The organism is Cytobacillus citreus, assembly GCF_018343665.1.
GTDB lineage: Bacteria > Bacillota > Bacilli > Bacillales > Cytobacillaceae > Cytobacillus > Cytobacillus citreus.
On record NZ_JAGYPM010000009.1, the window covers coordinates 1 to 51,094 of the forward strand.

Below are 51,094 nucleotides of genomic sequence, written 5' to 3' on the forward strand. Positions count from 1 at the left end.
GCCACTTGTGCGACTGGTTTATTGTTCTCAAGAATATACTTCACTGTTTCTTTTTTGAATGTTTCATCATAACGTTTACCAGTACCTTTGGTCATGTAGACACCCCATTATTGTTGTTTATTTTATTATAACAATCTGTGTCTACTTTTTAGTCTAGCATCATATTTTTTGAAATACCTATTTAATAGGTTTATTTGTTATGCCCATCTTTAATATAGTCGTAGAAATTATTAAAAATAACTCTCATATATAACCTCTTAGTACCCTTAAGTTGATGGCGATGGGGTACTACCAACAAAACGCGCAAAACGCTAAGCAAATTTCGACATGAAAAAAGCCGAGTTTCCCTAGGGTAAGGAAATTTTCGGCTATTACGCTATCTTTCAATCAAATCCTACGTTTACTGACTCCATTGAAACACCAATGTACGGCAAACAGATGAGACAGCGGAACAATAAGCAATCCATAAACCGCAGTCACAAGTACAATTCCTATCGCATTAGGTCTTTGTAGCATGACGACGATTATCACGAGTATGATCCCCACAAGCAGTTCCTTGGTCACGCGGCTCTGAAGAATTCGCATCCAAGACCGGCCTGCCAACCGCAACGGGAAGTCACACTTCGCCTGTAATATTGCGGTGATCAATGCACTGATTGCAGTAGCAACACTGAAAGCAACAATCAGTGCAATCAGCGAAAGATTCTGCAACCACACAAGGTATGCTGCGAACTGCGCTTGTAGTATGCCCTCTTCGGCAATGTAAACCACTTTCAATTCACCTTTGATGCCGCGATCTCGTAGCGCCTGTGAATCAAGGCTGTGTCGTTCTAATAATTGTTGCGTAGCAGTTACACCAGTGAACACTATGTTGTCACTCGAGATCATGGATGTCAAGGTAGAATCATTAAAGGTGTCGTACAGCGAGGGAACGACAGCGAACAGGATATCATCTCCAAAGTGGAGTCTTTCGCCCCCACCCCCTTGAGCCACTGGAAGTCGGGATCCCTCGACCGGTTGGAGGAATTGTAATGGTTCAAATAGATTCTTGGGTTGCCCTTCTCTCGACAAAATATCAATCTCTTCTCGGATTTCGTGAACAAGATCTTCTGTAATGTTGTGGTGCGAAACAGGTGTTACAACCGGCTGTTTCGCACCCATAGTGACTAAGTCAAGCCAACGCTGGTTTACGAAAGAGATGGCGGAGTACTCACCGAAATCAACGGAATGCCGCATTTCCTTAGTATAAGTATAAGAAAGTGCTACTGCTTCAATCGATTCCGCATCTTTTACCATCTCCCCGATCATTGACTCCATGCGATTCATTTCGTCAATGTCTGTTGCGAACACAATTGACACTTGGTCTGCAAGTCTCTTCCACTGTGCCATTTCAGTTGCCTTAGCAGACGAGTGTTTATATGCAGACCAAGCAGGAGCAGCCGTAGCCACCACTAAAACGAATGTTAGCGACTGGATCACAATCGCCACCGAACGGAGGCTTTTTACAGCCGGTTGTCTAGTGGCAAGCATGACAGCACTCGGCCACGCAGAGGCTGACATGATAAGCGTAGCAAATATGGACACGGTAATAACAACAACTTGCAGACTAATCAATGTTTTGAGGAAGGGGGCGACATACATCCAACCATGAAAAACACCCACATAGACTGCCGCAACTATGGCTACAGATCCCGCCGAAACAAGTAGTGCCCCACTAAATTCTGTTAAGTCCTGCATCTGGATCCTCATAGTCGGAGACCCGCCTAGAACCCGAAGGGCACGTCCCCGCGCCCTCACTGACAACCAGAACAGCGCAAGCGATGAAATCAGCGCAAGCGAGGCAAGAATTACGGTTGTAAATCCTCTTTCTTGCACCACGAATACAAGGCTATCCAGGATTGAGACATCCCTGCGGCCAACCTTCACCCCCACATCTTTCATAGTGTCCTCAAACTCATCCAAGCGAGAAGTATTGCCAGTCACGAGGTATAACCCATCGGGATAGGAATTGGCAAGTCGATCTTTGCCAACAATCTTTCCTGTATCTTTGCCATTAAACCAGGTAAATTCATCGGGCAGAGCTTTATCGTTAAGCGTAGCAAAGATCTTATCATCTCCATCGCCAGCAAGATCTGGGGCGATCTTGACCAGTCCAAGCTCCAGGCGAGTATCGAGTTCTTCTAACTTCGAAAACGCTTCAGTGATAGAGAACCCCGATTTGTTGAAGCTAATATTAAGTCTACTTTCGCTCCCAATAGCCTGCGGGAAGTCTCGATCATTCAGGTCGGTAATGATTGCGGCCAACAGTGCAAGCAATATAAACAACGCTACCGAAACAGCCACTATGATACGTTTATACATATTCATCTCTCTTTTTCACCCCTCTTTCTTTTTAAATGCGAGAGTAAACGTTTTGGGCTAACTAGCTGAAAGCCCGCGTTAGCGCTTCACCAAATGAACCGGAACCCCAAATCCTTCACTGCGGGAGAGCAGGTTGTTTATGGCATCACGCTCGGATTTCGAATCATATCTTACCAAGACGAGCCCCCGTTCCTGATCATCTGGACACGGCTTGCCCACTTCCACTTTAATTCCATCTCCCAGCTTTTCTATTTCCTTGGCGAAATTTTCGTGATTGTCCAAAGCAGCAGTGGCCTCCGCAACGGTCGGCAGCTGGTCGCATGGCGGGTGGTTGTCTTTTGGTGATGCCGTTATCCAACCATTTATAAACGCAAATGCTCCTACTAAAAATAGTAAGCCAACAATGACACTGATAATTATCTTAGAAGTTGATTTCATAAGTATCCTCCTTGTGTTCTTTAGTTAATGTGACGAGCTTCGGAACCAACCTGATGAATGGCACCGCACGCATCAATCATCTCGGAATCATGCGTTGACACAATGACCGTCCGGCCACGCACAGCAAAGTCCGCAAGCAGTTCGATGACCATGCGCCGGTTAGTAGCATCCAGTGAAGCAGTTGGCTCATCAACAAATAGGATATTAGCATCCTTGTAAATGGCACGAGACAAGGCAAGTCGCTGTTTCTCGCCTCCACTCAGGTGTCCAGCCAACTCATTTTCCCTACCTTTTAGACCCGTCTGTTCAAGTGATTGATTCAACCGTTTTTTGTTTCCCGAGACACGTCTTCCAATGACGCTCGCCTGCATAGTGACATTGAAGGCAACCGACTCCTCAACCATAATGCCATAATCCTGAAGTACGAATGCCGTGTGATCGCGCCAGAACCGACGTCGTGCCGAGGTGCTGTACCTTGTGACATCGTTCCCGTCAATTAGGATGCTTCCTTTATCCACCGGAAGCAACAATCCAAGGCAATGCAGGAGTGTGGTCTTTCCAGATCCACTCGCGCCAACGAGAGCTTTCATAATACCGGGCTTGCAACGAACGGACTCACCGTCAAGCACAGGCCGCCCACCAATTGCTACTGAAATGTCTTGAGCTTCAATTAACATTTGCACCACCCCCTAATTTGATGTCTATTGGGAATATTGCCAAAATTGTGAACATCATTTTTTTAGTTTGATTCAAGTCTTTCCTTTTTTGTTTATATAAAGGTTTATTCATTTATTTTATTCCTCCCAATTCAGTAATGAATGGCCCACCGCGAACAATCAGTTTCTATACGTAGTATAGGGCAAAAAAATAAACACCATTGAAATGGTGTCTTAACAGAACCTTAATTTTTAGCAAGGAAATAAAATTTTTATCTTCGTCCCTTTATTTGGCTCACTTTCGACTTTAATCTGTCCCCCTTGTTTTTCAATAAACTGTTTGGCAATGGACATTCCTAACCCTGACCCGACATGGGACTTGTCCGTCGTCGTACCTCGGTAATATTGATTAAATAATTGTTGAATTGTTTTATCATCCATTCCAATACCATCATCTTTAATTTCTATTAAGGTTGAACCTTCAGTTGTTTCTATGGAAACAATAATCGTTGTTTCACGGGGATTATGATAAATAGCATTCATAATGAAATTTTCTAATGCTCTTTTTAATAATGTCTGATCAAAAGATAATAGAATATCGCCTTCATCCTTGACGTTTAAATGAATAGGATAGTCATTAGCCATCGGATACTGACGGAGATCCTCCAAAACATTTTTTACAAAAGTGACCAGATTTATAGTGCGTAAATCCAAAGGAATTTGCATTTTATCAAACTCATAAACAACACTTAAATCATCAATTAACTGCTCCATATATAATGACTTTTCTTCAATAATTTTAGCAAATTCCTTAATTTCTTCTTCATCCCATTTATGTTCGGAACGAAGCATGGCTGCGTAACCTTTAATGTATGATAACGGCGTTTTTAAGTCATGTGTCACTCCCGAGGTCCAGTTCTTCCTTGTTTCTTCAAGTTCTTTTCGTTCTTTCTCTGCTGCATTGAGTTGATATGTTAAACCATCGAGCTTCGATTTAAGTTCCAAAAACGGACTAAACCTCATCTTATTTAAAGAAAAATTCTTTATTGTATCAGGCATTTTAAAGACCCCAAGTGATAATTGATCAATCCAGCGTATAAAAAAGAAAAGAGGCTTCCTGATTTGGCGGTCGATAACAAGGCCAATCAGAATAAGCATTCCAATGAATAGTAGCGGGAATAAAACATATGTCACCAATCCATTAATTCCTAAAGGGATGTTCAATACGTTAAGGACTGAAAATCCGGTAATAAAAAAAATAGCACCTAGGGTTAAAAAAATAATTATTAATATCAATGAAATCTTAGTTTCTAATTTCATTGGGAACTCCTTTGATTTTCATTGCTTAGCATGTAGCCCAATCCCCTGACATTTTTTAAATACTCCGGATGTTTAGGATCTTTTTCAATTTTTTGACGTAGACGACTAATATGAACCATAACTGTATTTTCTTTCCCCACAATACTATAATCTCCCCAAACTTTTTCATATAGATGATCTACGCTAAAAACCTGATTGGGATGTTGGCACATGAATTTTAGTAATTGGAACTCCTTAGCTGGGCAATTTACTTCTTTTCCTTCTACAATTAACTTTGCTTGGTCATAATGCAAAGCAAACCGGTCTGTTCGAAACACCTTTGCCATCTCCGGCATTGTTTTCCTTTGACGATGTAGAATGGCCTTGATTCGGGCAGCGACTTCAAGGGGATTAAACGGTTTCGTTATATAATCATCGCCACCCATAGAAAATCCGGTTAATTTGTCAATATCGGTAGTACGTGCAGTCAAAAAGATAATGGGAACATCTGATATTTCTCTAATTTGTTGACACAAATCGAAACCGTTTGTATCAGGTAGCATGACATCGAGCAATATCAGATCAATCCTGTGTTCCTGTATCTTTTTCAATGCTTCAGCACCCGACCCGGCTTGGTATATCTCTTGAAATCCTTCCTTATCTAACAATCGTTTTAGCATTTTAATTAATCCTACTTCGTCTTCTATAATAAGTATACTTTCGTTCACTTTTTCCCTCCTCGTCTGTAGATATCTTATACAAACATATAACAACCAGAAAACACGGCATTAAACATCTCTCACTTACTGGTTCGAATCTGGTTTGTTCCAAAACTCTCCCTTTTCTGGACACGTTCTTTTTTAATTCGGAAGGTGCTTTTTTTATTATCTAAAATCTAATAAAACCCAGTTCATTATTCTATGTTCATTAAGATACTTCTATTTATCTTATGGTACAATGAAAAAAGTGGAAAAACAAGAAATGAGTGATTTTGGTGCTAATTGGATATGCACGTGTGTCAACAGGATTGCAAAATTTAGATTTACAATCAGATGCTTTAACTCAACATGGTTGTACAAAGATTTTTCACGATAAAATGAGTGGGACAAAAAAACAACGCCCAGGATTAGAGGAAGCGCTTCAATTTGCTCGTAAAGGCGATATGATTGTCGTTTGGCGTTTGGATCGACTAGGTTGCAACATGCAAGACTTGATTCAAATTGTGAACAGTTTAAATGAACGAGGTATTGGCTTTAACAGTCTACAAGAGAACATAACAATGGATAAATGCAATGCAACGGGGCAATTAATGTTTCACTTGTTCGCAGCATTTGCAGAATTTGAACGTAATTTGATCGAGGAGCGATCGGCTGCGGGACGTGCTGCTGCAAGAGCGCGTGGACGACTAGGTGGTCGCCCAGAGAAATACGGATCAAAAGATATTGAAATGATGAAAGCACTGATTAAAAGTGGTACACCGATTAAGGATGTTGCGGAAAAGTGGGGCGTGTCCCGTACGACGATTTATCGCTATTTAGAAAAGAAATAAATCTTTCTTACGAAGGGATGGGGTAATATGGCATCAAGGGGAAAAGAATTACTCACAGCAGATCAAAGAGAAGAATTTGTACGAATACCAATGGATATGACCGAACGTGAATTAGAAATCTATTATACTTTTTCGCAGCATGATCTTGAAATAATTAATCGACACAGAAGGGATCATAATCATTTGGGATTTGCCGTCCAATTATGCGTTTTACGATATCCCGGATGGTCACTCTAGTATGTTGAATCCCTACCGGATTTTGTAATCAATATATAGCAAAACAAATAGATGCTGACCCCGATTCTCTTTCTTTATACGCCAAACGTGATCCAACCAAGCATGAACATTTGGAAGAAATTCGACAAGTATATGGTTATCAGATTTCTCTGTAAGTAAGTATCGTAAAGCTGCACACTTTTTAATGCAACACGCCTTGCAAAATGGGAATTCAATGTACCTACTTCAAGCTTAAATTCCCTTCGCCCTCGCAGCCAATAAAATGAAAGCCGAAAATTCCTTAGCGTAGGAAAAATCGGCTTTCTTTATGTCGAATTTTGCTTTGCGTTTTGCGCTTTTTGTTGGTAGGACCCCATTCTCAATTAAATCGAAAGCTAACCTCTTTATTTCTTCACCTAGGCGTTGTATTGTAATTCCTTATCCTTATCTTGTTAATGATCAAAAAATGGTTTGAATCATTTGATCCATTTACATTCATCCTTAATATTTTATGCAAAGCTCAAAACCATTTCAATTTAGGCAAAGTCCTTTTTTCAAAAAATTGATTTCTTTAATATAATTTTCTGTTGCTTCTTCATAGGATATATCCCTTGAATATTTGGCAACAATATTACGAAAAGTAACTGCAGTGATAATTTGCAAGACATGAATTAATTCACTATTATCCGAAATATTCAATTTTGACTTATCAATAATCGTGCAAAATTCCATGAAAGCCTCATTCATTTCATCTTCACTGAAGCTTCTCGCAAAAGTAGTTTCAATTTTATGCGTCATATTTAAAAACGTGTTTTTTAAAAAATGGATGTTTTCGTCTTCCATAATAATAAACTGATAAAATTCAATCATTGTTTCAAATAAATCGCCATTATTCTTTTTAAGCATTAATAGAAAATAAGTCTTATTTTCCTTCACAACAGCATTTAATAAAAAGAAAAAGGCATCCTCTTTATTTTCAAAGTATTGATAGAAGCTCCCTCTTGGAATATTAGCGGACTTAATGATATTCGTAATGGAAGCTTCATATACCGGTACTCTGGAAAACTCTGTCTTAACCGCTTGAATTAACGTTTCCCTCTTATCCTCTGGTAAATTATAAAATGTAATTTTCGGCAAAATACTCACTCCTTTTGCTAATCTCACTTATTCTCTAAAGGCATTAACCTCCCACCTTTGCGTAAGCCAAGGTGGAGTTTCCAATCTGTCGGTGGATGCCTTAGTACCTGATTCGTGCATACAGTAACAAATTACTTATTTTCCGAATAAAGATCTGGTATTAAAAAGTCAATTGGGAGATGATATCTTTCATTATTGAGCATTAATTCATGTATGTTTTCCTCATCATCACTCGTTTCTTTTATTTTCAACATTTCTTTTTGAATGCTTTCCATTTTCGCATCTAATTGTGCAGCTGAATTAGCGGCTTCCTTCAGATCATCGATGATCCTTTGTGGTACTTTTTGATTATATTTATAGTAAATTTTATGTTCTAAGCTAGCCCAGAAATCCATTGCGATCGTTCGGATTTGAATTTCCACATAAACATGATCTTCCCTGTCAGACATAAAGATTGGAATTTGTAATATTAAATGAAGGCTTTGATACCCATTTGGTTTTGGGTTTTTAATATAATCCTTGCATTCAATTAATGTAATGTCTTTTTGTTGCTGCAGCATATTACTTATTTCATAAATATCTGAGATAAAGGAACAAGTAATACGAATCCCCGCAATATCTCGTATATTTTCTCTGATGGAAGGCAAAGAAAATACATAGCCCTTCCTTTGAGACTTTTTTAATATACTTTCTGGAGATTTCAGACGCGACTTAACATGTTCGATAGGATTATAATCATGGATATATTGGAATTCTTGTTTTAATATATCTATTTTCGTATTCATTTCTTCTAACGCAAACTTATAAGACATCATAAATCGAATCAATTCTGTTTTTAAAGCTTTCATGTTATTAAACTTAATTGGTGTTTGTTCTTTCATGTTATTAAACTTAATTGGTGTTTGTTCTTTCATGTTTTTCTCCTCTAGGTAGATTTCAATGTCAGAATTACCAACGATAATAATTGTAGATCTGGTATTCATTTGTCTGGAATGCTAATTATAGATTTTGTGACATGTTGTCACTTTTTTCTATAGCATTATACTAAATGACAATGTGTCACTTGTCAAAGATTTTGTGGCATTGTGTCATTTTTTGTCGAAGAAATAGTGAAATTTTAACATCAAAATGAGCAAATGTTCACTGAGAATGAACTGACAGACCGTGAAAAGGAGGTGTTATGGGCTTTGGTTCAGGGGATGAATAATAAGGAAATTGCTGAGAATCTATATATCAGTGATAAGAAAGTTAAAATTCATGTCCGGTAGAGCTGTTAACAAGAGCCTATAAAGTGAGGCCTTTTTTATATGAAACATTCTGGATTCGTACATGATAAAACCTCAACCCTTCTAACCATCATAAAGGATTGAGGTTTTATCTTATGGTTTCGTTTTTTAAGGTTTTTCCACCGTCATATAACGAGGAGTTGTGGTGATCTTTAGACCCGTTTCAATATCTTCCATCTCAGCGACCACTTTATATTTCCCACTAGGTAGATCAGCAGATGGAGTCCATTTTATATAAGCAGTCTCTGTATTCGCTTCATTATAAGTATGAACCACATTTCCTTCAGGATCTTGGATTGTAATGGTCCATTTCAATTTTTTCAAGCCAATCCCCAAAATATGACCTGGCTCCTGTTGCGTTATTGGTCTTTGCCATACATCCCAGGCTGAAAGGAATAAATCCTGTTTTACATACGAGCGATCTCCGTATATTTCATAATTGACATTACCTGCCCAGTCAAATGGCACAACGATTACACTTTTCGGTTCTGCATTTACTAGTAAGGACGATTGTGTTGCAGAAATAGGTTTATATATGCCATCGACATAAACCATCGATTTTGTTAAGCCGCTTCCCCCTGCATTATCCATCATATCCCAACTAATTATATACTTATTTTCTAGTGTTTTGTTGACTTGAATATTTTCTACTTTTGGTGCAACAGAATCAATATTGATCGGGAACTTAATCGTTTGTGGACGTGCTCCTTCATAATCTAATGTGCTCTCTATAATATATTGATACTTTCCATCCGGAACGTATTTTCCATCCTCTGATTTCAAATCCCATCCATATCCACCATTAAAGAACTCGCTTCTGTTCATTACATTTTTTCTAAACTTCCATGGTTCTCCTGTTATATCACTGAAATCTCCAAGGTCACGAACTCGATTACCTGATGCATCTTCAATGTACATGTGCACCTGTTTTACATTGCGCAAGGTGGTAAAGACCGAATAAACACCTTGATTCGCAGCATGTGGAGAGTTGGCCATTCTTTCTTCTGAGAATGTTTTGGTCACTTTATCATAACCAAGTGCTATAGCTGGTTTTCCAAGCCAGTTTTTCTGACCATAGTAAGGAAATAGAGCTGTTTCATGTAAAAATGCATTTTGCTCCCACATCGGTGCATCTAAGTTCTGAGGTTGATCCCAGTCACCATAAAAGCCCATATACGGAATGGTTAAAGACGGAACCGAAGTTTGATCCCCATTTTTCGGAACAAAGCGAACAAATCCTTCAACAAATATATTTTTCTTCAATCCATCTGGAAGTTTAATATCCACCACTAAATCTTGCAGATGACCTTTTTTCACAGTAAAAGTGGCAGGTTTTGAGTCGCTAAAATCTTTTCCGTTGATCTTCGCTGTTGCTCCTTCGATTCGCTTACTATTTAGCTTTAATACTTCCATCGTCCGTTCGTTTTCCCCATTACGATCTATATCTAGTTCTTTCTGCTCAGTATCATCTGTTAAAAGATCTAGATACACATCATAGGTAATCTCGTCTGGAGAAGATTTACCAGCTAACGCCTCTAACTCCAGCATAAATTTTACTTTATTTTTCTTAATCTCTTTTAACTCCACAGCGGCTGCATTTTCTGGCTTAGCAAACTTATCTTTCACTAATACAGGCGTTTTTAGTGCATTGGCAATCTGCATCATCCCTGAACCTTGTTTACGTGGTGAATAGGGAATATCACTTTCTGTAGTAGGGTCCATTACGATTTGGGCTGTATTCATCAAAGCAGTTTTTGCTTGATAAACAGTATTTGAATCTTTATTGACACCTTTTTCATAGAGCGACTGTAACACCAAAGCTCCTGCACCCGCTACATGTGGTGAAGCCATCGAAGTTCCGCTGTATACATCATATTTGTTATCAATGACAGTAGAATAAATCTTACCGCCAGGTGCGGTGATTTCAGGTTTAAAATCAAGGGTATGCGGTGCTCCATAGGATGAGAATCCAGACATTGTCCCCTTGGTTTTATTATCTATATAGATTCCCTGACCTATTCGAACCGTAATCTGTTCACCATCTTTCAAACGTTGAATCAAGGCTTTTCCTTCAGTGATCGCAGTACTAACTCCTGGAACGGGGCCATAAGGAGAAAAGAGTAATCTGGCATAATCTCCTTGTGTCGCTAAAGGAACCATAATCACTCCTTTTGCTCCGTTTTTTAGAGCAGGAGATTGTACGTTTTGCTCACTGCCAGCCCATTCTTGTTCAACCACCACGATTTTGCCTGTTACATCTTTTCCTGCGTAATCCTCAGTACGACCATAGCCTACATAAACTAACTCAATCTCTTGATCCTCAGCAAACACATTTGCCAGTTGAACAAAACCTGGATGGCGTTGGTAAATAAGTGGCTTCCCATCTGAAAGAGTAAGTGTGTCCATATGGACTTGATCATTTTCATAAGATGCTACTTGTAAAGCAAATGGACTTGCACCTGGTGTTCCTACTACTCCAATATCAGGATTTTGAGCATAGGCTGGATGATTATATCTGACGGATCCACTTTTGGTACTGTAGAAAGCGTTTCCAGCAGCTGCCACTACTAATACCCCTTGCTCTGTAGCAGTACGAACCGCTTTTTGAATTGGATCTTCTTCAGTCACAAAATTAGCGTCAGCCCCTAAGCTTAAGTTGATGACATCCGCATCCATTTCAACCGCATGATTGATTCCGGCAATGATATCGTCTGCATATGCCCCAGCCCAATTATCGGAAAAGACTTTTTCCGCTAGGATCTGCACATCAGGAGCAATCCCTTTTATCCCGTCTACTTCATTGTTTCCATTGGCTCCAATCGTTCCTGCTACATGCATTCCATGTGAGGTAGCATGAGGAAGAACATCTTGATCTTGGTCAGCCCAATCGTAACCTGTTGGTACTTTATCTGTATACCAGCGTTCATCTACTGCTGTTTCAGCTAATTTCTCGTTGATAGTGGCAGAGGTCCACTTGGCTTTCTCTTTTCCTTTGTCAGACAGGTTTAGATCTTGATGACGATAGTCCACTCCGGTATCGACAACAGCAACCACCATCCCCTCACCATGGTAACCTAGCTCTTCCCATACTTTTTTCGCTTGAACGAGGGATTGGCTAGAGCTCATCGTTTGTTGATAGGTTTGTGCAATATGAACACGAGCCACTCCAGCTAATTTTTCGATTTCTTTGATATTTTCGAACTGTGTATCCATACTGAAGCCATTAATACCTGTCACAAAGTGATGTCGCTCTTTCACATTCAACTTTTTCGTTTTTTTCATTTCTCGAATCAAGGACTGTTGAGCATGTTTTAATTTTTTCTTTTCAGCTTCATTTCCTTTGCCACTGTGTACAGGTTCTCCTGTCATTTCCACAATCACTCGTACAGTATCGGTTGGAGCATATTGATCATATGGCTTGTGGGCTTGGTCTTCTGCCACTTTCTCTTGATCAATCTGTTGGTTCTCTAACAAAGATTGCAATGGTGCTTCATCTTTAGTTTCTTCTGTCAAACTAGTCGCAAATTCTACGGGTATCCATTGTGACTCGGTTGAACTGTTATTAGTTTCCGCAAAAACTGTGAATGATGAAAGAAGTAAGGATGTTACTGCTGCAGTAGTCATCACTTTTAATGCCTTGATTTTACTCTTATTCATTAACGTCTCTCCTTTTTTATTTGTTTTAAGTTTTATTTTTATTTCACTACTTTTATGAGATTAGAAATTTAATAAAATTACAATTTACTAACTATTCTTAGTAAAAAAATCGGGATCCGCTGTGAAGTTCTTCTCTTCTTTGATAGCTGCTTGAACATCAGAATGATTGGGATCGATCCCAGTGTCAAAGACAGCAAATTTCAAGTCTTTGCCATCAAACCTGTCATCCCATGGTGCATGCGCCCCAATCTACGGAACACTCTTGTCCAGCGTCACACCCTTGTCCGTGACGAGGGTGACCGTGTGCGTAGCGACGACCGGGCCGTTTTGCTGTGGCTGGGACGCTTAGGTGGCCGGCGTTTCGACGCTGGTGTCATCATAAGCAAATGAATTACCAGTACTTGTTGACAAAAGTACTGCAGTAGCCAAGCCTGCGGTTATACATTAATAATTTTTTCTTCACCTCCCCTCTTCCTAACTAAATAGTAGATTAATATATTTGTAAAAATTTGAAGGTTTCGTGCTGATGACTTAACTTCTCTTTTAATACGCTGATCTGTCTTTCATCATCATGTTATTAAATTTTTTCAGCTAATCTAGTATCAACTGGGAGTTTATTAAATATTCGGAAATATCACCCAATTAACCCTTATCATCTCACATTTCTCCTTTTCTGAAAATTAAACATAGGATGTAAACTTTCTGTTATTGGTTCTAAATCTGCATAAAACAAAAGTACTAAACCAAGAGTGATATAATATGACTCTATTATATTCACGTATACATTACACCACTTTCAAGATAGTATTGATTACTAGGATAATGATGAATTTTATTTAGTTTATAATTTAATTAATTCTTCCCAAAAGAATGAGTGTAAGTGTAAGTTTTATCCGATTTCTCATTGTTGTGGGATATTCATTATTTCAAAGTAAAAAAATGTAACAAGTATTATCGAGAGTGGCAAATTTAAATATTGCTAGTCCTTAATTTTTCTAATAATTCCTTATTCAAATATAGGGCGCCATTCTTAAATAAGAAGGCGTCTTTTTGTATTGAGGCAGATTGTGAAAGAGGATATTGTAATCAAATTACAAATAATTGAAAAGTTTAATATCAAGTAAGGTGAACCGTATCATAAGTAAATGAGGTTTTTTATAATTAAAAGTTGATTTTACTTAGACAAAAAGCTGGATTCAAAGTTAATAATGAGGTTCTATTAATGTACAAAAATATTAGTACCAAGTAAAAGTAAAATTGAAATGTTGAAAACCCTTAAGGGTGTATAAACTTTCGTGATAAAAAATGTGGTTCCTATGGTCGGAGTAAGAGCCCTCTCTCACTTTAAGAACGGAATATTAGACCAACTTAAATACATTGTCTTAGTTTAGATTAGAAATTGGCAGTAATTAGTTTGTAAAAGTGTAAGGAAATAAACGGACGTTCGTAGATTATTTTGATATGATTACGAACGTTTTTTGTTTTCCGTATGTTTTTGAAGCGTTCGGAAAAATGTACTTTTCCGGACGCTTATTATTTCCAAAATTAACTAGATATCTTTTTGTCCTTTTAGTATATTTAATTTAAACTAATTTCTAATTCAACTAATTAATTATATATAAAAGTATGTTGATAGAGAAAAAAGTAGTGAAAATTAACTTATAATCTGGAGGAGCCCTTTTGGATGGAACAATAATGGAAGCTGTTTTATTTTCTAGATCTGCCTATAAACTTAATGAAGAAGAAATTGACGATGAGATTGAAAAGATAGTTTTGGTCTAGTCGCAATTCTAAGGAAGAAAATAAGTCGCTGGTTCTGACAAATGATGCAGATTCTATACCCCTATCTATTTCGTTGAAATGGGTATTCGTCAGATGGGTTGATTTTAATAAAATTCTCATTGACACTCATGAAAATGAAGAGGATGCAGACAACATTTTTATTTTGAATTGAAGTGGGGAATATCCTCAATCCCTTCAATGGTGGAGAAGGAATCGAAGATATTGAGGATTATATTGAGGCATGGCACAATAGTGATTCGGATGAGGAAATTTATGAGTATTTAGGGATGACCATGGAAGAATATTTTATTTTTGTTGAAGATGACTCCATGTTAAAAACCATTTTTTACGCTAGAGAAGTAAACATTACTATCACGGATTTTCTTCGAAACAATACTGAGCAAATGCTTGCAGCAAGATCGGCAACACCTGAAGAAGCAGCTACAGTTAAGGAATGGTTAGCGAGAACCGGAAGACTTAAACAAGGGGATTAAAAACTTGAATAATATGCCGCGAGAAAAGAAACTTGCTCAAAGGATTATTAGAAAGAATTCTTTAGTTCCTCCTATAAATGTTGTTGAAACTCTAAAAAAATATGCTGACTATGTTGAGGATGATTTACCAAGTGAAGTAGATGCGATATGTATAATGACTAAAAAACCCTTAGTAATTGTGCATAAATTTCAAGCTCCTAATCGAAAACGGTTTACTTTAGCCCATGAATTAGGTCATATAATTATGCCTTGGCACCATGGAATGATTTCATGTCATACAGACACTGAAGACATTGTAGATGGAACAGCTTATCAAAAAATGGAAAATGAAGCTAATAGTTTTGCAGCCGAACTGTTGATGCCAAGTACTTGGTTAAAAGACATTATCGATCAGTATGAAAAGCAAGGAGTAGAAAAATTGGTGGACATTGTTGCCACTAAAGCCGAAGTATCTCGTAGTGCAGCCTTCTACTCAATTATTGCTCAATTACCTAGTGGTTACTATATGTACTTAGACTATCATCTGGGTGGCTTTATAAGTACAAAAAAATCACCAGGAACTGAAGTATATGTTCCTTATCAAGATTATTCCTTACGGATTAAATGGTTAAAAACTTTTGCTAATGCTTCAAACCAATTTGAATTGGATAATGTAGATATCTATTATTGGAAAGTAGAAAATAATCTTTCTGCTGAAGAGCTGAGCTATGAAGTGAGTAAGGTAGCTGATATTGGTTTAGGAGATGTAATACAAAACATCTTAAAGTATGGTAAAGGGACATTTCCTTCAATATTCTTTCAATTAATTAATTTGCTGCCTCCAGGATATATAATGATGGTAGTGCAAGGTGAATACCAGGAAACATATTCATCACCTGGAACCAAAATTCACGCACCTTATAAACTTGGAAAAGTAAATCTTATACATTGGTTTAATAAATACTCTGAAGAATGGGGAACCTTCTCTATTTTGGATTATGATTTTTATTGGGCGCAATTTATTATTCAAGTTCCGTCGGCATTAGATTCAATTGATAATAGGCTCTCTAAAGATATACTGAAGGATATCTTGAAAGAATGCTATCCAAGAGAAGAAGAAAGACGTCGATATCTTTATAAGATTAATGGCGTTGTAGGAGCTCTGAATAATGAAGCACCTGATGAATTTGAAGATTATTATAGAATGTTCCGTGAGCGATTTGTTGGTACAATCTTTGAAAAAATAAACAATCATCTACTTTTCGAGTCTTTTATAATAAATAAAATAAATGAAATGATGGCAAGGAAAAAGAAAAAATAAACTGATAACTAGAGTATGGGAACTAACTATATTAAGGCTTTTTTAAAAGTAGATAGAGGCTCGTTTTACACACCTCTATCAGTTTTTTTAATATTTTTCCTATCTACATTACGGTACAGTACATAACAGTATCATAAGTAAATGAGTTTTTAGAGAGTACTCTCAAATGACAGTTATGAAAATTAATAAAATCCAAGAAATATTGCGATACCAATATTTCTTGGATTTCTTTTTTTAGGCGATAAGTAAGGACATCATTTCGCACTCATCATATGTCTTCCTAAGTACCGAAATGAAATTCACTGAGTTAACTAGTGCATTTAATGTTGTCTAGAAATGTCGCTGCGTTAAAAGTCTAGGTGATTATTCAATTAACCCTTCAGTACGTCTAAGAGATTTTACGAGATTTAGCCATATACTTAATAAAATCACAGTAATAAACAAGGTAATGACTGATGGTAACCAAATTTCTAATAAACTCTTTGCATAATGTTTAGTTTGAAATGCTCGTTCTACATGTGTTAAATAACGATCTTGGTATTCAAATTGAATGATATAATCCCCTTTTTCCATCACCATTGTTCCGATATCATAATCACTAGGAGTAATTGTATTCGTAATAATTTCCCCATTTTCATAAACAATGTTGGCGTCTTTGTATGGAAGTGGATATAAAATAGTTGGCTCTTTAGAAATATCCTTATCGATAGAAACTGAATTTTTTTCAAATACTGCTAAATATTTTATTTGTCGCGCATAGTTTAAAGAAACATCTTCTAATGATTCAAGACCATTTTGATTTAAGCTTTGGAAAGCTGTAGACATGATTTCTAGTTGCTCCTGTTCGATAGAGGATTGATGCATTTGCTCTTTATTAAATTGTATAGTATTTGAAGTAGCAAGAGTGCTTAAAATTAAGGTCATAATAAGACTAAATATGACTAGCCATTTTATTGCCTTTTCTATTATTTTTTGTCGCTTTAACAAAGCTGAGACTTTTTGAAATGGTTGAATGACTTGTTGGCGTTCAATTACTTCTATTTCATCTTCAATATTTAATTCTAGCAGCATTTGATTATAAAAAGACTTACATTCTGTACAATGTTCGAGGTGTGTACTTACAAAATTTTCACTAGATTTACTACATAAATTATCAATATAGGAAGGTAATAAATCTCTCACAATTTCACATTCATTGTTCATATCGAATAATTCTCCTTTAATTTCAATTTTGCACGATAAAAGTTAACACGTGCCCAATTTTCATTTTTACCGAGGACATCGCCAATTTCTTGAAAGCTTAATCCGCCTAGTAGTCGTAAGAGTAAAATCTCTTTGTAAGGTTCTTTTAAGTCATGGATTTGCCTATATAACTCAACTTTATTTTCTTGATTAATTAAGAGTTGCTCAGAAGAATGAACGAGTGGAGCTTCCTGCATTTTTGGTTGCTTTGTCTGCTTATCTATATATTGATAATATGTATGTTTTGCTATTTGACATAGCCAGACGGACATTTTGCTAGAGCCATTATAACGATGTATCGATTGAATAGCTTTATAAAAAGTTTCCTGTGTTAATTCTTCGGCTAAGTCACTATTGCGACAAAGAGTCATCAAATATTTAAAAACACGTTCGTTATATTTTTGATAAATCTCATCTAATTGCCCCACCATTAAACCTCCTTTCGCATATATATCCAAAAATATTGAATTTCGTTACAGAATTAAAAATATTATATAAAATTAATATATCCACAGGACTTTTTATTTTTTTAATTCTTCTTAATCTGGTTATCGTTTATTATCCAAAAATAGAGAGTGATAGGAATCTTATAGAAATTGCTATTGCAGAAGTAAAGCTTTCTATGAGTGTTACATATGTGTATAGAATTGTAATTTAGTCCTCACTTACACCAGTTACGGTGAACCGTACCATAAGTAAGTGCGGTTTCATTGTTTTGAAAGTTGGTAGCGAAGCGACTGCCGATCTTCGGACACCTTTAATCGTATATGAAAGGATTAAATCTTTCATTATCCAAATCAAATGCACCATTCACAATCCAAGAGAGCGACGGACAAACATTCGCCACAAGATTACCGAAAATAGAGGATCATTATGTGACGCAGTCACATAATGATCCTCTAAAGAAAGCGGTAATAGTGTATCTAATGTTTCGTCCAAAGCACGCTGGAATTGACAAAAAACATGTTGAACTTTAAGTGCACTTACGCTTTTCTTACATAGATAAATGTACCCTATCCTCGGATTTCTGGTTATTCCTCTTTTGCCTGTCTAGGAATAGCATAGGCTCTTACACTTTTTTGCTTAGTGTTATAGTTTGATCCTAAAACACCTAGGAGAATAATGATGGTCCCGAAAATATGATAAGATTGAATCGTTTCGTTAAAGAAAAGGACGCCAGCAATAATCGTAATTAATGTAGCTAAATTATTTAAGACACTCATTTTTGACGCTTCAATTTGCGAAAGTGAATAATTGGAGAAAAAGGAAGTTCCTAATGATGAAAGTGCACCAAGATAAACAATAGCGATGATAAACATTCCGCTTGAAAATGGTTCGATGAATTGATGCATCGTCTTCGTTATCATATGATTACCAATAGCTACAATGTAAAAAAGATGAAGCCAAAGAACGTCATAACGTAAGTTTCCTTTCTTGCCTCTTAGACCCCTATTTCTTTTTAATAAAATCTATTATGTAAAAGATTTGTGCAATGGCGAATGAAAGGAGAATCACGATGATTGTTCCAAAGGTATAAACAGCTTCTTCAACATGGTCACCACCAGCGAATACATTAACCAATATCATAAACAGAATTATACTAATAAATATTGATAAAAAGATTATACTAATATATTTGGCCATAATTTCCCCTATTATTGAAAATTATCTATATAATTTCCTTTTTCAAAAATCTCTTTAGTATTTATGCCTGTCCATTCATCTGGTGTCATATTAGGATTCAATTCCAAATAGGACTTGACCATTTTATACCCTTCACTATATCCATAAAGCTGAGGAAGTTCTTTACCCCCGACCAAAATTTCTAATGATCGATTTATATCATACTTTCCTAAATCGGGTTCTATTTTATCCCAATATGTCTTGATATACCTTGGGTCAACCCTAGTAAAATTAACATTTGGAAATACTGTTTTTTCAAACATTACGGCCTTTCCTTCAAAGACAAGGTTATCTAATACTGTAAATGATGGTTGCTCTTTTATATGCCTCTCCGTCCAAACACTGTGATGGTATTCATGAGCTAAACCAGCTTGAAGAACATCATCTGTGTAGTTTTTATTATAAAAAACAATTATTTTACCTGCTCCTGCATTGATCATTGGTGACCCGGTTAAAACTGTTGTTGGGAAAATACAAACATTAGTCTCAATTTCAGATGTCAGTAAGTTCGAAGATTGAGTTAATGCTTCTTCAACAACTTCAATAGAGAAATTCGTATTCATCATTCCAACGACATTCTTTAGTTCTGTAAAATTACTTGGAGGTTGGTAAAGAAACTCATTAAATAAATGAATATGTTCGGCATCCCTGAAGCAAGAGTTATAAACAGGATCTAGAATTTCTTCTTTATATATACGTGTTAGTTCTTTCGGATTTTGTTCAGCCTTCTCGATATAACTATTATAGAGTTTATAAGCATCAACAATTTTGAATTTTTGCTTCGTTTCTGGATTTTCAAATGAATGTGTTAAATCCTCTACATCCATTTTCACATTATGAAATACGGGTGTCTCCTCTTCTTCTTGATTTTGAGTTTCTTTGTGAGAACATCCAAATAAAAAAAGAATAATTGCCACGAACAGAAATGTATTTTTTTTCATCACCCAATCCTCCCTAATCCTATGTAAAAAACCTGCAAAGAAATAGAAATCACCCCCATTATTTCTAAATAACACCAAAACTTATTTAAACATACGAATCATATTAAAAAAGGTTTCCATAAAGCGGAAACTAGTTAAGAAATCTAAAATACCTACTGTTTCAATTATAAAAGATGTGTCATTTACTTTTTTGAATTATCAATTAATAAAAACGCACAAAAAAAACAGCTCCCGATTGGAAACTGTCTTATCACAATAATGGTACAGCCGCCTTTGCCGTACAAGAATATAAGAAAGTTTTAAACCACCACTCCTCAAAGTGGGTGTTCGCAGAAACATTCTTGCATGTCCTCCTTGTCCTATAGACAGAGGCTTGTCATTCCTGTTTCTATATAAAACTCCCTATTACAGCTTAAAGGTTAAAACTTTATTATCAATACGCACAACGCAGCTTGTTTAATTATAATAATTGATTAGGTTTTAAAAATCAATGGGTTTATTTTACTGATAGGTCATCTTCTCATTGAATGGAAGTCTGAGTATGCTCATAAATTGTTAATACAAAGGTTTTTGTAATTAAATTCAAAATTTCATTTTCCTAAGGAATTTATTATCAATGTAGTTCGTATAATCGATAAGTGAAAACATAAAAAAGGTGGGAACAATTCTATGTTTAAACCAAACCCAACGAATACTGCAATTGTTATTACTGACCCTCAAAATGACTTTTTGTCTCCAGGCGGAAGAGGATATCATTTGACAAAGGCTAACATTAAACAGAATAATACTTTAGGCAACTTGGAACTACTATTAAGCACTGCCCGTAGTAAAGGTTATCAGCTCTTTGTTTCCCCGCACTTTTTATATCCACATGACTATGATTGGCAATTTACAGGGAACGAACAAGAGATGTTGATTAATTTGCGTGTTTATCAGAAATTAAATCAATATAGTCCTCCAACTCCGGAAGCCGATTATGTTCCAACGTTAGCTCCATATATCTGGGACAAAACAACCGTCATTGCAACACCGCACAAGGTGGCCAGTCCTCAGACAAATGATCTGGTCTATCAACTAAGGCAACGCAGAAAAGAACAAGTAATTTTGGCAGGGGTATTATCAAACGTATGTGTTGAATCGCATATGAGAGATTTAATCGAAAATGGCTTCAAGACAGCTGTTGTTTACGATGCAACTGCCACGATTAGTGAAAACGATTTTCATGCTGCTGTTACGAACTACCGAGCTTTCAGTAGTGCTACATGGACAACAAGTGAAGCCATATCAAATATGTAATGTTACTCTTAAATAGGCTACTAAAGAAGAGATTATTCTTTGATTAATAGTAATGTTGCAGCCGTTAGGTGCTTTCATTAACGATATCCAATAAGTCCATTCTTATAAAACTAGGTGCTTTTCTTCAATAAGGATCTTCCAAAATAGGGCGCTATCCTGGAACAAGGATAACGCTCATTTTACATTCTTTATTGAGGGAGATTGTTGAAGAACATTTTTAATGATATTGGAGATTAATGTTTAAAATATCATGGGAATTGTGAAGATTGACACTTAAACAAATGGTCAGGTGAGTGGGATATGTTTGTAAACTTAATTTACATACGTTTCGGGAATTTAAATGGCAAAAGGACCATATAAAATTATAAAAGGAGGAGAGTCATAAAATGCAGGTACCAAACAAATATTTTCGTCCTAGTATGGTGTATATGATGACCAATATGGAGGTAATGAATGAAGTCATTGCCTTTAACCGAGACATAAACGGAATTCTCACCTATAGTGGTTCTTACCCAACAAATGGAAGAGGTACTGGTCCAAGGAAAGTCTCACTTGCAACACCAAACAATGGAGTCGATCCCCTTACGTCACAAGGCTCACTATCTTTGTCTAGTGATGGCCGTTTTCTATTTGCAGTTAATGCAGGCAGCAATAGTATCAGTAACTTCATCGTATCTGACAATGGGAAACTTATTCTTGTGGATGTGCAGCCATCGGGAGGTGCTCAGCCTAATAGCTTGGGTGTGTTTGGTAATCTGTTGTATGTTTCAAATGTGGGTAATGCTGCCAATCAATTTAAATCGAATATTTCGGGTTTTCGCATAGAGGATAACGGGCGTCTTATGCCTATACCCGGATCCATCCATTCTCTAAGTACCATTAATGCTCAGCCTGCGCAAGTTCTATTTACTCCAGATGGCAGTAAAATTGTAGTACCTGAGCTTACTACAAACCATCTCAGTGTATTCCATGTTAATAAAAATGGCACCGTTACAGGACCAATCATTAACGAATCTAATGGTATGATGCCGTTCGGCTCTTATTTCCTATCCTCAGGACTCCTTTTAGTTACCGAGTTAAGTCCTAGCTCACTGTCATCCTATTCAGTGAGTGACAACGGGGTACTTCATGTTATCAGTGGCTCTGTACCGACCGGCCAGAAGACAACTTGCTGGGTTGTAACAACGAGGAATGAACGTTTTGCGTATACCACCAATACCTTCAGTGGCACAATATCTTTCTTCCGTATAGATAGCAACGGAGCACTGACGGTTATCGGGCATATTACCAGTACACCAGCAGGTAGACCTACTGGCCTGCCAATAGATGCTGGAGTGAGTAAAGATGGACGCAATTTTTACACCCTTAACGGGAATCAGGGCACAGTCTCAGTATTTAATATCAAGGATAATGGTAGTCTTGTCAGAATGCAGGTTGCCGCATGGACCTCCTTTCCATACTTTGGATCGCAAGGTTTAGCTGTTCTCTGATTCTATTGGGTTCACCATACTTGTTTAGAACATAAAAATATAGGAGTTGCTAAAAATAAGACTGCCGATACTGGTGGCTTTTGTTATGAGACAATATAATTTCCAGCAAGATTGTGAAGAGATAATTTTTCAATAAAAACCTAAAGTACTTCATGTTATACTAAAAATGCGCATGCCAAATAGCCTTCACTAACAAATGATTGGAAGGTATTGTCTTATTTAGTTAAAAATATTAATTAGTATATATACTGAAATTAGTTCTGTTTTTTAATATGGCATAAATCCAATGTAAGAGCTTATTTACACAAGCAATGACGGCTACTTTATAAAGTTTGCCTTCCTCACGCTTCTTATCGTAATTGGTGGCACACCTAGTTCAACTATGAACTCTTTACTTGCTGCTGTTTTGCGGTTGCAAGTTGGCGTAGAAGATTTCCTTGTCCACCAACCATGCGTTGGTGTAAACCATACGTCCTTCATCACCAGTGAGCTTAAATACGACCTCAGTAGCGTGGGTCTCCATGAGGTGCCACACCATACTATAGATCTTGTAGAGCACATCCTTTTCCAGGCTTGAGTATTTTTCGTGATCGATCTCTAGTTTGGTCAACTGGTCGTCGAAGCATGGAATCAAGCTCCATATGTCCACTTCTTCCTGCTCCAGGAAAGTGTAGAGCTTGTCGAATTGATAATCGAAATCCTTATAGAGCAGGTTTTTGATCTGTTCGAGGGTCTGTTCCTTCGGAGCAATGACAAGCATCCGGTAGCCGTCCTCGTTACGTTCTAGTCTGTCCGTCACGAGAAATCCGACCCCATGCAGATCCTCCATTTGCCCAGGATTTTACGTTCGTACACATACCCGCTCTTCGAGAAGAGGTATAAATAAATAATGACGACTATCAAAACCATGATGCCAAAAAAAACGAAAACCAAACCCTAGTATTCCTTTTCTTGTTGTAGGCATTTACTTTCCTATCAATCCTCTCACTCATGTATTTTACAATCTTAGTTGTCCGAATCTGCCCCCAAATTCGCTTATACGATTTTTCGGCCAACCTCAGTTACACTTTGGATCAACATATGATCTCCTGGCTGAACATTTGTAGAATGATTTACTAATACATCTGCAAATTTAGATAAACGTGTTATAAAGACTCCTTATCATATTCAATCTAAATTCATTTTATTTGTCATAAAATTAAACTTACTTAAAATAAATTTCTCCATTTAATCACAATTTCCTTTAAAATGCCTAACTATTATTATGAAGGCTTTATCTAACTAACGCATGCTTTAATCGAAGAAGAACTATGGAAAATGATCAAACTTTTTTTATAAAAGAATGAGTCAATTGTATATATTAAAAGCGTGTTTTAATCAATCGTGCCATGTATTCTTAAGAAAATACCATCGATTTTTATCTGAGCAAGAATGAAAAAGAAGCAATTAACAAAAAGAAAAAAAGTGCTATCATTTCTGCGAAAAATGATAACACTTTTTTACTAACTGATGAGCAAAAAATAACATATGTTATTTTTAGAAACGGCATAATATCAATCGAAATCGATAGTTTGGACAAGAGTAAACCATAAAGGGTTTACATAATGATTATTGGTAAACTAGTTAGAGATTTATATGGAGATATTTTTACTTCCTCTAATTCCATTTGACGAGCGACACAAAACTACTTAAGGTATTGTTATTTATCCATTTTATTTACTGCTGTACGCAATTCATCATTTGTTAGTTGTGTCGCTGGTTCTAACCAATTTTGGCCATACTTTAAATTCATTCGAAATTCGTACCATTCAAATAATAAGCAGACTCTAAAAATACTGTAAAGGCCACTTCCACTTCAGGAATATCAAGTGAGTGAATGTGTTTTGTAATCATTTTTGCGAATTGATCCTGAATTTTCTGGCCACGATCAAACCATTTCACTTCTATGAATGGAAATCCAAGGACTTCCTCTTGATTGAATACAAAAGTTGAATGAATGATTTCTAATGTAAAATTGTCAGTTTCACAATGACAAAGGTCTGCTAGTTCCTGAACCAAAGGAGAACTAATTTTTTTAACTTGATCTACCGAGATACCTTTAAAAATTAATTGCGGCATTTTGTTTCCTCCAATAAAAATGAAAAATTGGTATTATGATACTGAATCATACACTTTATCATTTATCAATACAACAATACCATTAAGACAACTAGAATAATAATTTCATAACTTATAAGAAATCCCATTTCGCACCAACCAACAAAGGGCAAAAACAGTGTTTATTTTTTGTAATGTGCGAAAGATAAAAAAAACGCTATTCCTCTCATTTATTATAGAAAGAATAGCGTCTTTTTCGTTATGGAAAAGTAATTATGTTTTACCTAAATGTGCATGAGACACACTCATTATTAATGTATAGAGATTTTAAAAGCTAGGCTGAGATTTGCAATTCCTTTAAAATATCTTGCAGTGTCTTTCCATCGACTTGCTGTAAAGGTACCGGTGGATTTGCAACATCAAAGTTTTGAATTAAGTAGTTTTTTTGAACAAAATTCATATCCTTAGCATCTACAATTCCGTCGAAGTTAATATCCGAATCTCTGTTTCGAGCTTAGGAGGTTCGCTTTCTTCGGCTTCTTTACTTTCCTGGACAATTTTATCGATTTCCTCATAGACATTGACCTTTACCCTAGTGTCCACTTGGTCGCCCGCTACTTTATTAAAAATGACTTCAAAAATGTCCTTGTCTTCTGCCGCTGTGATGATTTCCTCGCAATTAAGAACATATTCAATAAAGGTTTCATTCGGTTGATTCACTTTCCCTGCATAATAGAGAATTCAGTATCTTGCAATTATATTAAAGGTTTTTCACTAGAACCCAATTTCTGGTGACGATGTCTATATCACTTGATTGAAAGCTATCTTTGCTTTGTTGACATCTTCTAATCAACCATTTCCCAAAATTGAGATGCTACTTTGGAAATTAGTTGGTCTTTTAATTTTACTATTATAGGCTCTAGATGAAAATCAAATTGTTTCAATTCAAAAAGCGTTGTATGTTCTAAAAATGGTGATGTGTAATCCATTCTTGGAATAACGGATAATCCTAGTCCTCTACTAACAAGTGCTACAACCATCCTTATATCTTTACACTCGATAATGATATTTGGCTTGACTTGATGTTCATCAAACGCTTTTAAGAGGTCTTCATTGAAGGAGAGTCCTTCCATTGCTCCAAGCATAATGAATGGGAACTGGGCAATCTGTTCAATCGTCACATGCTGTGATGAAAACGATGTTGCCCAACTTGTTGGTATAATCACAGCGGTTGGTTGTTTTTTTAATATTTTCATCTCATATTGTTTACTATTGCCCAATCGTAAAAGTAAGGCAACATCAATTTCTCTTTGTTCTAGTCTTTTTAATAATTCTTCTGAATTTCCTGTTACTATATTTATTTTAACATTTGGATATTGTGTTCTAAACATACTAACATAGTCAATGAGCATATTCGAACATGTAGACGATACACCTATTCTTACTGTTCCTCCTATACCTTGTTCAATTTCTTGAATTCGCTGCTTTACATCTTGAATTTGCATTAGCATTTGATTGGCATATTGGTATAGTATTTCACCGGTTTCTGTAAGCTCCCATTTTTGACGATATCGATGAATTAAAGTTGTACCAAGATCATTTTCAAGCTTTTTTAACAACTGACTAAGCGGCGGCTGTGCGATATGGAGCACTTCTGCTGCTTTAGAAATACTTCCTTGTTTCACAATTTCTTTAAAGTAATATAATTGTCGAAAATCCATTCCATCTCACCATTATATGTTTTTTGATATGATTAGTTTATCATATATATATTTTTCATATCTTAAATTTAATGTTATATTTAATCCTATGTCTATAGTGATTATATTAATATAATATTATGTAGGAAGTGAGAAATATTATGAATCATTGGAGCAGAACCTTGAAGCGTATCATCTTGTACGTGCTCGGGTTATTAATTATGTCGATGGGCATTAGCCTGTCGATTCAAGCAGGATTTGGGGTATCGCCTGTGTCATCATTAGCATATGCAAGTACACTAACGACTGGTTTATCGGTTGGTGTGACAATGGCGCTTGCAAATGTTTTATATATTATAATTCAAGTAATATTAAGTAAACGAATGGAGTTAAATGAATTTGTAGGCCAACTCATTATTTCGTTTTTATTTGGGTTTTTCATGGATGCAACGCTCTTCCTTGTACAACTTTTCCCTACACCTGAAACCATCTTTGCTCGAATTGTAGTTTTAGTTGTTAGTTTATTTGTTATTGCGGTCGGTTTAATGGGCTATACAACAGCGAAACTTCCATTAATGCCGTACGATGCGTTAACTTATGCAATTAGTGAAAAGTTTAATTTGAAATTCGGTAAAGCAAAAATTTTAAGCGATTTAATAAATATTTGTGTGGCTGGTGCAATCTGTGTAATTTTCATTCAATCATTAGGCTCAATCGGAATCGGTACACTAATTGCCGCCTATTTTATCGGCAAAATTTTGGGGTGGATGATACCAAATTATCAACCAACTCTTCTACACTGGGTATTTAAAACAGAGAAGGCTGCCTAAGTAATCATTATAAAGTACAGGAAAAGGGGGATGTCAAGTAACTCCAAAATATAAAATAAAAGTTAATTTTGGAGTTGTTTTTTGTTTACTTCACTTTTCTTTGATGCTAGACTAAAAAGTAGACACAGATTGTTATAATAAAATAAACAACAATAATGGGGTGTCTACATGACCAAAGGTACTGGTAAACGTTATGATGAAACATTCAAAAAAGAAACAGTGAAGTATATTCTTGAGAACAATAAACCAGTCGCACAAGTGGCGAGAGAAACTGGAATCAATACAAATACTTTACATGGATGGGTCAAGAAATATGGTGAACAGCCCGAGGTAAAGGCTGTACAAACATTTTCATCTCCAGAAGCCGAACTAAAAGCATTACAAAAACAATTGCGTGATCTGGAGGAGGAAAACGAAATTTTAAAAAAGGCGATGCACTACTTCGCGAAAAGCCCTCGGTAAAGTATGATTTTATTCATCATCATCACTCCCAATACCGAGTGGAGAAGATGTGCAAAGTCCTGGGAGTTTCTAAAAGCGGCTATTTCAAATGGATAAAACGACCAAAGAGTAGCCGACAGAAAAAGCATGAGGAACTGTCTCAACAGGTCTTGAAAACTCACATTGAATTCAAGCAACGCTATGGAAGCATAAAAATTACAAAAATGCTAAACAAGCGAGGAATAAAAGTAAGCCAGCGTACAGTTTCACGCATCATGACAAAGAATAATTGGAAATCTTGCACAACCAAAAAATATAAAGCTACGACCAATTCCAAGCACCATCATCCAATAAGTGAAAATGTGTTAAATAGACAATTTAAGGCGGACAAGCCCAACCAGTCGTGGGTTACAGATATTACGTACATCCCGACAAATGAGGGGTGGCTTTATTTGGCAAGTGTCATGGATTTGTATTCCCGCAAAATTGTCGGATGGTCTATGGATAAAACGATGACAAAGGAGCTAGTGATGAATGCTTTAAAAATGGCGTACCATCGCCAGAAGCCTGGTAATGGGCTTATTCATCACTCCGATCGTGGCGTCCAGTATGCATCAACTGAATATCAGAAACTATTAAAACAATATCAGATGATTGGCAGCATGAGCCGCAAAGGAAACTGTTACGACAACGCTTGTATCGAGTCCTTTCACGGTATTCTTAAACGTGAACTCGTTTATCAAACTAGATACAGAACAAGAAATGAAGCCAGAAAATCGATCTTTGAATATATCGAATTCTTCTATAATTCAAAGCGAATTCATTCAACTCTTGACTATCACACACCTAATGAATTTGAGAAAATGTATGTTCAAACAGTGGCATAAAATTTTCCTGCACAAAAAAGTTTAAAAATGGTTTTCTTTTAAACTTTTTTGTGCAGGCCACCAAGCGATAGCGCGGTAGAAAATCTGTGTCTATTTTCTTGACATAGTATCAATTAATGCCCTTGGAAAGACGTTTTTTGCAAGTGACATCTAACTACGTTTTTAATATAGCCTTTGAAAAAGAAAAGACACCTCCAAAGATGCCTGTTTATGTCGTAGTATGGTCTCGTAGCAACATTGAACCCAAACTGTTAGTTGATTTACGTTGCATCTTATTTAATGGCTTTCTGTAATGCTTTTACGTATCTTTTAAATTCGTCTGTTGAATTTATCCGGTTTGCTCGACTAGTATCACCATTGATAAAAAATGCTCGTCTTTGTAAAGTACTAATCTCTACTTGAACACCCTTCCCTCTAGATGTACGATTAGTGATACTTTTATGGTTAGTACCTGATAATCTATCTCTTGTAATTCCTGCGGAAAATCCTTCTCTTTTAAGTTCTTTTATCACCCTGTCTCTGAGATTGTAATCTAAACCACCGACCTGGGTATGTTTATTTGAAGTATCATTATACCCGTGTAACGCCATAGAATATAACGATTCGCATACCATTTTTAAAGCTATAGGTTCATCGAAATGGGTAGAAGTTATATGAAGAATACTGTTTCCGCTTGGCTTCATACCATCAAACTCATACCAGTTATAAAATGAGACCGCCACAGCTTTCACCACTTCCGATGTTCCCACTTCAATACCTCCGCCATGTGGAGTGAAAATGATGGTTTTAGATCCATTCACCTTATGATAACGAATATCATAGTCAACTCCTTTTACCTCCGCAGCTGCTAATTCTTTATAATTTGCGTAAGTTTCAGCCATTTATGCCCCTCCTCTTAGCCACTAATAAACTTAAATGACCCAAAAGTTGGTTCGGTATGTTTCGAACTTCAAACCTTCACATATTCGCCTACAATTGGTCCAAGATTACACCCCATCCCCTTTTCCCTTCCTGCCTTCACTTGCTTTTGTGAAATATCCTACTTTATGTTTGAAAAGCTCCATATATGCTCATCTATGTTGCTTTGAAATAAAGTTTGATCAAAAAAATCCCACAAACCAGCATTTTACAATAAAGAAAAAGAATCCATTTTGAAAAAAGATTGATCAAAATGGATTCTTCTCTAGTAGATTTAAGATTTGTTTTTATAAAAAAGATTGATCATTTTTTACCTGTGTTGCTCAATAATAGCGCCCGTTTGCGGAATATTGAGAATTCGGAAGGTGTGCCAAAATGTCTTCTCAGTAATTTTACTAAATCCTCCGTTAGTTAAATACCACGCTATTCTTTAAAGGCACTTCCTGAGACATTGACTCTCTTTGATACAAAGAAATATACAAATACATAAACAAATAAACTTCCAATTACAAGATAGTATATTTTAGCAGTAGAAGTATGAATGAACATTGCGAAATATTGAATAAAAAATTGTGTATATAATATAACCAAGACAAACTTTAAGAAAGAATCATTCATCTGAGATTTAGAAATAGGATAAAGTAATACACTTTGTTTAATTTCATGTTGTAAAGGAATTACTTGAAATCCAGTCATAAATAAAATTAGGAGATTAAAAATCCAACCACTTGTTGGCATAGCATAATTAACAAATATACCAATTACAGTTAGTCTTAAATAAAGGTAAAAGTAATCATTATATCTTACAAACAAGTGTGAGTATAAATATACGAATGTACTACTTTGACTATATGGGATACAACTTTTCACAATCATAGTGAGCAAACGTCTATTCCGAAAAGAACGTTTAAGATTAGGAACATCCATGAAAATATTAATAAATTTAAAGTTTCTTAATAAGGCACTTTCTTCTTCAACTATTAGCCACTGCCAATTCAGATTTCTTTTTTTTTCTATAAAATAAATTAAATAGACGAAATTTACACTCATTAAAACAAGCTCAAAAATCCAGTCATTTTTAAACAAAAAATAACACATTAAATATATTGAAAAAAACCTATTTAACCTATGTAACACAAATTGTACATGGTTCTCTAGCCATTGTTCAGTCCACTTCATTAAAATGTTATAAGAAACAATCCCCACTATTAAAAAGAAGATTGGAAGATTTATATTAATTGTGTGTAAAAATAGGGATAATAAAATGGTAATTAAACTAAGCAATTTAATAACATCAATAACAAAACTATATACAAGTGATTTAATAAAATACGACTTTAATTTCCATTGTAATGGCAACAAAAACATTATATCTGCCCTTTTAATAAATGTACGAACTTTTGTCTGTATTAAAATGAAGGTTACAAATAGTGATAAGATTACTTCAACGGATATTTGAGAAGGTATCCACTGAAGAAATAAATTAAAATAATAAATAAAGATACTACTAATGATCAGAAAAAAATAAACAACATTCGCACCAATTATTGAATAGTACCTAAACATTTTTCTATAATATTCCTGAACCCTTAAACGCCATAATGTTTTTATATCCATTAGTACACCCATACTTTCACTGAATAATATTCAAATTGCACTATATGTATAATTTAATTAGCATTTCAATAATCGGTGACCAAACAACAAAGATAAAATTACTTTAAGTCCACACTCGATCCAATTTGTCTGAATAAAAGTTGATCGCAGTCTTATAGTTTAATATTTCTTCATCTTGTGTATTATCTAATAGGCATTTCAGAAGTATCTGCATGGCATTTTGGTGCTCATCCAGGTTATATAAAGTCATCGAGTAGAAAACTTGGAGCGCCTGATTATTTGGAAATTGGTTAATGCCCTTCTGAAATACTTGTTTAGATTTTTCATATTCTCCTAATGTTCTATATGTACTTCCCAGTCCAATGAAGGCACCTTCTAAGGCTTGACCAGAAAGCCCCAATTCAATGGCAGCCTCATAATAGGGAACGGCTTTTGATTCTTCACCTAATAAGTCATAACTCCACGCGCATTGATAGTTCACGATCGCATCCATTGGAAATTCCTTGACTAATTCTACTAGCAATTTATTCGATTCCACTTGTTTTCCTTCTTTACGTAATTCAATGGATCTATTTAATTTTTCCATCAAGTTTCACATCCTAATTAGAAAATTAGTACTTTTGATTAACATTATCACAAATTTGTAACAAATATCCACCTCCCACACTGTCCCTTTCAATCACTTAACTCTATTTAAAGAGTGAAAGGGTGGTGCAAAATAATGAATTTTAAATCAGGGAGCATTGAAAACTTCAAAACTTTATCTCCATTTCAGGATCTAAAGGAATTCAACTGCCATATTGAAATGTGGCTAGCAAAATGTAAGCATGATTTTTCAAAGGGTGAGTTAGTTGCATTGAAACGGCTGGTCCGCTTTTCTGCTAAAATACCTGGAGTTTGTAATGCCAAAATCGGGACAATATTAAAGGCCATTCATGAAGAATACAATGGAAATGGCATTTCCCGCTCCACTTTTAAAAGAATGATTATGAAGGCGTCAGAACTAGGTATCTTTACTGTCCACGAAACAGAAAGAAAAAATGGATCTCAGTCCAGCAATCTTTACGTGTTCAATCGTTTTCCTAAAAGTGAACCACCTAAAAGGGAAAAAATGAACCACCCTATTAAAACTAGTAATCTTTCTAAAACTAATATTAAAAAGAATAATAAACGTTCAGAAACGGACCTGGATTACACATTTACGAGTGATCATGTTCCACAATCTTTTGTTAATGTCGTAAAATGTTTTTACTCAGAAGCTGTAACCATAGAGGAATTTTGGCGAATGGCAAAAATAGCGGCATACCGAAATAATCGGGAAAATGAGATCGATCAGATCCTTTCTATTTCCATCCAATCATTTAAGCAGTTAATTCGCAAAATGAAATCCAGTCGTAAAATTAATAAACCGATCGCCTATTATTATGGGATTCTTGAAAGAAAGTTTGATGAGCTTTATTTTGAGGAGCTGTATGAGTTAGGGTTTGTTGGTAATGTTCTTTAATGAACGATTCTTTGCATCAAATTATTAAAACTATTGTACTTACGGCAGCAAATCGCCTATTAAATAATTTATGATGACCCCTGATTCAACATTTTGTTTTGCAATCAGTAATCCCTTTAATATGCAATGTTAATAAATGAGAATCAGGGAATTTATCATATTTAAATGATTTAAAAATGATGTGGGCACCTCAACGATTCACTTAATTTATTACATACCGCGAAGGCCCTTTAAAAACCTCACGAATACAATTGATGGATTTTCGATGTTTTTGGTTATTTTAAAACCTTCGAGCAGTAAAGGTATTCCTGCTTTCAGGACCCCAATTTTGCCCTCCAAAACCTCTGTTCTACCTTCTAGATTAACAAAGCACGGCAGCACCGTATATTGAACGCCTGGAGTAGCGTTCAGGTTAAAAGTCATTAAAAACCTTTTTTTCGAATTTCCAACAGGCGTAATCCTTACCATATTAGGTGTAAGACTATTTGTAGGAAGGAGATTCATATTACCTCTTTCAACAGTTGCAATGTCGGACGGTCTATCTAAATTATTTCTAATCCAATAATTTCTTACATTTGTTGCAGATTCCAAATCGGTCGGTTGGTCATAAGTTATTTCAATTTGATTAGGAGCTGTTTGTCTTGCAACGGTAAGAACTGGGTGAGGAACCATTTGAGGATTTTGTCTACCAGTAGGCATCATTTGTCCTGAATACATTTGATGAGACATACCAGAGTAAGGCATCATTTGTCCCGAATACATTTGGGAAGGCATACCAGCATAAGGCATCATTTGTCCCGAATACATTTGGGTAGACATTCCAGAATAAGGCATCATTTGTTGTTTTCCTCCTTGAAAAAATGTAGTTATCTAACATAATTAATTTATCAACGGGATTGATTAATGTTAAATAAATTCCATCAAATAAGTAAATCTGCAATTTCTGCTTATTCAACTATTAAGTGATAGCATTTACAATTTTATATAAAAAAAGCCGATCTCCTCATTTGGAAAGTCGGCCATATTGATGTATTGAGTGGAGTTGGATCGGTAAATATCTTTTTTAAGTACGCACCAACGATAAAGTTGGCTTCAACTTTTTGTCCCAATGGAAAGATTGTGAGACACCGCTTTGGTATCCACTGGAGCGGTGCTACTAATTAAATCTGGTCGTATTCAGTAATTACAATATTTCGATATACCCTTCTGTTCCATCCACACGAATTCGTTGCCCATCTTTTATCAGTTTGGTGGAATTTTCCACTCCGACAACTGCTGGTAAGCCATATTCACGTGCGATAACTGCTCCATGAGTCATTAGTCCGCCAACTTCGGTGACTATGCCTTTTATAGATACAAACAATGTTGTCCAGCTAGGGTTAGTAAAGGAGGTGACTAATATATCTCCATCTTCTAGATCAGCATCTTCCATGTTTAAGATGACATGTGCTCTTCCCTCTATAATTCCGGAAGAATCAGGTAGACCTACAATATCCAAAATTATAAGCTAGAATTTGTAAATTTTGATTTTTATATCTTTATTGTTTTTTCAGTTGTATCTCAATTCTTTCTGCCAAGTCTGCTGATACCTTATTTAAATACTCCATAACTTTCTTTCTAATATCATCGGATATGACTATCAAGTCGCTAGCTAAATTTTCTAAAAGATGTTCTTTTTCTATAGGAGTTAACATCATATAGAATTCACCAGCCTGCACAAAATCATCATGCTTTTTTATAGAAGTTCTTTCTAGTTTCCCTTCAACATATCTTCCATCACCACTTGTAATTTGGTTAGCCGGTGTCCAGTCTTGCTGTTGATTGACTGGTACTTTACGAAATTCAGGCCCAATTCTTCTCCTTTGAGAATCATTATAAATATTGGCTCGGCCCTGCAGTATTTTATCATCAGATAATTCTGCACCGTCAAGTAGATTTGAAGGAGAGAAGGCGACTTTTTCTACTTGTTCCATAAAATTATCAGGATTTTTACTTAATACCATTTTCCCTACTGGTATAAGAGGATATTCTTTCTCATCCCATACTTTTGTATCGTCTAAAGGATCATAAGAAAGATGGGCTTCATCTGCAGGATCCATGAGCTGAACGTATAAGCCATATTCCACTGGTTTACCACTGTCAATAGCATCGAATAGATCTTTGCCAGCATAATCAGGGTTTTCAGCGGATAGTCTATTTGCTTCCTCGCGACCAATGTATTGTACACCTTCAAATGGATACCAATGGTATTTAACATACTTTCTAATACCTTGAGCATTTCTCCAAACATATGTATTCACACTATGTCCTGGAATGTGACGAAAACTTTTTACTGTACCTGCGTCAGATTAGAGACGTACAACAAAATGAATAGATTCGGGTGCTCTTGCTACAAAGCTCCAAAATCTATCAGGGTCAATTAAGTTATTTTTGGGTGAAGGTAAGGTTGCTTTAACAAATTCTGGGAAACGTATCGCATCACGAACAGATAGGACGGGGATATGATTACACAAAAGGTCAAAAACACCTTCTTCTGTATAAAATTTTGTGGAAAAACCACGGACATTTCTAGAAGTATCAGGAGTTCCTTTCGTACCAACAGCTAATGAAAAACGAATCATAACAGGTACCTTATGATCAGGATTTTGTAAAAAGTTCAGTTTTGTGTATTCGGACATCGAATATATCGTTTGAAAATAACCAAATGCACCAAATCCTTTCACATGGACCGGTCTTTCTAATATTTTTTCATGAATAAACTCTTGTAAGGACTCGTGGAGTACAATATCTTGTTCCAGTACAGGTCCTCTAGAGCCGACTGTCTGTGAATGAAGTTTAGCTGACTCATCATTAGTCCATTTGGAGAGGTCTCTATACAACTTTTTTCTTTCATTATAGTCTTCTTCTGATAATGCTTGACTCTGTTTAGAATTGTTTTCATTCATTATCATGGCCTCCAAAATTATTTTCCATCAATCGTTACTAAATATGATTTTTAAGTCTCGGATATGTATCTTCTACTTTTATTTTCAACATTAATTAGAAATATAGTTGTTTAGATTATCAACTTTTTTCAGTACAATACAAAAAAGTCAAATTAAATCAGTGTTTGAACATACCGCTTGGTAAAGAAAACTCATATGCCGTGTACTTATTGGAATAGGTGGAATTATAAAAAAATAAAATGACGAAGGGAAATTACATGTTTTATTATTGAGGGGGAAAGTCTGTATTTGACACCAAACAGCTTCTGATTATCCACTGTTTTTATAGTCTTGAATATAAGTTTCCCATTCTTTTGTGACCGCTATTTAGGATGATACAATTTTTGCTTGATATGTTGAAACACATTTTTTCCATTTAGAAACGTTCGTTTTACTCGGATAGGCTGACATGATAGCCTTGATCATCAGGGCTGAAGTCTTTCTGGTCCCGTTTCTTTGATAGAATCGTATCTGTAGTGGATTCGGCAATCAAAAAATGCTGTTTATGGCAGAATGATTTATGAATAGAAGAAGAGCATAAATATACAAGAAATGCATAAAACCTTGCATATTTTTGGCTCTTCATTTTTATTCCTTGTTGCGTTAAAGCACCTGTTAGCTGAATAAAGTTGTTCTTTTATTAAATAAAATCACATTTAAACACGCTCACCTTTTTTCCCTAATAATACTGATAATCCAATAAAAATATATGGATATGCTAAAAGTGTCAATTCAAGAAAACCTAATCCAAATAACGAAGAATGCTCATCTGCATAATAACCACTATCAATCATATATTTACCGATTAACAAATAACTAGTAATAGATAAAATAACAAATAACAATCCAATCACATTAAATTTAAATTTGTAGAATGTATAACAAGTTACGGGTATATAAATCAAACCTAGAAAAATTAAAAAGAAGAAAATATACAATGGTTCATAAACTCCCACTAAAGCACCTCGTTTTATTATCAAAGTATTTAGATCTAAATAAATAATATCATAATAATTGGTATAATTTTCTTTTTTACCAAACTAATCTGCACCGTTTGTGGAATAACAAAAAAGAGCTGATCACAGCTCCTTTAATTGAAGTAATGCACCCGTTTGTTTAAGTAGATTTATTCACAAACTTTACCCTTTATTTGATTTTTTATCAAAAAGGAGAAACTGCAATGCTCTATTTTAAAACTGTCTCTGCTGGGGTAAATGCTTCCCATTGATTATATTTCGTTGTTATTGATGAAAATATTGAACAGCACCGCTTCGATTATTCACCCCTAATATCCACAATTCAACGGCTTGTTTCGGTTCGCCTACATGCAAACCAGTCATAAAAGACATTAACTTGCTTTCTAAAGGATTGAGTTGTTTTGTTTCTGCTATTGCTGGATTGTTATTAAAAAGGATTAGTAAAAATAAAAGTATTATTAATCCCAATAAATTCACCTCTAAAGTTTATTTTCTTAGAGGAATTATTCTACCTGTAATTATTATTGATTCGTTATCAAACGATTTGCATTGATATACAATACTCTCAGCTATCCTTCTCCACAAATCTGCTTCGACAGTAGAAAAACGATTGCCACTGTTCAGCAATCGCCCTCTTTAGTTCAATAAAAGCACTTTTTCAAGAAAACCAAATTCTTGATATTTGTAACGGGTTAATAACTGATTTTAATCTACCATCAGGATGATATAATTTTATAGAATCCAATTTTTTAAAGTCGTAGGATACTTCTTCTAATTTCTTCATTAGTATAATTGTTTCACTTTTGTCAAGTTTAAATGAGAGAGATTGACCAGACATTAAAATCTCTGCCTTTATATTATCTTTAGATTCATGCATTTTATTAAACATTTTGTAGTCCTCCTTATGTATATTTAGCAGGCATTAAATAATGAAATTTTCTCTTTATCTTAGTTCTCAACAAATCCTCTCCGTTTATTGAAAACCTTTACACTACTTCTGGTTGGTTTGCATTAAATTATAAATAACAATAAATGCACCAATTATTATTAATAATATACTTAGTACATAAGGAACCCAACCCATTATTTCATTCAGTACAACAGCAAGTTTCCCAGGCGGGTCACTCCAACCTTTCAAATGGAGTATACAAAGCAATCGTAAGATGCATTAAACCGAATAATACAGTTCCTGAAAAAAATAAAACATAACCAAAAATCTGCAATCTTTTTTCCATCTAATTTCCTCCTGAAAAATCACCTTATACCCTGACTTTTTCAAGATGTTCCTTAAAAATCCTTTTTAAACTATCCTGCCCGTTAGTGGAACAACGAAAAAGGGCTGCCGATGCAGCGAGAAGGCTGAACTAAGGGCGTTACAAAAGCAATTACGTGATTTGGAGGAGGAAAATGAGATTCTAAAAAAGGCGATGCACTACTTCGCGAAAAGCCCTCGGTAAAGTTCGAATTTATTTATCATCATCGCTCCCAATACCGAGTGGAGAAGATGTGCAAAGTCCTGGGAGTTTCTAAAAGTGGCTATTTTAAATGACTAAATCGACCAAAAAGCGATCGACAAAAAAAGCATGAAGAACTGTCGCAAAAAATATTGCAAACGCACCTAGAATTCAAACAAATATATCGAAGTGTTAAAATTGCAAAAACATTAAAGAAGCGCGGTGTCAAGGTAAGTGAACGTACTGTTTCTCGCATTATAACAAAAAACAATTGGAAATCCTGTACTGTCAAAAAATATTATGAAAGGAGATTATCTCATGGGTATTTACAAATTGTAGGTGGGGAATATTTGACGCTTACTTTAGTCTAGTAGTTCGAGAATTTCTTTTCTATGACTATCATTCTTAATTCTGAAGACATCATTTTTAGTTGGTCTTTTAATAAAGGTGCTATTTCCAAACGCTATCCATACATATAATTCTTCTATCGTATCATCTTCGTATGTAAGTGTAACTTTATAATCCTCAGGATAAGCCATTTTATAAAATACATTTCGTTCGTGATTCGCTCTGTTTAATATCTTTGTAAATGTCTTTAACGAAGAACTATCTTTAATAACCTTTCCTTCATCAAATTCATTTGTGTCTTTATCGAACTTTTGAACTTTAATGCTCTCAATATTTGAAAACCCATTAGAAAATATTGCAAAACCACTAATGATTACTATCACGATTCCTATAAGAAATAAAGCCCATTTCTTCATCAAATCACACCTTATATGGTTTTCTTGAATCGATGATTTTTTGTAATATTAAAACTATTTTACCGTAAAATTAAGAGTTCGTCTTTAAATAGACGAACCCTCATTGATAGGTGTTACTTTTATATAAACACTTTATCAGTATTTCACATTCGATATGCTGGAGAATGTTTCTTAAAACCAGCTGCAAAAATTAAAATAATTTTAAAAAATTGTTAAGTACATTGAGCATAATTTAGATTGAAGGTATTATATATAACTTTTCCATCTCCCTCTGCTGTTACTAATGTATTTTATATTACGTACCACAAAATGTTCGGTAAGGTCGGTCTGATGGCTCAGGCGGAGTGCAGTATTCTTCCTGAACAGTAGTATGTTCGTATGGTCTTGAAAGAACATCGAGCAGACGTTCCATCACGCTGTAGTCCCCTTGCTTTACTGCTGCTTCCAGTGCCTCTTCTACTCTGTGGTTTCGAGGGATGACCGCTGGATTGCTGTTCCTCATTAACTGGTGCGAAGAGGATTTCGATTCCTGCTGCCTGCCTAGTCTTGCTTGCCATAATTCATACCATTCAGCCATTTCTGGGGTCCCATTCAGTTCGGTATCCTCCAGCTTATCGAATGTTAACGCACGGAAAGTATTCGTAAAGTCGGCACGATACTTTTGCATCATATTGAGGAGGCTTTCAATAAGGGATGCATCATCTGGCTCTTCATTAAATATTCCAAGTTTTGCTCTCATACCTGTGAGCCAACTAGATTGGTATATCGCATTATAATCTGAAATTGCAGCCTGTGCCAATTCGATAGCCTGTTCCTCATTTTCATGAAGCAGCGGCAGAAGAGTTTCAGCAAATCGCGCGAGATTCCAACCTCCAATATACGGCTGATTGCCATATGCATAGCGCCCTTGTCTGTCAATAGAACTAAACACCGTATCTGGGTCATACACATCCATAAAGGCACAAGGACCATAATCAATGGTTTCTCCGCTAATGGTCATGTTGTCTGTGTTCATCACCCCGTGAATAAAGCCAACATGCTGCCATTTGGCAATCAGTGCTGCCTGACGCTTCATCATTTCTTGAAGCAGAGAAAGATATCGATTCTCATCAGCTTCAATGTCTGAATAATGACGATTTATCGTGTAGTCAGCAAGGTTCCTTAACTCCTCAACAGTTCTCCAGTTTGCCACGTATTGAAAAGTAGCAACGCGCATATGACTTGCAGCCACACGGGTCAGAATGGCACCCTGCAATTCGGTTTCACGGAAAACTGGCTCACCGGTTGTTACAACTGCTAAACTGCGGGTTGTTGGAATACCAAGCGCATGCATCGCCTCGCTGATGATGTATTCGCGCAGCATCGGCCCAAGTGCCGCTCTACCATCGCCTCCCCGGGAGTATGGCGTTCTACCAGAACCCTTAAGTTGAATATCAAACCGGTCTCCTTGGGGAGTGATCTGCTCACCAATCAGATGTGCCCGGCCATCCCCTAACATATTAAAATGCCCAAATTGATGTCCCGCATAAGCTTGAGCAAGCGGAAAAGCGCCCTCAGGAATTTGGTTGCCAGCAAATACGGCCACGCTATCATCGCTTTGCAGCGCCTGAACATTCAACCCTAGTGATCTTGCCAAAGGATCATTGAGAATGATTAATTTCGGCGAGCGTACAGGGGTTGGGTTAAGGCTGGTGAAAAATGATTTCGGCAGATGAGCATAACTGTTGTCGAAGTTCCAGCCTGCTTCATTTTTATTTATCATCATATCCCCCTTTTCTAAATTTGTCTTTTTGTATTCTTAAGTTAATCTTACATAAAAATTAAGAGGTTTAATTACTTTTTTCTATTTTCAAAATCAACATAACGCTACCTCTTTTAATTTCTACCTCTGCAATTTAATTATACCCTTATCACTTGAAGATGGAGCATTTATAGCATTTTTTAGGTATGTACTTAGGCACATGTGGAAACTATATGTGGTGGTTTTTCAAGAAAATAGCTGAGTATTGTTTCAATTTCAAAAGGCAACAAAATGTAATGTTTATTTGAAAAGAAAGCCATAATAAGTATAGAATTTAGCAAAAAAGGAGGGAAATTATGGAATTTTTATCACGAGAGCAAATTATTAATGACTTACAAAAACCATTTCAATCATATATAGATCTATTCGGTATAGAGGATATCGGTATATTTGAGGAAGAAGGCCAGGGTGATCTTTACTATATGGGTTATACCGTAAAAAAGGATGGAAAAACTTATCATATTCATAGTTCATATAGAAAGAATAATAATGGTGGTTTAACCCCATTGAAAAATGAATGGACCGTTGAGACTGATGAACCACAGAAAGAGGACCTTGAGGGCTATCGCGATTTAGAAAGTGTGTTTCGAAAACTTTAGAGTGATTATTGCGGATGAATTGAGCCACTTATGCGGAGTTTTGAGCCATACATTGCGGAGAAAAGAGCCATCATTTGCGGAACAGAGAGCCACTAATAGACCTACTCAATTATAGAATAGAGCGCTGCTTGCTATTGACTGTAACGCTCGATTCTTTGCAGACGCTGGAAGGGGTTGGGGCCCCGCCGGCGAATGCTTAGAATCGACTTGACCGTGTTATCATTTTTGAGAAAGTGTGCCTCTTAGGCATTATTTATGCCACACCTGCGATAGTTCCACAACAAGGACAAAAGTTAAGTCCATGGTGGCGGACTGCCGAATTTGCACTACCTCAGGCAAAGGAGAGTGGCCCTTTTATTGTGTGGTAAATTGTATGTCAAAGTTACTTTTTTTATATGGGTATTCGGATTGTCGTGTGGAATGGTCTATTCTAATTGATCAAATTCTTTGTTATTTCGCAAACGTACCTGATTGCTAAGACCGGTGAAAAAATCTGGACAAACGTAGAAACATAGAAAGAACATGTTTCTTTACATGCTTTTTCTATGTTCATCACAGCTACGATTTCCTTACTGTTTTTAAAGCCCGACTCCAAGACAGGATTTGATCTAACATCTCCGCGACATAATCAATATGAAAATCAGCAGGTTGAAACACTTTAGATTTTGTGAAATCGGTAAAAATGGATAAGGTTGGATGGGCGCGAACTGCTGCGACTGATAATTCCCCTAGGATTCCGCGTAAATGCTCGGCGGCACGGGCTCCACCTGTAGAACCATAACTTACTATTCCTGCTGCTTTATTGTTCCATTCTTCATATGCTGAATCGAGTGCATTTTTCAACGCTCCTGTTATACTGTGATTGTATTCTTGAACGATAAAAACGAATCCATCCATGCTGGAAAGCTTTGTTTTCCAGGCAATGACCTTTTGTTCCTTCCCTGTCCCTGTTCCAAAAAACGGCAAATTATAGTCAGCTATATCGAGAATTTCATAATTAGCGTCTTCATGTTGCTGAGCTATTTTTTTTACCCATTTTCCGACTTGTGTGCTTACACGACCTTGACGTGTGCTTCCTAGGATAATTCCGATGTTTAGTTTTTCCAATGTATTTCCTCCTCGTATCGTACTAACTTTCTAATCCACTGTGAGAACAATTTTTCCTCGAACGTGACCGTTCTCTACAGCTCTGTGAGCATCGGCAGCTTGGTGTAATGGGAATGTTTGGGATATGACAACGCGAAGAAGCCCTTGTTCGTACATCTTGGTGAGTTCGGATAACCTTGATACGCTTCGCTTACTGCGGATTGGAATGGTTCCAAGCTCTTCTGAAAGATCGAAAGCAACGATTGTACCGATCCGTTTTTTGTCGTGTACAAGTTCTACAGAGGCTCGTAGGGCTTCCTCGCCTGCTGCATCAAGGGCAACATCGACCCCATTAGGTGCAAGTTCGCGTACTCGTTCAACAAGTCCCTTTCCATATGAGACAGGAATAGCCCCTAAGGAGCGCAAGTAGTCATGGTTTCGTGGGCTTGCGGTACCTATTACAGTTGCACCCCTTGCTCGTGCCAATTGAACGGCGAACGTACCAACTCCTCCTGCAGCTGCGTGTATAATCACGGTGTCTCCTTTACTGATTCCGAGTTCCTGTAGTGCCGTATGAGCAGTCTGCCCTGAGGCGGTAAGTACACCAGCTTCTTCCCATGGCATATTTTTTGGCTTTCTAACGAGTTGGGATGTTGGGACGACCACATATTCAGCATAGCTAGATAGAACCGACCAACCAATAACTTCATTTCCAACTAAAAAGCTCTCAACCCCATCACCAACCATGTCGATGATGCCAGCAAATTCATTTCCTAGAATTTGAGGGTATCGGATTTCCACTCCTGGTGGACTAAAACCTTGCCCTCGAATCGCACAGTCAACGGGCTGTACGCCGGCCGCTTTTACTTTTACTCGAACTTGCCCAGTCCCCGGAACAGGAGGATCAAACTCCATTACTTGCAATACGTCCGGTGTTCCTGGTGAATGAAAAGCTACTGCCTTCATTTTCATCAGCTCCTTTTTTAAAATATTATTTTTGTTGATAATTCAATGGTGTTCTATATCCAATCTAATGATGTAAATCAAGATCAAGCCTACATATGAAAGTGAGAGAATCAAATAAAGACTGCTATAAATTTTACCTTCTCCAAGAAGATAGAACGAGTTCCCGATGGCATAAACGAGTAGAGAAGCTGTGGATCCCCAACTTACCTGCCCGTAAGTCAGTTCGTATTCTTGGCTGATTTCAGGCAGTACGATGTTAAACATCGTTGCGCTCATCATCGAAATTACCATCGTGAATACCATTGTGCGAATGAACTTGTCGCCAATATGGTGTTCGATTGTTGATTCCATTATGTTTGTAAACGCTGTTCCCCGTTTATCACTTCCCATATTTATTTACCTTTTTCCATGTATAACAGTTCTGTTGTCGGCTAGCCACTTTCATTATATAATCGGGAATACATATTGAAAAATACATTTTTTGTTATGTATGCATATACTAGATGTAATGAATGGGAGGGAATTGTAAATGGAACTGCTACAGCTTAAATATTTTTTAACCGTGGCTAAATTAGAGCATATGACGAAAGCCGCACAAGAGCTTCATATCGCCCAACCAGCATTAAGTAGAACGATTCAACGGCTGGAAGAGGACTTGGGGGTACCATTGTTTGATCGTAAAGCACGGCAAATTCGTTTAAATCCTTTTGGGAAGGCCTTTGAAGCAAAAGTGAAGGCCGCAATCCATTTGCTCGAAGAGGGGCGTCGAGAAGTAGAAGATCTATCAGGCTTAAAACAAGGTCGTATTTACCTGGCAGTTATGAATATGGAACAGGTTAGAGAACCTTTGCAGAACTTTTTGGCTGAACATCCAGAGGTTAATTTCCGGATGTTTCAATCGTCTATGGAGGATTTTGAGAACATTGAAACAAACCATGAAGTAGACTTCTATTTAACTTCGTTTCCGATTCAACAAGAGGGATTCAGTGAAATTCCATTGGTAAAGGAAAAGCTCTATCTCGCTGTGCCGCACGGACATAAATATGCAAACCGCAAAGCAATTCACCTTAGTGAAGTATCAGCTGAACCTTTTGTTGGATACAAAGAAAATTCTCCTTTACGGGTGATGAATGATGACCTTTGTGATAAAGCGGGTTTTCGTCCGAAGATGGTGTGTGAAACAGAAGATCCAGCTAGTATCGCAGAACTTGTTCGTTCTGGATTCGGTGTTTCCATTGTCGGTGGCTGTAAAAGTGGAGAGGAGCTGGACTTAGTCAAACTGCCAATCGAAGATCCTGCAGGTGAAAGGATTTTTCGGATAGCCTGGCAGAAAGATCGTTATTTATCACAGGCAGCGATTGCATTTCGAGATTTTATCGTCACCTATTTCAGGGATGAAGAACACACAATAGGAAGTGAGAGTAGGAAAGCATTGATGTTACGATAGAAGATGACTGTTAGAGAAAGCGTCAAGAAAACGCATTTACAACGCTAAGTAAGTGGCAGTATTTAAAAGCCCAATTTATTGTGATTATGTGATTTTGGGCTTTTTGTTGCTCCACAGTCCTCGCCCGTTTGTTGAAGAGATTATTTAGCTTAACATTTTTCCACGCGATAATCCGAATACCCTTTATATTTTACTGATAATGGATCTCTTTCCCACACTTGCTGGCTCAGATGTCCGCAAACAGTGGCTCAAAACTCCGCATAGCTGGCTAATTCTGTCCGCAATACTCATTTAGAGTTTTATCCCTATAAAAACAAACCCTATCTTGTTAACAAGGCTTGCTTTTCTGCTTGAATATATTTTTGAGAGTGAAGTAAAAGTCATGTGATTATTCAGTAAAATAAAAATTAGATAATGTTATAAAAGAATGATGAAATAACAAAGGAGAGCCATTCAATAATTGAACAACTCTCCTTTTTTTTATATATCTTTATTTATCTCCTGCGAATCAAGAATATTCCAGGAGCACCTTCCTCTCATCTTAATAAAAATGCAGCGGATACGTACGATAGCTTGCAACTGGCATTTTTTCAGTTGTATAGAAGCCTGGAGCAGCTTTTAATAAATCTGGAATTCGATTCACAACTGTTGCGCAGGTTAATTCTACTGTGGCAGGATTAGAAATCTTCACAACGGTTTCTGGCTCACCTTGAATGACCCAATCATTACAATCCGTTTCACCTTCAGCATACACTTTGCCGATACATTCGCTAACAATCACAGGTCCTTGATGGGTTACAGTAGTCACAACAGCTGACATTCCTGTCGCATGTCCAGCAGGAATCGTTTTTCCTAAAGTTTCTGAGTATAAATCTTCGTCATGTGTCATTGGCACTAGTTTCTGATTTTGAGATTTAATCGTCCAGCCAAATTGGGAACATTGCCATTCATTTGAATTTCTCATAAAGGATGGAAGATCATTATTGCTAGCAATTTTTTCTTCAAATTCTTCTAATGATAAACCTGCTCCATGCACTTCGGCGAGAGCAATTCCATAATGCTCGACATTATAGCTGGATTTCCCTTCAATGCGAATAATATTATGTGTAGCACCAGCTAAAGTTGTGATTAAGTTGCCCCAGAATACATCTTGGTAGCCAGACCCTGTTAATGTACAATGATGATCTTTTGCTAAGCGGTCTAAACGATTCGTAATTTCAGGTGAAGTGGTCCATGGATAAAAAGCTTCTTCACAAGTAGAGATCGCATTTACGCCGTGACGAGCAGCCAATTCAAAAGCATCAATTGTGTCTGTCATTAAACTCTTCGTCATAATAATACAAACATCTGCATCCGTTTCTTTAAATACTTCCTCAGCATTACTTCTAATTGGGATATTTAGTTTTACATCTAATCCAGCGACCTCACCTATATCCTTACCAATTATAGCTGGATTCGAATCAATTGCTCCAACAATTTCTGCACCTTTTTCATATAAATAACGCAAGCTGACCATACCCATTTTTCCACAACCATATTGAATAACGCGAACTTTTTCTAACATCACATTTTCCTCCTTGGTTTGTTCAAAATTTCACATGTTGTTATACATGTGATAGAATTTCTATATTTATATCGTAAACCTTATTGTTACAATAGGGTCAAGCACTATTTGATTTTTTTTTCACAGGAATTTGCAGTTTCATAATCATCTGGCGTTCATACTGTGTCCAGCACGGCAATTCCACAATAACCTCACAAATATAATCTCCTGCAATTTCAAACTGATTTTCCTCTATGTAATCGATTAATTTAAAGGCATACTCTTCCTCCTGCGAAAAGTGATCACAGTAAATCGATACGTATTCATGTGCAGGCAGAACCTCTATCCCCTTTGCGTTGAAAAAATCAGCATCAACTAGCATGAAAATTTCTGTAGACGTTAGCTTCCGCTGTTTAATGGACTCCATACGAGTAATCGAGCCTACATTACAAAAATACGAAGTTGGGAACTGATGAATAAGGGCTAGATCCCTTAGCTCTCTCAATATATATTCATAGGTTTCTAACTGATCATCATAAATATCTTTTTTACCGTCATAGCAGTAAATTTTTCGTTTGGGTAGATAATTCCTCTCAACTACTCCCATTTTCGGGATTTGCATATAAGTCCTATAGTTTTCGTCTGCTACTTTAAGCGTTTTTTTCATTTGTGCAAGCTTATTCATTTTTTGATCAATCAATTGAATTTGTTCATCAAGAAGCTTAGGAATTGAATCTACATCCTTTTCTGCAAAAACATCTTTCATTTCTTGCAGTGTAAAACCCATATATTTTAAATACTTTATAAAATCAAGACATGCACATTGCTTAATACTGTAAAAACGATAGTTTGTTTCTGGATCAATATAGCTTGGTGACAGTAGACCGATTTTGTCATAATGATGTAAGGTTTGAATCGAAATATTGTTTAGCTTCGCCATTTTCCCAATTGGAACCTTTTCTTGCATCTTAAACCTCCTAGCTGTCTATCAAAGTAGAAAAAATGATTACTTTTATTATGACATCTAAAGAGTATAATTTTACCATATAATTTTGAACATTTTATGGAATAGAAACATCATAGAGTTCTAGTTATAGTACTGGAAGCAGAATGACATTCCCAAAATGAGACTGAAATTCAAATTGGGATAGCAGATCAAAATGATTGAGTTTATGGATGCATTAAATAATTATTCATGTCTTTAGCTGATGCAAGTTTGACAAGTATCCTGAATAAAAAACGGGCCAGAGTCCACTATTTATTCCAAAGGGGCTATATGCTGCATTATTGATAGAACATTATCATAGATTATATTTTTTAACATAGCAGGACGAATTGAAATAATTGTTTTTTCAAACCTTAAAAAGTAGTTTGCGATAAAGTCTATTTCAGTTCTGTTAAAATAGCCAGTTATAATATAATTCTCATTCTCTTTTTTGATGCTCATAGAAGGGTAGTTTTCTTTATCAAAAATATCTTTTCCATTTTTATTAACAAGGACAGTGAAATCAATAGCATCAGGCCTTCTATGAAAAGTATCAAGATAACTTAGTAATTCTTCCAACTTTTTTGGGTTAGTATTGTTTGTTTCTGTGATGGAAAGAATTTTGTCACATCTAAGTATTCTGATGCTCTCTGTTTTAAAATTAAAGATTTTAGCATACCATTGCCCAAACTTAGATTCTATTCGAATGAATTGGGACACTATTCTCTCCTTTTTCTCTTTTTGTAAATAGACTAAACTGTATACTTTTTCAGCAAAAATACCTTGTAAAATCTCTTTTAAATATGGACTAAAGTTACTGTGATTTGTTACCTCAAAGGAAAGCGTTTTTTCCATAGTGGAAATATTTGCACGTACATTTTCAGGTAATACATTTCTAAATTTATTTTCAAGGGTAATACTTTCTACGTTAAATGGTTTTGTTTTGTATCCATTTAATGTAAGTAGTGAAAAGTATAAAGCGTACATTTCATCTACATTAAAAAAAATAGGAGATAAAATACTATTTTCTAAGATTTTATAGCTACCATTTCTACCTAATTCAGAAAATATAGGTACCCCAATTTCTTCTAATGATTGAATATCTCGAAGTGCTGTACTTTTAGAAATATGGTATCTATCCATTAAGTCTTTCAAATTAAAATTCCTTTTGTGGTTAAGAAAAATAAGCATATCGTTTATTCGCTCAGATTTTTTCATATTTCCCTCCAATAAAGGTGTCATGAATTGATACCTTTTTAGTCTATATTATAATTATCAACTATAAAAGGAGTAAGATATGTATGACATTAGAAATTGCTATTTTTTTATCAATGAATGGAAAAGCAAAGGAGGCAATAGACTTTTATATACGTAATTTAAACGCTAAAAAGTTAATGATTGTTACGTATGAAGATATGGCCAAAAGAGATAATTCTTTTGAAATCACTAGCGAAAATAAAAATCATATTTCTCATTCCGTTTTACAAATTGGAAAAACAAAGCTAATGATAGCAGAAGATACAATGAACCCAAGCGAAAGTTATAACATTGGAAATAATACGTCACTTTGCATTCAAAGTGCCAATTTAGAAGAAATACAAAGTTTTTATAGTAATTTGATTTCTGATGAGAGAGTAAAAATAATTACTCCATTAGAAAAAAATGTTTTTAGTGAAGCATATGGTATTGTAGAAGATCCTTTTGGGATACAAATTCAATTAATGTATGATGAACGATTAAATTAATATGGTATAAACATTTAATTTGTCAGTTGGAAAAGCAACCGCACTGCCAAAACCTTGAATAATTCGCAGCATCGATAATGTACCAAAGTTCGGAGCTCCTGACTGCTAAAAACGAAAATGAAGGATTCGAACAGATGGTTGTGTAGCTTTGAAATATAGTTTGATCAAAAATACCTCGCAAAACCCATATATTATGATAAATAAAAAGAATCCATTTTGAAAAAGAGATTGATCAAAATGGATTCTTATCCAGCAAATTTAAGTTTGGTAGTTATAAAAAGTTTGATCATTTTCTACCTATATTGTTCCACAATCGCGCCCGATCGTAATATAAGGTCAGCCAGTTTTTTCTGGTTGACCTTTTTTCATGAGGTCTTATGATAGCGGTAGTCGGGGTAGAACGTAGCGCCCGTGGGACTGGATCCCGTCAGCAAAACTGTTCGCCCCCTACTTGTATAAACATGTTTCTGGCTGGTTGGGACATTGATCCCGTTTAACAAGCGAACCTATGGCATTACAAGGAGTTTAGGGGTTACCGACTAATTCATTTCTAGGAGGAGATTGATAAATGAATCCAGTGATTGGTCTGGATGTTTCAAAAGGAGAGAGTCAGGTTCAAGCCTTTTTAGATAAAGGAAAACCTTATCGTAAAAGCTTTAGTGTAAAGCATACTTTGGATGGTTTAGATAGTTTATTAGATTTCTTAAAGGAGGTTACGATAGCATCAGAGGGGATGAAACCTTCGGTTATCTTGGAATCAACTGGTCCTTATCATTCCCCTGTTGTCCAGTTTTTAGATGAACAAGACTATGTGTATATTATGGTGAACCCTCTTGTGTCTCATCGCTCACGTAGTGCCAATCTTAGAAAGGTAAAGACAGACCCTGTAGATGCGTACCAACTTTGCGAGCTATTCTACAAGGAAGAGTTAGAGCCTCATAGAAAAAGAGGAATTCAGTTATTAAATCTAAGAAACCTCACCAGACAACAGGAAGCAATTGTAGGTGTCTCATCTCAAACAAAATTACAATTACAAACTCTATTGGATCAAGTATTCCCTGAGTATCGAGGTGTTTTTGGAGCTCTATATTCCAGAGTCTCTTTAAATGTCCTTAATACATTTCCTACATCAGAGTCTGTATTAAAAGTATCAAAGTCAGCGTTAATCGACATTATTTCATCCTTGTGTAAGAGTCGATCAAATCAGTGGGCTGAAGAGAAAGCAGAGAAACTTATTGAGGCGGCTGAAAGAAATCCATTTCAACATAATATGTACGACAGTCACATCTTTAATCTTAAGATATTAATCAATATCGTTCTTCAATACGAAGAGCACCTATCGAAGTTAGCAGCTGAAATAGATGCCCTCGCTGAAGAATTGGAAGAATATAAGATTATCCAATCTATCCCTGGTATCGGAGAAAAAATTGCGGCAACAATCATCTCAGAAATTGGAGAGATAGAAAGGTTTAATCACCCTAAAAAGTTAGTTGCATTTGCAGGAATAGACCCTAGTGTTTACTCTTCTGGTCGATTTACAGCTACAAAAAACAAAATTACTAAACGAGGATCTAGCCGATTAAGACGATCTCTATATATGGCTGTAAGATGCGGTATTCGTGATACCAGAAAGCAAAAGACAACAGATGAGATCATTGCAAGAAACAAAAAACTACGAGAGTTTTATGATAAAAAACGCGATGAAGGTAAACCATTTAGGGTTGCAGTTATTGCTTGTGTGAATAAGCTCTTACATTGGATCTATGCCTTATTGAAAAGCAAAACAACCTTCCAAGATATAGCTTAACTACTACATCTAACTATCAAATGAAAAACCTTCCAAACAGTATATTCGGAAGGTTATTTGTCATGGACAATTTAAGTATAGCATGGATAAATAAAGTTTTTTATTAAAAAATGTT

The 51,094-nt window shown here is 36.1% G+C and carries 47 protein-coding genes, 1 other RNA gene and 4 pseudogenes; 15 read left to right on the plus strand and 37 right to left on the minus strand.

Features of this window, described 5'->3' with window-relative positions; genetic code table 11:
- Positions 1 to 387: 387 nt before the first annotated feature.
- The 6 genes from KHA94_RS23865 to KHA94_RS23885 all read right to left on the minus strand — a co-directional run bounded on the left by KHA94_RS23865 (position 388) and on the right by KHA94_RS23885 (position 5,482).
- Positions 388 to 2,361, minus strand: coding sequence for a hypothetical protein (locus KHA94_RS23865; protein WP_213104587.1), 1,974 nt, complete (start codon positions 2,359 to 2,361; stop codon positions 388 to 390).
- A gap of 78 nt (positions 2,362 to 2,439) precedes the next feature.
- Complete coding sequence (locus tag KHA94_RS23870; RefSeq protein WP_213104588.1) at positions 2,440 to 2,799, minus strand: hypothetical protein; 360 nt, start codon at positions 2,797 to 2,799, stop codon at positions 2,440 to 2,442.
- Positions 2,800 to 2,819: 20 nt separating this feature from the next.
- On the minus strand, positions 2,820 to 3,476 hold the full coding sequence (locus KHA94_RS23875) for an ABC transporter ATP-binding protein (protein WP_213104589.1): 657 nt from the start codon (positions 3,474 to 3,476) through the stop codon (positions 2,820 to 2,822).
- Positions 3,466 to 3,588, minus strand: a complete 123-nt coding sequence (locus KHA94_RS26390) for a hypothetical protein (protein ID WP_275950933.1) — start codon at positions 3,586 to 3,588, stop codon at positions 3,466 to 3,468. Before KHA94_RS26390 ends, KHA94_RS23875 begins: the two co-directional genes overlap by 11 nt.
- A gap of 119 nt (positions 3,589 to 3,707) precedes the next feature.
- The gene (locus KHA94_RS23880; RefSeq protein ID WP_213104590.1) at positions 3,708 to 4,775 is read right to left on the minus strand and encodes a sensor histidine kinase; all 1,068 of its coding nucleotides are present in this window, start codon (positions 4,773 to 4,775) and stop codon (positions 3,708 to 3,710) included.
- A complete protein-coding gene (locus KHA94_RS23885) occupies positions 4,772 to 5,482 on the minus strand; it encodes a response regulator transcription factor (protein ID WP_213104591.1) in 711 nt (236 codons plus the stop codon). Before KHA94_RS23885 ends, KHA94_RS23880 begins: the two co-directional genes overlap by 4 nt.
- Positions 5,483 to 5,748: 266 nt before the next feature.
- On the opposite strand from KHA94_RS23885, the gene KHA94_RS23890 reads away from it, so the two are divergent.
- On the plus strand, positions 5,749 to 6,303 hold the full coding sequence (locus tag KHA94_RS23890; protein ID WP_213104592.1) for a recombinase family protein: 555 nt from the start codon (positions 5,749 to 5,751) through the stop codon (positions 6,301 to 6,303).
- A gap of 27 nt (positions 6,304 to 6,330) precedes the next feature.
- Positions 6,331 to 6,769, plus strand: a pseudogene (locus tag KHA94_RS26765) (DUF4158 domain-containing protein); the annotation flags it as partial.
- 281 nt (positions 6,770 to 7,050) lie between these two features.
- Here KHA94_RS26765 and KHA94_RS23900 read toward each other — a convergent pair.
- Entirely contained in the window at positions 7,051 to 7,656 is a 606-nt protein-coding gene (locus KHA94_RS23900; protein WP_213104593.1) for a TetR/AcrR family transcriptional regulator, read from the minus strand.
- A 131-nt stretch (positions 7,657 to 7,787) separates the two neighbouring features.
- Complete coding sequence (locus KHA94_RS23905; RefSeq protein WP_213104669.1) at positions 7,788 to 8,537, minus strand: GTP pyrophosphokinase; 750 nt, start codon at positions 8,535 to 8,537, stop codon at positions 7,788 to 7,790.
- 261 nt (positions 8,538 to 8,798) lie between these two features.
- On the opposite strand from KHA94_RS23905, the pseudogene KHA94_RS23910 reads away from it, so the two are divergent.
- Positions 8,799 to 8,918, plus strand: a pseudogene (locus KHA94_RS23910) (LuxR C-terminal-related transcriptional regulator); the annotation flags it as partial.
- A gap of 132 nt (positions 8,919 to 9,050) precedes the next feature.
- Here KHA94_RS23910 and KHA94_RS23915 read toward each other — a convergent pair.
- On the minus strand, positions 9,051 to 12,599 hold the full coding sequence (locus tag KHA94_RS23915; RefSeq protein WP_213104595.1) for a S8 family serine peptidase: 3,549 nt from the start codon (positions 12,597 to 12,599) through the stop codon (positions 9,051 to 9,053).
- Positions 12,600 to 14,554: 1,955 nt separating this feature from the next.
- On the opposite strand from KHA94_RS23915, the gene KHA94_RS23920 reads away from it, so the two are divergent.
- Both KHA94_RS23920 and KHA94_RS23925 read left to right on the plus strand, forming a co-directional pair.
- The gene (locus tag KHA94_RS23920; RefSeq protein ID WP_213104596.1) at positions 14,555 to 14,875 is read left to right on the plus strand and encodes a hypothetical protein; all 321 of its coding nucleotides are present in this window, start codon (positions 14,555 to 14,557) and stop codon (positions 14,873 to 14,875) included.
- 13 nt (positions 14,876 to 14,888) lie between these two features.
- Entirely contained in the window at positions 14,889 to 16,175 is a 1,287-nt protein-coding gene (locus KHA94_RS23925) for an ImmA/IrrE family metallo-endopeptidase (RefSeq protein ID WP_249365737.1), read from the plus strand.
- 363 nt (positions 16,176 to 16,538) lie between these two features.
- Here the strand turns inward: KHA94_RS23925 and KHA94_RS23930 are convergent, their stop codons facing one another.
- From KHA94_RS23930 to ssrS, 6 genes are all read right to left on the minus strand, one after another.
- The gene (locus KHA94_RS23930) at positions 16,539 to 17,378 is read right to left on the minus strand and encodes a zf-HC2 domain-containing protein (protein WP_213104598.1); all 840 of its coding nucleotides are present in this window, start codon (positions 17,376 to 17,378) and stop codon (positions 16,539 to 16,541) included.
- Positions 17,375 to 17,848 (minus strand): RNA polymerase sigma factor, encoded by a 474-nt coding sequence (locus tag KHA94_RS23935; protein WP_213104599.1) that lies wholly within the window; start codon positions 17,846 to 17,848, stop codon positions 17,375 to 17,377. Before KHA94_RS23935 ends, KHA94_RS23930 begins: the two co-directional genes overlap by 4 nt.
- A gap of 600 nt (positions 17,849 to 18,448) precedes the next feature.
- Entirely contained in the window at positions 18,449 to 18,784 is a 336-nt protein-coding gene (locus tag KHA94_RS23940; protein ID WP_249365730.1) for a DMT family transporter, read from the minus strand.
- 82 nt (positions 18,785 to 18,866) lie between these two features.
- Positions 18,867 to 19,061, minus strand: coding sequence for a hypothetical protein (locus KHA94_RS23945; protein ID WP_213104600.1), 195 nt, complete (start codon positions 19,059 to 19,061; stop codon positions 18,867 to 18,869).
- Between the two features lie 11 nt (positions 19,062 to 19,072).
- Positions 19,073 to 20,041 carry a DUF2268 domain-containing putative Zn-dependent protease gene (locus tag KHA94_RS23950; RefSeq protein WP_213104601.1) on the minus strand — a complete coding sequence of 323 codons (969 nt, stop codon included), beginning with the start codon at positions 20,039 to 20,041 and terminating at the stop codon, positions 19,073 to 19,075.
- 260 nt (positions 20,042 to 20,301) lie between these two features.
- A non-coding RNA gene (ssrS, locus tag KHA94_RS23955) (6S RNA) lies at positions 20,302 to 20,498 on the minus strand.
- Between the two features lie 212 nt (positions 20,499 to 20,710).
- Between ssrS and KHA94_RS23960 the strand changes: the two genes are divergently transcribed.
- Together KHA94_RS23960 and KHA94_RS23965 are read left to right on the plus strand one after the other, a co-directional pair.
- The gene (locus KHA94_RS23960; protein WP_213104602.1) at positions 20,711 to 21,337 is read left to right on the plus strand and encodes a cysteine hydrolase family protein; all 627 of its coding nucleotides are present in this window, start codon (positions 20,711 to 20,713) and stop codon (positions 21,335 to 21,337) included.
- Positions 21,338 to 21,723: 386 nt separating this feature from the next.
- Positions 21,724 to 22,827: a lactonase family protein gene (locus tag KHA94_RS23965; protein ID WP_213104603.1), complete on the plus strand. Its 1,104-nt coding sequence runs from the start codon at positions 21,724 to 21,726 to the stop codon at positions 22,825 to 22,827.
- Positions 22,828 to 23,218: 391 nt separating this feature from the next.
- Here the strand turns inward: KHA94_RS23965 and KHA94_RS23970 are convergent, their stop codons facing one another.
- The 5 genes from KHA94_RS23970 to KHA94_RS23985 all read right to left on the minus strand — a co-directional run bounded on the left by KHA94_RS23970 (position 23,219) and on the right by KHA94_RS23985 (position 26,645).
- Positions 23,219 to 23,587 (minus strand): hypothetical protein, encoded by a 369-nt coding sequence (locus KHA94_RS23970; RefSeq protein WP_213104604.1) that lies wholly within the window; start codon positions 23,585 to 23,587, stop codon positions 23,219 to 23,221.
- A 1,028-nt stretch (positions 23,588 to 24,615) separates the two neighbouring features.
- A complete protein-coding gene (locus KHA94_RS23975) occupies positions 24,616 to 24,945 on the minus strand; it encodes a DUF1904 family protein (protein ID WP_213104605.1) in 330 nt (109 codons plus the stop codon).
- Positions 24,946 to 25,258: 313 nt separating this feature from the next.
- Entirely contained in the window at positions 25,259 to 25,384 is a 126-nt protein-coding gene (locus KHA94_RS26405; protein ID WP_275950936.1) for a hypothetical protein, read from the minus strand.
- 11 nt (positions 25,385 to 25,395) lie between these two features.
- On the minus strand, positions 25,396 to 25,644 hold the full coding sequence (locus KHA94_RS23980) for a DUF4317 family protein (protein ID WP_420828192.1): 249 nt from the start codon (positions 25,642 to 25,644) through the stop codon (positions 25,396 to 25,398).
- Between the two features lie 125 nt (positions 25,645 to 25,769).
- On the minus strand, positions 25,770 to 26,645 hold the full coding sequence (locus KHA94_RS23985) for a LysR family transcriptional regulator (protein ID WP_213104606.1): 876 nt from the start codon (positions 26,643 to 26,645) through the stop codon (positions 25,770 to 25,772).
- A 140-nt stretch (positions 26,646 to 26,785) separates the two neighbouring features.
- On the opposite strand from KHA94_RS23985, the gene KHA94_RS23990 reads away from it, so the two are divergent.
- Positions 26,786 to 27,454: a YczE/YyaS/YitT family protein gene (locus tag KHA94_RS23990; protein WP_213104607.1), complete on the plus strand. Its 669-nt coding sequence runs from the start codon at positions 26,786 to 26,788 to the stop codon at positions 27,452 to 27,454.
- 168 nt (positions 27,455 to 27,622) lie between these two features.
- Positions 27,623 to 28,782 (plus strand): IS3 family transposase gene (locus KHA94_RS23995; RefSeq protein ID WP_249365325.1). Its coding sequence is split into 2 segments (ribosomal slippage): positions 27,623 to 27,884 and positions 27,884 to 28,782, totalling 1,161 coding nucleotides; the frame shifts between segments, so codons are not numbered across the junction.
- Between the two features lie 272 nt (positions 28,783 to 29,054).
- Here the strand turns inward: KHA94_RS23995 and KHA94_RS24000 are convergent.
- The 3 genes from KHA94_RS24000 to KHA94_RS24010 all read right to left on the minus strand — a co-directional run bounded on the left by KHA94_RS24000 (position 29,055) and on the right by KHA94_RS24010 (position 31,903).
- Complete coding sequence (locus KHA94_RS24000) at positions 29,055 to 29,663, minus strand: poly-gamma-glutamate hydrolase family protein (protein ID WP_213104608.1); 609 nt, start codon at positions 29,661 to 29,663, stop codon at positions 29,055 to 29,057.
- A 460-nt stretch (positions 29,664 to 30,123) separates the two neighbouring features.
- Entirely contained in the window at positions 30,124 to 31,317 is a 1,194-nt protein-coding gene (locus tag KHA94_RS24005) for an ABC transporter permease (protein ID WP_213104609.1), read from the minus strand.
- Between the two features lie 103 nt (positions 31,318 to 31,420).
- Positions 31,421 to 31,903 carry a tetratricopeptide repeat protein gene (locus KHA94_RS24010; protein ID WP_420828193.1) on the minus strand — a complete coding sequence of 161 codons (483 nt, stop codon included), beginning with the start codon at positions 31,901 to 31,903 and terminating at the stop codon, positions 31,421 to 31,423.
- Between the two features lie 135 nt (positions 31,904 to 32,038).
- Between KHA94_RS24010 and KHA94_RS24015 the strand changes: the two genes are divergently transcribed.
- A complete protein-coding gene (locus KHA94_RS24015) occupies positions 32,039 to 32,821 on the plus strand; it encodes a hypothetical protein (RefSeq protein ID WP_213104611.1) in 783 nt (260 codons plus the stop codon).
- Positions 32,822 to 33,031: 210 nt separating this feature from the next.
- On the opposite strand, the gene KHA94_RS24020 is transcribed toward KHA94_RS24015, so the two are convergent.
- The 7 genes and pseudogenes from KHA94_RS24020 to KHA94_RS24050 form a co-directional block, all read right to left on the minus strand.
- On the minus strand, positions 33,032 to 33,658 hold the full coding sequence (locus KHA94_RS24020) for a hypothetical protein (protein ID WP_249365731.1): 627 nt from the start codon (positions 33,656 to 33,658) through the stop codon (positions 33,032 to 33,034).
- 346 nt (positions 33,659 to 34,004) lie between these two features.
- Positions 34,005 to 34,313, minus strand: a pseudogene (locus tag KHA94_RS24025) (PEP-utilizing enzyme); the annotation flags it as partial.
- A 46-nt stretch (positions 34,314 to 34,359) separates the two neighbouring features.
- Positions 34,360 to 35,766 (minus strand): annotated as a pseudogene (locus tag KHA94_RS24030) (catalase).
- Positions 35,767 to 36,196: 430 nt separating this feature from the next.
- Positions 36,197 to 36,391 carry a hypothetical protein gene (locus KHA94_RS24035; protein ID WP_213104612.1) on the minus strand — a complete coding sequence of 65 codons (195 nt, stop codon included), beginning with the start codon at positions 36,389 to 36,391 and terminating at the stop codon, positions 36,197 to 36,199.
- A gap of 70 nt (positions 36,392 to 36,461) precedes the next feature.
- Positions 36,462 to 36,761: a hypothetical protein gene (locus KHA94_RS24040; protein WP_213104613.1), complete on the minus strand. Its 300-nt coding sequence runs from the start codon at positions 36,759 to 36,761 to the stop codon at positions 36,462 to 36,464.
- 285 nt (positions 36,762 to 37,046) lie between these two features.
- Entirely contained in the window at positions 37,047 to 37,250 is a 204-nt protein-coding gene (locus KHA94_RS24045) for a hypothetical protein (protein ID WP_213104614.1), read from the minus strand.
- A gap of 190 nt (positions 37,251 to 37,440) precedes the next feature.
- Positions 37,441 to 37,671 carry a hypothetical protein gene (locus tag KHA94_RS24050; protein WP_213104615.1) on the minus strand — a complete coding sequence of 77 codons (231 nt, stop codon included), beginning with the start codon at positions 37,669 to 37,671 and terminating at the stop codon, positions 37,441 to 37,443.
- 702 nt (positions 37,672 to 38,373) lie between these two features.
- On the opposite strand from KHA94_RS24050, the gene KHA94_RS26770 reads away from it, so the two are divergent.
- Positions 38,374 to 38,607: a hypothetical protein gene (locus KHA94_RS26770; RefSeq protein ID WP_420828194.1), complete on the plus strand. Its 234-nt coding sequence runs from the start codon at positions 38,374 to 38,376 to the stop codon at positions 38,605 to 38,607.
- Here KHA94_RS26770 and KHA94_RS24065 read toward each other — a convergent pair.
- Positions 38,599 to 39,000 carry a YhfM domain-containing protein gene (locus tag KHA94_RS24065; protein WP_476695938.1) on the minus strand — a complete coding sequence of 134 codons (402 nt, stop codon included), beginning with the start codon at positions 38,998 to 39,000 and terminating at the stop codon, positions 38,599 to 38,601. The genes KHA94_RS26770 and KHA94_RS24065 overlap by 9 nt on opposite strands.
- Before the next feature lie 295 nt (positions 39,001 to 39,295).
- A complete protein-coding gene (locus KHA94_RS24070) occupies positions 39,296 to 40,762 on the minus strand; it encodes a protein adenylyltransferase SelO (protein ID WP_213104671.1) in 1,467 nt (488 codons plus the stop codon).
- Positions 40,763 to 41,097: 335 nt separating this feature from the next.
- Here KHA94_RS24070 and KHA94_RS24075 point away from each other — a divergent pair, with 335 nt between their 5' ends.
- Complete coding sequence (locus KHA94_RS24075; protein ID WP_213104618.1) at positions 41,098 to 41,400, plus strand: DUF5634 family protein; 303 nt, start codon at positions 41,098 to 41,100, stop codon at positions 41,398 to 41,400.
- Positions 41,401 to 41,958: 558 nt separating this feature from the next.
- Here KHA94_RS24075 and KHA94_RS24080 read toward each other — a convergent pair.
- A complete protein-coding gene (locus KHA94_RS24080; protein ID WP_213104619.1) occupies positions 41,959 to 42,507 on the minus strand; it encodes an NADPH-dependent FMN reductase in 549 nt (182 codons plus the stop codon).
- Between the two features lie 30 nt (positions 42,508 to 42,537).
- Positions 42,538 to 43,452, minus strand: a complete 915-nt coding sequence (locus KHA94_RS24085) for an NADP-dependent oxidoreductase (RefSeq protein ID WP_213104620.1) — start codon at positions 43,450 to 43,452, stop codon at positions 42,538 to 42,540.
- A 529-nt stretch (positions 43,453 to 43,981) separates the two neighbouring features.
- Between KHA94_RS24085 and KHA94_RS24090 the strand changes: the two genes are divergently transcribed.
- Positions 43,982 to 44,899 carry a LysR family transcriptional regulator gene (locus tag KHA94_RS24090; protein WP_213104621.1) on the plus strand — a complete coding sequence of 306 codons (918 nt, stop codon included), beginning with the start codon at positions 43,982 to 43,984 and terminating at the stop codon, positions 44,897 to 44,899.
- 541 nt (positions 44,900 to 45,440) lie between these two features.
- Here KHA94_RS24090 and KHA94_RS24095 read toward each other — a convergent pair.
- The 3 genes from KHA94_RS24095 to KHA94_RS24105 form a co-directional block, all read right to left on the minus strand.
- Positions 45,441 to 46,463: an NAD(P)H-dependent amine dehydrogenase family protein gene (locus KHA94_RS24095; RefSeq protein WP_213104622.1), complete on the minus strand. Its 1,023-nt coding sequence runs from the start codon at positions 46,461 to 46,463 to the stop codon at positions 45,441 to 45,443.
- Positions 46,464 to 46,560: 97 nt separating this feature from the next.
- The gene (locus KHA94_RS24100; protein ID WP_213104623.1) at positions 46,561 to 47,409 is read right to left on the minus strand and encodes a MerR family transcriptional regulator; all 849 of its coding nucleotides are present in this window, start codon (positions 47,407 to 47,409) and stop codon (positions 46,561 to 46,563) included.
- Between the two features lie 291 nt (positions 47,410 to 47,700).
- Positions 47,701 to 48,669 (minus strand): helix-turn-helix transcriptional regulator, encoded by a 969-nt coding sequence (locus KHA94_RS24105; RefSeq protein ID WP_213104624.1) that lies wholly within the window; start codon positions 48,667 to 48,669, stop codon positions 47,701 to 47,703.
- 59 nt (positions 48,670 to 48,728) lie between these two features.
- Here KHA94_RS24105 and KHA94_RS24110 point away from each other — a divergent pair, with 59 nt between their 5' ends.
- On the plus strand, positions 48,729 to 49,172 hold the full coding sequence (locus tag KHA94_RS24110; protein ID WP_213104625.1) for a VOC family protein: 444 nt from the start codon (positions 48,729 to 48,731) through the stop codon (positions 49,170 to 49,172).
- Positions 49,173 to 49,740: 568 nt separating this feature from the next.
- Positions 49,741 to 50,979 (plus strand): IS110 family RNA-guided transposase, encoded by a 1,239-nt coding sequence (locus KHA94_RS24115; RefSeq protein ID WP_057776995.1) that lies wholly within the window; start codon positions 49,741 to 49,743, stop codon positions 50,977 to 50,979.
- The last annotated feature ends 115 nt before the right edge of the window (positions 50,980 to 51,094 follow it).

Excerpts from the sequence above, each read along its gene's own strand:
- KHA94_RS23865 (WP_213104587.1), bottom strand. The coding sequence starts at position 2,361 with ATGTATAAACGTATCATAGTGGCTGTTTCGGTAGCGTTGTTTATATTG.
- KHA94_RS23870 (WP_213104588.1), bottom strand. The coding sequence starts at position 2,799 with ATGAAATCAACTTCTAAGATAATTATCAGTGTCATTGTTGGCTTACTA.
- KHA94_RS23875 (WP_213104589.1), bottom strand. The coding sequence starts at position 3,476 with ATGTTAATTGAAGCTCAAGACATTTCAGTAGCAATTGGTGGGCGGCCT.
- KHA94_RS26390 (WP_275950933.1), bottom strand. The coding sequence starts at position 3,588 with ATGAATAAACCTTTATATAAACAAAAAAGGAAAGACTTGAATCAAACT.
- KHA94_RS23880 (WP_213104590.1), bottom strand. The coding sequence starts at position 4,775 with ATGAAATTAGAAACTAAGATTTCATTGATATTAATAATTATTTTTTTA.
- KHA94_RS23905 (WP_213104669.1), bottom strand. The coding sequence starts at position 8,537 with ATGAAAGAACAAACACCAATTAAGTTTAATAACATGAAAGCTTTAAAA.
- KHA94_RS23915 (WP_213104595.1), bottom strand. The coding sequence starts at position 12,599 with ATGAATAAGAGTAAAATCAAGGCATTAAAAGTGATGACTACTGCAGCA.
- KHA94_RS23925 (WP_249365737.1), top strand. The coding sequence starts at position 14,889 with ATGCCGCGAGAAAAGAAACTTGCTCAAAGGATTATTAGAAAGAATTCT.
- KHA94_RS23930 (WP_213104598.1), bottom strand. The coding sequence starts at position 17,378 with ATGAACAATGAATGTGAAATTGTGAGAGATTTATTACCTTCCTATATT.
- KHA94_RS23935 (WP_213104599.1), bottom strand. The coding sequence starts at position 17,848 with ATGGTGGGGCAATTAGATGAGATTTATCAAAAATATAACGAACGTGTT.
- KHA94_RS23940 (WP_249365730.1), bottom strand. The coding sequence starts at position 18,784 with ATGATAACGAAGACGATGCATCAATTCATCGAACCATTTTCAAGCGGA.
- KHA94_RS23945 (WP_213104600.1), bottom strand. The coding sequence starts at position 19,061 with ATGGCCAAATATATTAGTATAATCTTTTTATCAATATTTATTAGTATA.
- KHA94_RS23950 (WP_213104601.1), bottom strand. The coding sequence starts at position 20,041 with ATGAAAAAAAATACATTTCTGTTCGTGGCAATTATTCTTTTTTTATTT.
- KHA94_RS23960 (WP_213104602.1), top strand. The coding sequence starts at position 20,711 with ATGTTTAAACCAAACCCAACGAATACTGCAATTGTTATTACTGACCCT.
- KHA94_RS23965 (WP_213104603.1), top strand. The coding sequence starts at position 21,724 with ATGCAGGTACCAAACAAATATTTTCGTCCTAGTATGGTGTATATGATG.
- KHA94_RS23970 (WP_213104604.1), bottom strand. The coding sequence starts at position 23,587 with ATGCTTGTCATTGCTCCGAAGGAACAGACCCTCGAACAGATCAAAAAC.
- KHA94_RS23975 (WP_213104605.1), bottom strand. The coding sequence starts at position 24,945 with ATGCCGCAATTAATTTTTAAAGGTATCTCGGTAGATCAAGTTAAAAAA.
- KHA94_RS26405 (WP_275950936.1), bottom strand. The coding sequence starts at position 25,384 with ATGAATTTTGTTCAAAAAAACTACTTAATTCAAAACTTTGATGTTGCA.
- KHA94_RS23985 (WP_213104606.1), bottom strand. The coding sequence starts at position 26,645 with ATGGATTTTCGACAATTATATTACTTTAAAGAAATTGTGAAACAAGGA.
- KHA94_RS23990 (WP_213104607.1), top strand. The coding sequence starts at position 26,786 with ATGAATCATTGGAGCAGAACCTTGAAGCGTATCATCTTGTACGTGCTC.
- KHA94_RS24000 (WP_213104608.1), bottom strand. The coding sequence starts at position 29,663 with ATGGCTGAAACTTACGCAAATTATAAAGAATTAGCAGCTGCGGAGGTA.
- KHA94_RS24005 (WP_213104609.1), bottom strand. The coding sequence starts at position 31,317 with ATGGATATAAAAACATTATGGCGTTTAAGGGTTCAGGAATATTATAGA.
- KHA94_RS24010 (WP_420828193.1), bottom strand. The coding sequence starts at position 31,903 with ATGGAAAAATTAAATAGATCCATTGAATTACGTAAAGAAGGAAAACAA.
- KHA94_RS24015 (WP_213104611.1), top strand. The coding sequence starts at position 32,039 with ATGAATTTTAAATCAGGGAGCATTGAAAACTTCAAAACTTTATCTCCA.
- KHA94_RS24020 (WP_249365731.1), bottom strand. The coding sequence starts at position 33,658 with ATGATGCCTTATTCTGGAATGTCTACCCAAATGTATTCGGGACAAATG.
- KHA94_RS24035 (WP_213104612.1), bottom strand. The coding sequence starts at position 36,391 with ATGAAGAGCCAAAAATATGCAAGGTTTTATGCATTTCTTGTATATTTA.
- KHA94_RS24050 (WP_213104615.1), bottom strand. The coding sequence starts at position 37,671 with ATGTTTAATAAAATGCATGAATCTAAAGATAATATAAAGGCAGAGATT.
- KHA94_RS24065 (WP_476695938.1), bottom strand. The coding sequence starts at position 39,000 with ATGAAGAAATGGGCTTTATTTCTTATAGGAATCGTGATAGTAATCATT.
- KHA94_RS24070 (WP_213104671.1), bottom strand. The coding sequence starts at position 40,762 with ATGATAAATAAAAATGAAGCAGGCTGGAACTTCGACAACAGTTATGCT.
- KHA94_RS24075 (WP_213104618.1), top strand. The coding sequence starts at position 41,098 with ATGGAATTTTTATCACGAGAGCAAATTATTAATGACTTACAAAAACCA.
- KHA94_RS24085 (WP_213104620.1), bottom strand. The coding sequence starts at position 43,452 with ATGAAGGCAGTAGCTTTTCATTCACCAGGAACACCGGACGTATTGCAA.
- KHA94_RS24090 (WP_213104621.1), top strand. The coding sequence starts at position 43,982 with ATGGAACTGCTACAGCTTAAATATTTTTTAACCGTGGCTAAATTAGAG.
- KHA94_RS24095 (WP_213104622.1), bottom strand. The coding sequence starts at position 46,463 with ATGTTAGAAAAAGTTCGCGTTATTCAATATGGTTGTGGAAAAATGGGT.
- KHA94_RS24100 (WP_213104623.1), bottom strand. The coding sequence starts at position 47,409 with ATGCAAGAAAAGGTTCCAATTGGGAAAATGGCGAAGCTAAACAATATT.
- KHA94_RS24105 (WP_213104624.1), bottom strand. The coding sequence starts at position 48,669 with ATGACACCTTTATTGGAGGGAAATATGAAAAAATCTGAGCGAATAAAC.
- KHA94_RS24110 (WP_213104625.1), top strand. The coding sequence starts at position 48,729 with ATGACATTAGAAATTGCTATTTTTTTATCAATGAATGGAAAAGCAAAG.
- KHA94_RS24115 (WP_057776995.1), top strand. The coding sequence starts at position 49,741 with ATGAATCCAGTGATTGGTCTGGATGTTTCAAAAGGAGAGAGTCAGGTT.